Below are 55879 nucleotides of genomic sequence, written 5' to 3' on the forward strand. Positions count from 1 at the left end.
GGGGGGCGGGGGGTCCCCCTGGGGGGTTTGGGGTGGGTTTTTTTGGGGCTGGTTTTGGGGGGCATCGGCGGGCGCCCCCCCCCCCCCGCCTCCTGGGGGGGCCCCCCCCCGCGATGGGGTCGAACTCAGAACTGCCGCTCGCGATAGTCGATCAGGCTCGAGAACAGGGCAATCAGCAGCGCCGCGACGACAAAGAAGATCAAGGCGAAGAAATACTCGCCGGTGAACTGCACGATCAGGCCGATGACGATCGGCACCAGCACGCCTGCCATATTGCCGCAGAAGTTCATGGTCCCGCCCAGCACCCCGGTGCGCGAAGGGCCGCCGATGATCGCCGGCAGGCACCAGTACATGCCGCACCAGCGGATGAAGAACATCGCCACGCACAGCAGGGTGATCACCGGGCCCGTGCGGCTGACGAAGGCGGCGGCCAGGATGCACGCGGCGGCGACCAGCGCCGAGCCACTGAACATCGCGCGCATCACAAGGTTTGGCGAGGCGCCACTGGCGCGCCATTTGTCACCGATCCAGCCACCGATCAGCTCGCCGATGAAGCCGCACATGAAGATCAGGAAGGTCGCCCCGCCCATGGCCTTGATATCCAGGCCGTGGGCCTTGTGCAGGTAGCTGGGCATCCAGGTCAGCAAGCCGTAGAACACCGCGAGGATGCAGCTGTAGCCGGCGAACATGGCGAAGATCGAGCGGTCCTTGAGCAGCACGCGCAAAGGGATGCTGGCCCTGGCGGCAGCGGCGTGGGCGCTGGCGTTGCCGTCGGTGATGTGGCGCAGCTCGGCCTCGTTGACGCCCGGGTGTTCGCCAGGGTGGTTGCGGATGTACTTCCAGGCCAGGATGCCGGCCAGGATGGTGCCGACCCCGGCCACCACGAAGGCCAGGCGCCAGGAGCCGAGCCAGGCGATCAGCCCGGAGATCAGGATCGCCCCCAGGGCGCTGCCCAGGGGCGCGCCGCCATCCACCAGCACGGCGCCGCGACCACGTTCGTTGGGGGTGAGCCAGGCGCCGTTGAGCTTGGCGCCGGCGGGCATGATCGGCGACTCGGCCACGCCCAGGCCGATGCGTGTGAGCAGCAACACCAGCCAGTTGTGCGAGGCCGCGCCGAGGGCCTGGAAGGCGCCCCAGGCGATGGTCGCGGCACCGATGATGCCGCGGGTGTGGAAGCGGTCCAGCAACAGGCCGCCGGGAATCTGCATCAGCGCATACGACCAGAAGAACGCGCTGAGCATCAGCCCCTCCATGGCCGGCGTGAGGTTGAATTCCGGTGCGATCAGCGGCAGGGCCACCGACAGCGAGGCGCGGTCGATGTAGTTGATCGCGGTGAGCAGCAACAGGATCAGGAAGATGCGCCAGCGCACCGTGGTCATGGGGGCATCGGTATCCAGCGCCAGGGCAGCCGGGGAGGAGGTGGTCTTCATCGCAGTGCTCGTTGTTGTGGTTATGGGAGGCACATCGGGGCCGTGTGCGCTGCGATTGTTCGAGCCCCCGGCAGGCTGCGGGTAATGAAAAGAGCTGATCCGCAGATAGCGCCAGCTTATCGATAAGCCTGGGTTATCCCCGGATCAGCTCTTTTCATTATCCGGCGCCCGCCCACCACCCTAGATTGCCCAGGCACGGCCCGCCGCGACGCATGGCGGGTTGAACAAGAACAACACGGCTCCACGTGCCCGAGGATCTTCCATGAGCAACTTCCGGTTTCATTTCCCCACCCTCGTCCAGTGCGGTGAAGGCCTGGCCAACCAGGCCGGCGCGCTGCTCAAGCCCCATGTGCAGGGCGCGCTGCTGGTGGTCACCGACCAGGGCCTGATCGACGCCGGTATCCTGGGCGGCTTCTTTGCCTCCCTGGAGCAGGCCGGTATCGACTACCACCTGTTCTCGGCGGTAGAGGCCAACCCCGGCACTGACGTCCTCGACGCTGCCGTGAGGCTGTTGCGCGAGCATGATTGCCAGGCGGTGATCGGCGTAGGCGGCGGCAGCAGCATCGACACCGCCAAGGGCGTGGCCGCGATGGCCACCAACCCGGGCAACATTCTCGACTACGAGGGCTACGACCGGCTGGTCAACCCGCCACTGCCGATCTTCGCCATCCCGACCACCGCTGGCACCGGCAGTGAGTGCACCGCTTCCACGGTGTTCACCAACCAGCAGACCCTGTTCAAGACGGTGATCATCAGCCCGCAGCTGTTCCCGCGCCTGGCGATCCTCGACCCGGCGCTGACCCTCAAGCTGCCGCCCTCGATTACCGCCGCTACCGGCATGGACGCGCTGACCCACGCGATCGAGTCCTATGTCTCGCGCCAGGCCAACCCGATCAGCCAGGCCATGGCCCTGCAGGCGATCCGGCTGATCGCCGGCAACCTCGAAACGTGCTATTTCGTCGGCGAAGACATGGCCGCCCGCGAGCAGATGCTGCTGGGTTCGTTCCTGGCCGGGGTGGCCTTTTCCCAGTCCAAGCTGGGCAACGTCCACGCGATCTCCCACACCTTCGGTGGCGTGTTCAACATCCCCCACGGCATCGCCAACGCCGCGCTGCTGCCTTATGTGATCCAGTTCAACCTGCCGGCCTGCCCGGAGCGTTTTCGCGACATCGCCATCGCCCTGGGCGCTGATGTCACCGGCATGAGTGTGGAGCAGGCCGCAGCCTGCACCGTGGCGCGGGTGGTGGCGCTGAACCGCGCCATGGGCATTCCCGGCACCATTCGCGAACTGGGTGTGGACCTTGAGTACCTGGCGCAAATGGTCAGCGACTCCATGCGCAGCGGCAACATCCGGGTCAACCCGCGCCTGACCACGGCCCGCGATGTCGAGCGGCTGATCACCGATGCCTACCACGGCAACCTCTGACCCCCTAAACCCCTGCGTGCCCGACGACGGGCACGCCTGTCCAGGAAGTGCTGTCCATGTTCTATGAAATGCGTACCTACACCCTGCACATCGGCAAGATGAAGGAGTACCTCGAACACTTCGAAAAAGAAGGCCTGCCGGTGATCTCGCGCTACACCACCCTGGTGGGCTGGTGGTACACCGAGATTGGCGAACTCAACCAGGTGGTGCACATCTGGGCCTATGAGAGCCTGGACGAGCGCATCCAGCGCCGCGCCGCGCTGTACGACGACCGCGACTGGCTTGAGCGCTTCATTCCCAAGGCCTTCCCCATGCTGGTGCGCATGGAGTCCAAGCTGCTGATGCCGGCGGCATTCTCGCCGATCAAATGATCGGCGATTTCCTTGTCACAGGAGCGCTACACGCGAGTACCCTGATGACTCACTCAACATGGAGCCGATCATGGATCTAGGTATCAACGGCCGCTGGGCCATTGTCTGCGCCGCCAGCCAGGGGCTGGGCAAGGGCTGCGCCGAAGCCCTGGCGGGCGCGGGCGTCAACCTGGTGATCAATGCGCGTACCGCTGCCACCCTGGAGCAGACGGCGGCCGAGCTGCGTGGTCGCTTCCCGGCCATCGAGGTGCGCACGGTGGTGGGCGATGTGGCCGAACCTGGGGTGCGCCAGGCCCTGCTGGGCGCCTGCCCGCAGGTCGACATCCTGGTCAACAATGCCGGCGGCCCGCCACCCGGGGACTTTCGTGACTGGGAGCGGGAGGACTGGCTCAAGGCGCTGGACGCCAACATGCTCACACCTATCGAGCTGATCAAGGCGGTGGTGGACGGCATGGCCGAGCGCGGTTTTGGCCGGGTGGTAAACATCACCTCCGGTGCAGTGAAGGCGCCGATCGACATCCTCGGGTTGTCCAATGGCGCCCGTAGCGGTCTGACCGGTTTCATCGCAGGTCTTGCTCGCCAGCAACGCCTGGCCGGACGCAACGTGACGCTGAACAACCTGCTGCCAGGTGCGTTCGACACCGCACGGCTGCAGAAGACCCTGCAGGCCGCCAGCCAGGCCGGCGGTGACCTGCAGGCGACCACCCAGGCACGCCGCCAGGCGATTCCGGCGGCGCGGTTCGGCAAGGCCGAGGAGTTCGGGGCGTATTGCGCGTTCCTGTGCAGCGCCCATGGCGGGTACATCACCGGGCAGAACCTGCTGATCGATGGCGGGGCTTATCCGGGGACATTCTGAGAAAGCTATCGCGGGGCAAGCCCGCTCCTACAGGGGACGTAGGAGCGGGCTTGCCCCGCGATGAGGTCAGATCGCCAGACTGTCGACCACCCCACCATCGACCCGCAACGCCGCGCCGGTGGTAGCGGAGGAGAAAGGCGAGGCGAGGTACACCACCAGGTGGGCGACTTCGTCGACCTCGGCCGCACGCTGGATGATCGAGCTCGGACGGGCGGTGCGCACGAAGTGGTCGGCCTCTTCGCGGATGCTGCGCCCGGAGGCCTTGGCGGCGTCGGCCACCATGGCGGCGACACCATCGGTCAGGGTCGGTCCGGGCAGTACCGCGTTGACGGTGACGCCAGTGCCCGCCAAACGCTTGGCCAGACCGTGGGAGACAGCGAGGTTGGCGCTCTTGGTCACGCCGTAGTTGATCATGTCGGCAGGGATGGCCACGCCTGATTCGGAGGAAATGAACAGGATCCGTCCCCAGCCTTTCTCGACCATTCCCGGGGCGTAATGGCGCGCCAGGCGCACACCGGACAGTACGTTGGTTTCGTAGAAGCGGGCCCACTCGCTGTCGGCTGCCTCGAAGAAGTCGACGTTGTCGTAGATGCCCAGGTTGTTGACCAGGATGTCGGCCGCGGGGTGGGCGGCGAACAGGGTTTGGGCACCGGCGGCGGTACCCAGGTCGGCGATCAAACCATGCACCTGGCCACGTCCGCCCTGGGCGCTCAGTTCGGCCAGGGCGGCGTCCACCGATTTCTGGCTGCGGCCGGCGATGACCACGTCGGCATGGGCGCGGGCCAGGCCGCGGGCGATGGCCAGGCCGATACCGCCGGTCGAGCCGCTGATGATGGCGGTGCGTCCGCCGAGGTCGATGTTCATGGAAAGGCTCCTGTGGTTGAGTTGCATCGATGGGAGCCATGCTAGTGAGGCGGTCTAAGACTGTAAAAGACGGAATTAGACTGAGTTCAGACCTCTGGGGTCTTTTCGGCCAGCGCCAGCACCCGCTCGCGAAATACGCCCACGATCGGCCGCAGGTCTACCCGATGCCAGGCCGCCCACAGCCGCACGCAAGGCCTGAACCAGTCTAGCTGGCGCAGCACCACCGTGGGGCCGGCACTGGCCGACAGGCTGCTTTGCACCATGGCCAGGCCCAGCCCGGCCGACACCAGCCCGAGCACGCTCAACGGGTCGGTCGCCTCCAGCGACAGGCGCGGGGTGAAGCCGGCATCGGCGCAGCGGGCGATGAAGTCATCGCGCTTGTTGATCTGGTCGGGCTGGCCGCCGGTGATGATCCACTCCTGTTCATGCAGGTCGGCGGGGGTCAGCTCGGCGCGGCTCGCCAGCGGGTGCTCGGCGGGGATGGCCAGCAGCATGGGATCTTCAAGCACTGGCTGGGCCAGCAGGTCGGGGTCGTTGGCAGGCGGTGGCTCACAGACCAGGGCGATGTCCAGGCTGCGCTGGCGCAGGCCTTCGAACTGCTCGCCCGGGGTCATGTTGTAGAGGGCGATATGGATCTGCGGACGTTCGCCGCGGATCGCCCGCACCGCGCCGGGCAGCACGCCGGCATGGATGGCGTGGTTGACGTAGCCGATGCACAGGCCGCCTTCCTCGCCACGGCCCAGGCGCTTGCCCAGCGACTCCAGGCGCTCGGCGTGCTTGAGCAGGCCGCGCGCCTCGGACAGGAAGGTGCGCCCGTCGGCGGTCAGGAACAGGCGCTGGTTGCGCCGTTCGAACAGGGCAAGGCCCAGGTTGTCCTCGAGCTGGGCGATCTGCCGGCTCAGGGGCGATTGGGAGATATGCAGCTGCTCCGCCGCGCGGCCGACGTTCTCACATTCGGCGACGGCGACGAAGTAGCGCAACTGACGTAGATCTTGCATGGAACCTCCAGGGGACTGCTCCACGTTTTACCCGGGCAGTCCCCACTTGGCTAGCCTGTTCAGGCGGTTTCGCCCAGTGCCTTGGCCGCGGCCTTGTCGCGCCCGCCCAGCCACACCAGCAACAAGCCGCCCGCGGCCAGCAGGCCGCCGGCGACCGGAATGGCCGCATAGCCCAGGTCCAGGCTGATGACCGCGCCACCCAGCGCCGCGCCTACCGCGTTGCCGAGGTTGAACGCACCGACGTTGATCGAGGAGGCCAGGCCCGGGGCCTCGGCGGCGGCGATCATCACGCGCATCTGTAGCGGTGGTACCACGGCGAAGGTAAACACGCCCCACACCAGCAAGGCCAGGGCGGCGCCCAGGTGACTGCCCAGCACCAGCGGCATCAGCACCATGATCAAGGCCAGCACGCCGAGGAAGATCCGCGCCGAGCCGTCCAGCGACCAGTCGGCCAGGCGACCGCCGAGGCTGTTGCCGATGGTGAAGCCTACGCCGATCAGCACCAGGCCCAGGGTGACGAAACTGTCCGAGGCGCCGGTCAGTTCGGCCAGCACCGGGGCTACGTAGGTGTACAGGGTGAACATGGCGCCGGCGCCGAGCACGGTGGTGGCTAAGGCCTGCAGCACGTTCGGCCGGGCGATCACCGCCAGTTCGCGGCGTACATCGGGCACGCTGCCGCGCTCACCCTTGGGCAGGGCGTACCACAGCGCGGCCATGGCCAGGATGCCGAGCAGCGCAGTGCCGGCAAAGGCCAGGCGCCAGCCGACCTGCTGGCCGATCCAGGTGGCGGCCGGCACACCGCCGATGTTGGCGATGGTCAGGCCCATGAACATGGTGGCGATGGCGCTCGCCTGTTTCTCACGGGGCACCACGCTGGCCGCCACCACCGCACCCAGGCCGAAGAAGGCGCCGTGGTTGAGGCTGGTGACCAGGCGCGAGGCGAGCAGGGTGGCATAGCCTGGCGACAGGGCCGAGAGCAGGTTGCCGAGGGTGAAGATGGCCATCAGCGCGATCAGCGCACCGCGCTTGCCGAAGCGGCTGAACAGCAAGGTCATGATCGGTGCGCCGAGCATCACGCCGACGGCATAGGCCGTCACCAGCATGCCGGCGCTGGGGATGCTGACGCCGACGCCATCGGCGATCACCGGCAGCAGGCCCATGGGGGCGAATTCGGTGGTACCGATGCCGAAGGCACCGATGGCCAGGGCGAACAGGACGTGTCCGGGTTTCATCAAGGGGCTCCAGGGGGGCGGATTCGGTCAGAGGGCCTTCCATTTGCGGGAAGGCCATTTCGGATGCGTGCAGTATCGCCACCTTGCGGGGGTGGATTAAGTCACGGCCGCGCCAATGACCTTTGCCTGCACGTCACGAATCGCTGAAATCAGTGGATCGCCACCGGGTTGATATTGACCTGGGTCGAGCCCTTGTACAGCGGCTGGCCCAGCACGAACAGGAACTCGAAGGCCTTGTCGCGCACCAGCGCACGGGTGTCGATCAGCTCCAGGTTGTAGATGCCGCGCTTGGCCAGCATGAACTGGTTGACCGGAAACTCTTCGCCCGTGGGGTTCGGGTACACCTCCGAGGCCCAGGTATCACCGCCGAAGGCGACGATGCCCTGGTCCGCCAGCCATTGCGCGGCCCCCAGGTCGATGCCAGGCTCGGTGGCGAGGAACTGCTGGTTGTCCTTGCCGATCAGCTCCAGCCAGCCGGTGTTGAACAGCACCACGTCGCCCTTGCGCAGGGTGATGCCTTGCTTCTTCAGCACGGCCTTGACGTCGTCCACGGTGAACGCCGTGCCGCCGGGGACGATGGCCTTGCCGTAGTAGGCGGTCATGTCCAGCACCACGCCGCGGGTCACCATCGGCGGCACCTTCTCCACACCCAGCTTGCTTACACCTTCGACGGTGACGAAGTCGGCCGCCTTGTTGCCGTTGTAGTAGACGTTGTCGATACCGATGTGGCCGATACCGTTGAGCTGGGTGCCGACGCCGGTCCAGCCGTTGACCAGCTCATCGTTGAAGCTGAACTTGTTCTTGCCCAGGGTCTGGCCGGCCTGTTCTCCAGGCTGGATGTTGTACAGGTGGAAGCTGCGGTGGCGGAAGGCGGGCAGGTCCTTGCTCACGGGCACGGCGAGGGGGTAGGTCTTGCCGGTCTTGACCAGGCCGACGGCCTGCTTGACCACCTCGGGGGTGAGCAGGTTGGCGGCGCCGATCTCGTCGTGCTGGCCGTAGGGTGAGGTTTGCCAGTCGGTGGCCAGGGCGGCCTGGGTGGTGGTGGCCAGGGCAGCGGCGAGGAGCAGGGGCTTGAAGAAGGTCATCCGGGTTCTCCTGAACGGGAAATTTGGTCAGGCGCGGATTCTGGGTGCAGGCGAGGGGCGGAAAAAGCGCTGCGGGGGACAATGACTTTTGCCTGTGGAGCACGAGCAGGTAAATCGTTCCTCACTGTCCGGCGGTAGGCAAATGGTCTGGCCTCGGCGCATAAACTGGATGGGTCGACCATGCCAGTTGCGCGCTATAAATCAACGGCCAAGCGGGCTGATACCACTTGGCGTCGGTCCGCACCGGATAGGCACGAGGCTGGTATCGACACCTTTCAATCAGCGTTTCTACAGTCATTAAGGATTGAACATGACCGCCGTAAAACAGGGTTTATCGGTTCGCCCGGTAGCGCAAAAGGACTTCGAACAGTGGTGCGAGTATTGGGCTCAGTACCAGGCGTTCTACAAGGTGGATGTGGGCATGGAGACGACCAGGCTGACCTGGGCGCGGTTCTTCGACCCAAGCGAACCGGTGCATTGTGCGGTCGCCTCGGACGGCGAGCGGATCTACGGTTTCGTCAACTTCGTGTTCCATCGCTCGACCTGGGGCCGCAATGACTTCTGCTACCTGGAAGATCTCTACGTAGACCCAGGCGCACGGGGCCGGATGATCGGCAAGCAGCTGATCGAGCATGTGCAAGGACAGGCGCAGGAAAGGCATTGCGACCGGCTGTACTGGCACACCCAGGAGAGCAACCAGACCGCCCAGCGGCTGTACGACTGGATTGCCGAAAAGCCGGGCGTCATCGAATACCGAATGGCGCTGGATGCCACTGCGTAAACGGCGCAGGGTGGATCGCCCCCGGCTCCAAAGGCTGCCGGACCGGGGGCGACGAGGTTTCCGCCGACGGGCAGGGCGGCGCTCAGCTCAATTGCGCAATCAGCACCGCATTGGAATAGATCAGGCTGCCGTCACTGGCGCGATGCCCGACCAGATGGAACTGGCCGCGCTCTTCATCGCTCAGGTAGACGCGTAGACGGCAGTCGGACAATGGCCCGTATCCCTCCGGCATGACCAGGTTCATCGCCTCCATATCGACATCTACCATGGTTTCAGGCTCGTGGCTCTGCTGCAGGCGCTCTTCGGCCTGTTCCAGTGCCCTGTGGACAGGGCCTGCGATGTCGAAGTGTATGTCGCCCACCGGGGTGGATCGTTGCTCGCCGCTGCCTTTGCACCAGCCTTCGATCGTCAGGGTACTCATGGCGAATCCTCATGATGTAGACCGTTTTTGATCACTGCTGAAGGTGTTGACCGCGAGGGATGTCGAATCGTTCCTGATATTCCGGGGGCATCGGTCTGGCCTGTGTCAATCGACTACCTGTGGGATAGCAAGGCGCTGAGGCGGCACCTCGCGTTTGATCGCATCCCCCCTGGGGGGATATGATCGGCACTATTTCCGAAGTGGATTGACTGTCTCGGCGTTAGGGCGGAAGCGGCCATGGCCTGGATTATCACGAAGTACCTGTTAACCGCTGGGATCGTAGTCGTGGTGTCCGAGCTGGCCAAGCGCAGCGACAAGCTGGGCGGCTTGGTGGCGGCGCTTCCGTTGGTGACAGTTTTGACGCTGATCTGGCTGTACGTCGAACACCAGAGCCAGGAAAAGATCGCCAATCACGCTTGGTACACCTTCTGGTACGTAGTGCCGACACTTCCCATGTTCCTGGCCTTTCCACTGCTGCTCCCGCGCCTGGGATTCTGGCCGACGCTGGTCGGTTGCATCCTCATCACCATGGCCTGTTTTGGGCTGTTCGCCTTGTTCGTGCGGCGCTTCGGCATCGAACTGCTCTGAGGCGCTCGGCTTGCATGAGGCATCCCCTCCTGGGGGATACTCGCCCATTGCCACACACATAGGACCTGAACATGGGCAGAACCGAAGCCCCGCATGAGCACACTCACCAATCGCACGTTGCCATCGTCAAACGGCTGAAGCGCGCGCAAGGACATTTGCGTAGCATCATCACCATGATCGAGAGCGAGCGCGCCTGCGTGGACATCGCACAGCAGTTGCACGCAGTGGAAAAAGCCATCTGCCAGGCCAAGCGCACACTGATCCAGGACCACATCGACCATTGCCTCGAAGACACCGTAGGTGCCGTCGTCAGTAGAGCAAGAGGGTCTCTGGAAGAGTTCAAGCAGATCACCAAATATCTCTAAGGCTGGCTCGGCCCGCTTTCCTCGGCCTTTGCCGCCGCCGCTTCGTTTTACTGGCGGTGCTTTCAAGCTACGTATGGCCAAGCAGGAGTTGGACTACTCTTTGCAGGTGGCAGTCGCTGGACAGTATCTTGCCTAAACTGGAAATCGGTCAGCCATTTCTAGGATCACTTCGTATGAACATACTACTTGACGCCGTTGTGCTAGGAATACTGGCACTACTACCGCTGATCAATCCCCCTACTACAGTCGCCCTTTTTTTAGCGCTTTCCAAAGGGCTCAGCCGAGAAGAAAAGTACAAACAGGCATTTTTGACTTCGCTATACGTGTTTACCATCATGCTGCTCACCTACTATGTAGGTGAATTTATTATGGGGGCTTTTAAAATATCTATACCGGGCTTGCGCATTGCAGGTGGCGGAATTCTCGTCATCATAGGCTCGAAAATGCTATTCCCGCAGCCGCGCCAGCCATCCTCCTCTAATTTCAGCGATGAAGAACGAACCAGCTTTGCCTTCATTCCTTTAGCAATGCCAAGCACCGCTGGCCCAGGTACAATCGCTATGATTATCAGTGCATCTGCCACTATTAAACACAGCGTGTCGTTTCCTTATTGGGTCGTGCTGATAGCGCCTCCGTTGATTTTTCTTTCAGTCTCTTTGATTCTCTGGGGCTGTCTTCGCGCTTCTGATTTGATTATGAAATTCACCGGGCAGTCAGGTATTGATGCTACGTCACGTATAATGGGTTTTTTGCTCGTGTGCATGGGTGTGCAGTTTGCTATTAACGGAATGATCGAGATCGTACAAACGGTCATCGACACGAACGCAGAATTACTTCGCTCTCCGTAAAGCAGGCTGGTCGAGTCTGGTCGTACATCAACGGGATTCAAAGAAGTCCGGGGGCGATTTACGCGTCGTTTATTGGGGAAATGCACAAAGTGACTTGACGCCAGACGCCAAGGTTGCACTATGTCCCGCGCGCTATCTTCGTCTCCCCAGCGCGGCGGGGTGCGCAGGATACTGGCTGACTTCTGCTTGGCGGCTGCGCCCGAGTGAAGTTCACATTCAAGGAGTAACGTGTGCTGCACGCTATAACGCACAACAAATCCCGTGTATATCAGCGTTACCTGGGGCATCGAGAACCTGGCGAAAAGAGAGTCTCGGAGGAAGATGAGATCACCGCCTTAGTCATGGGGCCGTTGGCCTTCCTGCCTGTCAGCGCGATTGGCGCATTCTGGATGGCGCTCGCGAAAAAGGGAAAACCAGAAGCGTTCCCTGAGGGGCCGGTGGCACATGCAGAAATGAGATTCTGGCCCAGAAACAATCGAATCGAACCGGATATGTTGGTCGAGCTGTGGTGGGGGGCGGAGAAGTGGTCGCTACTGATCGAATTCAAGTGGAGGGCTCCCTTGAGTGGTGACGACCAACTCCATAAGCAATGGAACAACTTTCTGTCGGAGGATGAGCAGAAACGAGCCTTGCACATCTTCATTGCCCCTGAGACCAGCGCAGGTATCGAAGCAAAAGGCCGAGACGACATATGGAAAGGCCGCCTTCTACTTCGATCTTGGTACGAAGTATTGAATACTTTGCATGAGTTGAAGAGTTCAGAGTTACTCTTGTATCGTTGGTCCGAAGAGGTGATTTGTTTCCTCGAAAAGCTAGGGATTCGCCCTTTTTGTGGTTTCAAGGAACTTGGCGCGCTGGAATTGGCGCCGCAGAGAACTGAAATTTTCTGGAGGGGCTTCGATGGTTTTGCTGATCTGCAAACGCCTGAAGCGCCCTCAGTGAACGTCTCGCAACAAATATTTTTTTCTGCAGCAGGAGGCCGTCATGGCTGATATCGGCAAGTCTATTTCCGAGTGTATCTCCTTCATTTCCAAAGTCGGCGCAGAGTGTGAGGTCCTCGCTTTGTTGTTGAAGCAGGAACTCAATAGCCTGCTGAGCAACGGGTCGGTCAGAAAGCACGTTGTAGCAGGACCATGGGAAGAGTCGTCTTTGACGGACAGCAATCAATGGGTATACACCGACATTGCATACTCTCTGCCCGTAATCATAAAGCCCAAACGCACGATTGGCGCGTACCTGAGTTTCCAGATCAGTTTCGTGGGGACTGGCATTGCGGCAATAGATAACAATCAACCGCTCCTGCACGTAGGCTTCTGGTCCAAGGCCGTAGATTTTGACGAGTGTTGGATGGGGTTCCCCCTGGATGATTCACCGCGAACCCTCGAACACGGTCAGTTGTTCAGATGGACAACGACCGGTGAAAACGTGAGCGAGTGGGTCTATAGCCTCCGTCTTGCAGAGATGAATACGATGCAAGATATCCAAGAGAAGATCGTGGCCCCGGTAACGGCGCTTCTATTGGGTGAAAGCGCCGTGGATGCCTTCGCTGGCACAGCCAAAAGTATTGTCCGCTACTGCGAAGTCGAAGGCTCACCAGGACAGTATCGTGTGGTCCAGTGAGTAGTTTTCTTTGGGGAAAACTACGAGTTGCTTGACGTGTGCTAAATCACCAAAAGCCGAGGTTCGTGGTCAGTCCCTGATGAATCAAAAGGTATGACTGCTTGTGGCCGCAAGCAGTCGTTCGTGATTGACTGCTTTGCGACACTAGACACTGTCTGCCATCCGAAAGCACAAGTTGACGGTTGTCCCTTTGTTCTTGCTACTGGTCAGGCTGGCGTGGCCGCCAAAACGCTGCATTATCAATTTCACCAGCATCAAGCCGATTCCAAATCCTCCCTGTTTGATCGCGCAACGAGGCCGAAACAACGCTTTCTGCTGGGCGGCGGTCAATCCCTTGCCGGTGTCATGAAGTACTATGCTCAAGCGCTTGAACGAGCGCTGATTGATATCTATGTACAACGTCCCCCCGTCTGGCATCGCATCGATCGCATTGGACACCAGGCTGTCCAGTATCTGAACGAGCAACTGGTGATGACCTGTGACCGGCAGCGTGCTGCTTGCTGAAAATTCCACATGCACGTTGGCGCTGCTCAATGGCAGTTCAAAGTTGCGCAGGGTCTCAAGCACGGCCTCTACCGGATCGACCTTGCCGATTTCACCCTTCAGCGAGGTGGACGCAACATGCAGTTCCCTGATCCATTCCGATATGCGATCGACTTGATTGATGATGTCCCCGATGTTTTTGCCGGCGGCCTGGCTCCCGACTTCCAGGGCCAGCTCGGCACTGGAGCGGACCGCGGCGAGGGGGTTGCGCAGGTTGTGAGCCACTGCGCTGGTCACTTCGTTGAGCAAGGTGGCCATTTCGTTGTCGATGTTTTGTTGGGTCCTCGCCGGAAATACGTTGCCAAGCTTACCCATAAAGGAGAGCAGGCCCAGATAGATCAAGGCGGTACCAATGGAACAGGCGAGCCACACCAGCAGGTAACCCGATCGGGTACTGGTCAGCCATCCGGGGGGCTCTGTATAGAATTCAACGACCGAGGGTACTTCCCCCGCGGTATTGACCAGCGGGATGTAATTCTCGATGAACATGCTGCTTGGCTGTCGAGTGAACTGCTGCTCGTTACGACTTTCCTTTACCTGGTGGTAGCTGGCAACGACGCTATCCTTGCTGGACTCAGTGCTCTCGAGTTCCTCGTTGCCGGGAAATTGCTGGCCGATCAGTTTTGGATTGCTGGACCAGATAATGACTTTGTCGGGCGCATAAACGTTGATTAACAGCGTTTCCGACTGACTGGCAATATTGCTCAGGCTCTGAAAAAACAGATGGCGTGACTTCTGGCGATTGGCCTGGGCTTCTTGCGGCAAGCCGCTGTCGGCACGCGAGTCAAGTATGTCGCTGGTCTGGTACCCCGCCAGCCCCATGCTACTGGTATCCACGGCGCCCAAGGCCTGGATGAACTTGGCAGTGAGGGCAGTGTTTTGCTGGGTGCTTGTGCTGATGATCAAGCTGGTAGCAATAAGTCCGAATAGAGTGGCGACTAAAAATATACGGGGGGCGATGGGCAGTGAGAGTCGTTCGCTCACTTTGAGTTTCGCCCAAAGCGAGGCAATGCCTTTGCCAGGTAGCAAGGCAAGATTCCATGGCATTCGGCGCATAAGGGAATCTTTTGCAACCGGCGTCTCGCTGATTGTCGACGGGTTTCTCTCGTGAGTTTGCTGCATGTGCTTCACACCTTGTGGTCTTGAGAGAACAATTGGCAATTTCGCTCAGGGAATAAGCACGCGGCATGCCAGGCTCGATAGCCCATGGCGGCCGGGCTCAGGCTCAGGCGCACCCAAGGCGTTACCCATAAAATCCCCTCATTTGGGGGTTTTTGGGTTTTACACCACCCGATTGGGGGCTCAGGCGGGGAATTGGGCTATCCAGTGCCTGGCAATCTCTTCGCGCCGGCAGATCCACACCGCGTCGTGGCCTTGTACGTAATCGAGAAAGCGCGCCAGCGCCATCGCACGACCAGGATGGCCACTGATGCGCCCATGCAGGCCGACGCTCATCATCTTCGGGTGTTGCGCGCCCTCCAGCCACAGCAGGTCGAAAGCATCCTTGAGCAGCCGGAAGAAGTCATCACCGCAGGCGAAACCGTTCGACAGCAGGTAGCGGGCGTCGTTGTTGACCAGTGTGTACGGGATCACCAGGTGGGCGGGCGCCCCAGGGAGCCAATAGGGCAGATCGTCGTTGTAGGCGTCCGAGCTATAGAGAAACCCACCTTCCTCGCGCAACAGGCGGCGGGTGTTCTGGCTGACCCTTCCGGTGTACCAGCCTACAGGGCGTTTACCGCAGATCTGTTCGATCACGTCGCGGGTGAGCGCGATATGGCGCCGCTCCTGGTCTTCAGGCATATCGCGATAGTCCAGCCAGCGGTAGCCATGCCCGGCAATCTCATGCCCGGCAGCGCAGAGCGCCTGGCCAATCGCCGGGGTAAGTTCCAGTGCCCGGCCCACGGCGAAGGCGGTCAGCGCCAGGCCTCGGACCCTGAACAACTCCAGGATGCGCCACACCCCCGCACGCGATCCGTATTCGTACATGCCCTCGACGCTCAAGTCCGCTTCCCCCACACGCGGCGGGCGGCCCGGTAGCTCGTGAAGCCAGGCCTCCGACTGTGCATCGCCATTGAGGATGCACGACTCCGCGCCTTCTTCGATGTTGAGTACGAACTGGATCGCGACGCGCGCCTCACCGGGCCATCGTGGATGGGGTGGGCGGCCGCCGTAACCGATGAGATCGCGAGCGGCCATCAGCCCAGCTCGAACGTGGTGACGCCGAACACCCGTTCGTGCGCGATCGGCGGAGGAGGGCCGAGGTACATGCGTGCGCAGCCGAACACCTCGCTCATGCCCTGTTGCTGCACCAGCGCCATGGCGGCGGGATTATTTTCCGGGGCATCGAGAAACAGCGGGCCACCCTGGGCAAATTGCGCCAGGCGTGCGTAGAGGGCATTGGCGGCCAAGGCGTCATCGGCGAACAACGGGCCGATCTTGCAGCCTTCCCGGCAGCGCCTTGCTACGCCATAGCCGCTTAGCCTGCCGTCGCGCCGGCAACCCACGGCGAGTGCATCGGCCTGGGCTATCCACCCGTTCAGGAAGGTTGCGCGCGGGGCGGGGAAGCAGGTGCGGTCGTAATCGACCAGCTGATCGAAAGGGACGCTGGTCAACGGCACAATGTCCTGGTCGTCTACCGGCGAGATCGTTGGGCGTTCGCTGCTGTTGGTACGAAAACGCAGGTTGCGATGGGAGAAGACGAAGCCACCCTTGGCGTAGTAGTCCTGCATGGCGAAGACGCCATCCATGCCGATGCTCGCGCCTGGGCGCAAGCGGGCGAGGAGTCGCTCGCGGCGTGCGTGCCAGAGGGTATTGCCCAGGCCTTGACCGCGATATTCAGGGCGGACGATAAAAAAGCCCATGAAACCGAATTCGCCGTTGTAGGAGGTGATGGCACCGCCCCCGATCAATTCGCCGCCCAGGGACGCGGCGATGAAGGCTTCAGGGTCGGTAGCCCAGAACAGCCCGGCATCGTGAAGGCCGGGATTCCAACCCTCACGGGCAGCCCAATCGACGAGCTGGTCCAGCTCGGGACGGGTCATGTTGCGTATGACCAGCTGATTCGACACCGCGAAGTTCTCCTCGGTCGTTAATCGAGCGTGTGGTCCATCCTCCACTCTGAACCCTTTGGGTATAGCTTCAACCCGGGTATTGAGCCAGGCCGTCCCGTCACCTGCAGGGGCCGAGACGGCCCGCGAATCAGTAAACAGGCCACCTTCGGGTGGCCTTTTGGCACTTGCGGGCAATACTTCTCTGTACAGGCGGCATGTCGCGGGTGGCGCGAGCCGCAGGGAGGTGAGAGGTGAACAAGCTATCAATCGTGGGTGCCGGCATGGTGGGCGAGGCGGCGGCGCAGATCATCGCCCGGGAAGAGTTTTGTCGTGAGTTGATGTTGATCGATGTGCAGGGTGAGTTGGCACAGGGCAAGGCGCTGGACGTCTGGCAGGCGGCGGTCGAGTCGGGTTCCGATACCCGGGTTCGCGGCGGGTCCGATGCGCAATTGCTGCAGGATTCCGAGCTGGTGGTGATTACGGCGGGTGTGCCGCGCAAGCCGGGTCAGTCGCGCCAGGATGTATTGAGCATCAACCTGCCGATTCTCGATGGCGTCATGCGGGATATCAATCGCTATGCGCCGGCGGCGACGGTGTTGGTGGTGTCGAACCCGGTCGACGTGCTGACCTATCGGGCCTGGTCGCTCAGTAAGCTGGGACGCAAAAGGGTGTTCGGCCAGGCGGGGGTGCTGGATACCGCGCGCATGAAGTGTTTCATCGCCGAGGAGACCGGGTTTTCTGCCCGGGATATCTCGGCGCTGGTGCTGGGCGGGCATGGCGATAGCATGGTGCCGCTGATGCGCTACTGTACGGTCGGTTCGGTGCCGCTGTCGCACTTCCTGTCCAATGAGCAGATAGAGCGGATTGTGCAGCGCACACGCCAGGGTGGCGGCGAGATCCTGGGTTTGAAGAAGGTGGGCAGTGCCTGCGATGCGCCGGGCGTGGCCATTGCACAGATGGTGGATGCCATCGCCAATGGACGAAACCGCATTTTGCCGACGGTCGCGATTCTCGAGGGCGAGTACGGGCGAACGGATATCGCCATGGGTGTGCCCTGTGTGCTGGCGGAGGAGGGGATTGCGCGGGTGATCGAGCTGCCTCTGGATGCACAGGAGCAGGCGATGTTCGACCACTCTGCCGATCAGGTGGTGCGTGATATCGCTGAAATGAAAGCTTTGTAGGCAGGGCTGTATGAGGGGGCGCAACAGGGCGTGGCACGCCCCTGAGTAACTGGACGGTAGCTGCCTGTGGTGGAGGGCGGTTACCGGCCAGAAGCGGGCGCTCACGCCAGTCGTCCTGCGAACCGAAGTGGCAATCGAGAGCACTACCGAGCACTCCACTTACAATCTCTAATATTCAACCGACGCCGGAGTCACGAGCCCTGCCGGCGCCTTTTACCCCTCAGAACTTCTTACTGGCCCCTACGACCAATGTTGCCGAACAGAGGTCATCGAATCCCGAGTAATCAAGGCACTCGGCCTTCGACAGGTCCGTATCGACATAGCTCGCTGTCCACTCCAGCCCCAGCATCGTACGTGTCAGCCTGACCTCCCATTCGCGGTACGAATCACGCCCGCTGCCACTGTTATCGACCCACACCGAGTCCTTGTAGTCGTTGACCCCATACCTCACCTCCAGCCCTGTCTCGTAAGGCAACTGGGCCGCATAACCCACATAACTGTAAAGCGTCGACTGCTCCTCGCGGCCGCCGATGGCGGCATCGCTGGAGTAGTACAGCGCAGCCTTGAAACCATAAACCGTCAGCATCGAGTACCACTCACTCATGTTGAGCCGGCTTTCCTTGGGGTAGGTGTATTTCACGTAGCCCGTATCGAGACTGACATTGTCATTGATCGGGTAAAACCAGCCGGCGTAGTAGTCCAGTTCCTGGCGCGTCTTGAGGTCGTAACCGAAGTCCACGTTCGACGTCCAGGCGCCGGCATAGAGGCCCGTGTCGTTGTGCAGCAAGGTCGCGGTGGCCTGCGCCGCCGGGTCTCCCAGTGTCTGGGACAGACCTCGTGAACGATACTCGCTGTAGACGCCGAGGCTTCCTGACAACGAATAATCATCGCCCAGCGGTGTTGAATGACCGGTTAGCGGGAAAAACGACGCGCAAGCGAGTACGGAGCAGATGAGTTTGTTCACAACTCACACCCTTGAAAGAAATTGATTGAATCGACGTGTCACGAAAGCCTGCGCGCCCGCGCAGGCATCATTGTCCGGTCAGCCGTTGGCAACCTGCTCCAGCAGCCCGCCTGCCCTATACAGTTCGGGGCGACGATCCTGATGCAAGTGGTTGTGCCGGCTGATGTATTTGTTGCGCGCTTCGCCCAGCCTCAGGGTCGCGACCAGGATCTGCTCGCCTGCGGCCTCGGCCGGCCCTGCCACGGGATAGCCGTCCGCATCGACAATCACCGAGCCTTGCACCCAGTTCATACCGCGCTCCTGGCCATGCCGGTCGCAGGCAGCGATGAAGACGCGGTTCACTGACGCATTGGCCTGCACCCGAACCACTTCGTTTGGCCGCTCGATCGCCGGACGCGGTCCATCCGGCCAGTTCACCGGGACGCAGATCAGCTCGGCCCCGGCCAGTGCCGGCAGACGTACCCACTCCGGGAATTCAATGTCGTAGCAGATCATCACGCCGATACGTCCGACGGCGGTTTCCACCACGGGCGGCGCCTCGCTGCCGGGGGTGAAGATGGCGTGTTCGCCATCCCACAGGTGGGCCTTGCGGTACACCACGCGCAGGCCGCTGGAATCCACCAGCGCGGCGCTGTTGGCGACCCGCTGCTGATCCAGTTGCTCACAGAAACCACCGACGATGACGATATCCAGCTCGAGGGCCAGCGCCTGCCACAGCTGCAAAGTCGGCCCGTCCAGCGCTTCGGCGTGTGCCAGCGCCTCGGCCAGGTCATGGAACAGGTAGCCACTTTGCACCAGCTCCGGCAGCACCACCACCCGCGCCCCCTGCTGCGCGGCGTGGCGGATGGCGCGCTCGCAGATCCGGCGGTTGTGCGCAAGGTCGCCGATTTTCGGCGCCAACTGGCAGCAGGCCACCTTGACGTTATTCGATACGCTCACTGGGAGGTACTCCTTGTTCTGCTCTTCACTGTTTCGGGTCCGCGCCACCGCGCGGCATGGAGGGGAGGTTACAGTCGCCGAGGGCGTCGATGACGCGCCACTCGCTGTCCAGATCGAGGGACCGAGCGAGGCTGAAGTAGGTCAGGCCCGACACCAGCAGCCCCACCAGCCAGGCGATATCCACCCCACCCAGCAGGCGCGCCATCGGCCCGACGTATACTTCCTTGCCGGCCGCGACATCGCTGATAAAGAAGAACGGGATCATGCACACGAAGCCCACGGCATAGGCGGCGATGCCGCGCAGTTGCCACGCCCCGTAGATACCTTTTGGGGTGAAGAAATGAGCAATGGCGTAGCGGCCCTTGCGCACGAAGAAATAGTCCACCAGGTTCACGGCGGTCCAGGGCACCAGGAAATACAGGATCAGCACCAGGAAGGTATTGAGGATGGAAATGCCGTTGCCGCGAATGGCCACGACGCCGGCCATCAGCACCAGGGAAATGGCCAGAATGGACAGCACCCGTGCGCGCGGCGTGGGGGTGATGCGGCGAACGGAGTCGATCCCGGTGAGCAACGTCAGCATGGCACTGTAGGTGTTGAGCGCGATCACCGGCAGGACGCCTACCACCGAGACCAGCACCAGCACATGGCCCAGCCCCGGCACCAGGGCGCTACCGACCCGGTCCAGCGCCGCGAAGACATCGGCGGCCTGCAGCTGCTGCGCCAGCCAGGCACCGAGGCCGATCATCCACACACCGGACAGCGAGGCACCAAGGAAAATCGCCATGATCAGCCTGGTCCGGCTGGTGTCTTTGGGCAGGTAGCGCGAGTAATCGGACACATAGGGCGCGTAGGAAATGTTGTAGCTGGCGGCGATGGCGAACTGGGTGACGAAGGCGACCCAGTTGAACCCCAGGCCGGCCGGCGTGGCGGCCTCGTCCTGCCCCGCATCGAACAGCAGGGCAACGGACACCAGGGCATAGAGCGGAAGGGTCAGCATCAGCGCCCATTTGAACGCCTTGTGCATCATGTCGTGGCCAAAGATCGACAACAGCGCGCTGACCGCGAAGAGCACACCGGCCACCGGAATCGGCGGCAGTCCGAAGACACTGTTCAGGCCATCCATGATCAGCGTGACGTTCACCACGTTGAACCCGACGAACACGAACAAGGTCGCCAGCAACGCGATCACCACCCCGCGATAGCCGAACTGCGCACGCGACTGGATCATCTGCGGCAGGCCCATCTCCGGGCCTTGCGAGCCATGGAAGGCCATGAAAATCGTGCCGAACATGATACCCAGCGCGCCGGCCAGCAGCGTCCACAGAGCCGACAGCCCAAGGCTGGGGCCAACGAAACCGATGGAAATGGTGAAGAAATGAAAGTTGCCGAGAAACCAGAACGGCCCCTGGCTGCTGAGTCGGGCATGGCGCTCGGACTCGGGGATGTAGTCGATCGAGTGGCTCTCGATCGCCAGGCTGGTATCAGCCTCGACCGCCTGGGCGGGATGGGTGGACCCTGACATGGGATACTCCTGCGCTCTGTTACGAGCGAGATATTGTTCTTGTAGTGACGCTGTCGGCAGGTTCCCTGATAACCCAGGCAAACATCGCTGCCACCTATGTAAAACAAGGCTGGCGTCGAACGCTTGTGGTTGACACTGCGCAGGCGGCCTATTATTAGGTGCCCGTCATTGTTGCCTTCCTTGATCAAACCACGCCGTCGCCGATGCAATTTAGGGTGATGACCGGAAGCGTAAAATAGCGCCCATCAACTGTTTACATAGACCGCCGTCTATATAAGACGACCTCAAGGGAGCCCTATGCTGGGGAACGTATCCGAGCTGGATATCCGCTTAATTCGCGTCTTCCTCGCGGTGGTGGAGTCCGGCGGAATTTCGGCCGCGCAGATCGCGCTCAACACCACTCAACCGACCATCAGCGCGCAGCTGGCTTCGCTGGAGACCCGAGTGGGTTTTCGCCTGTGCGAGCGTGGCCGGGCCGGTTTCTCCCTGACGCCCAAGGGCAGCCAGTTCCTCGACGCCGCACGCCGCCTGCTGGCGGCCGCAGAAGGCTTTCGCCTGGAAGTCCAGCAGATCAACCGCACCCATTCAGGTACGCTCAACGTCGGCCTGCTCGGCCAGATCGACCCCTTGGCCAACAAGAAGATCGCCCTGGCCATCTCGCGCATGAGAGGCCGCCAAGAAGGGCTGTACTTCCAGTTCGCCGAACTGTCATCCGCCCTGCTCGAAGAAAAACTCGTCAACGGCCACCTGGACCTGGCCATCGGTTACTTCTGGCGGCGCCTCGACAACCTCGACTATTTTCCACTGTTTCGTGAAACCCAGCTTGCCTATTGCGGCTCCTCTCACCCGCTGTATCGGGAGGCTGGTGCGCTCGACAAAGAGGTGGTGGCCGAACACGACTGGGTCTGGTCCAGCCATCCGCTGCCGGAATTGCCGGCGCCCACCTCAATCGACCGTCTCACCGCCCTCACCGACAGCATGGACGGCAACGCGCTGCTAATCCTGTCCGGCCAGCACTTGGGCTTCCTGCCGGAACATTATGCGGCGCGGCATGTCGAGCTGGGCCAACTGCGCGCTCTGAATCCGGAGCAGTTACGTTTCGAGGTGCGTTTTCACGCAGCGATTCGGCGCTCAGCCCGGCAGAGCGATCTGATGAATGCGTTTCTGACGGAATTGATGGCCGTATTCAAAGAGGGTTGAACGACCCGTGTGTTGCATCGATCGGTTGAATCCACAGTCGGTTGCTGCCCTTCGCGACAGCCAGAAGCTGCTAGTTGGAGGCTACCTGTAGAAGCGTGGTCGATTCACCTGGCCTGTAGGCCACCCGTTCAGCTCGTCGGCTGACGAATCCCCCTTGTCATGAAATGAGAATTTGCTGTCGTGCGATGAAATGTGGCCGCACGCGCTGCGCGCTAGAGTCGGTGAAAAAACAACACAACCGGGCACAGCACCCGGCAGCACGAGAACCGACATGAGCCGATCCACCCGAACGAGCGAGACTGCAACCCCCACCCAGCGCCCCTCGGCCACCGCCCGCAAGCGTCGCGCTCGCAAGGAGGGTGATCTCCCAGGCAACACCGAGCAACAAGAGCTGATCGTCACGGCCAGCAACCAGACGATTGCGGGCAATCCGCTGGTCAGCGTGCGCGTGGCGGACCTGGCAAGTTCCGCCGGTTACCTGCTCAAGGCCGTGGGCAAGTCGCCGCTCAAGGCTGGCGCTCATCTGAGCGGCTATCTCAAAGAGTTGCGCGGTATCGTCGGTGGCAATTCCAGCATCGCCCCGGACCCGAAGGACAAGCGCTTCGCCGATCCGGCCTGGCAATCCAACGCCTTCCTGCGCGCGCTGCTGCAGAGCTACCTGGCGGGCCAGAGTGAACTGACCCGCTTTATCGAATCCACCGACCTTGCCCCGCTGGAAAAGAGCCGCGCGCGGTTCGTCGCAGCGCTCTTGGCCGACGCCATGGCACCGAGCAACTCGCCGCTGGCCAATCCGGCGGCGCTGCGCAAGCTGGTCGACACCGGTGGCATGAGCCTGGCCAGGGGCATGCGCCAGTTCGGCGAGGATATGCTGACCAACCGTGGGCTGCCGAAACAGGTCGACAGCACGCCGTTCAAGGTCGGGGAAAACATCGCCACGGCCAAGGGCCACGTAGTGTTTCGCAACGAGATGTTCGAGCTGCTGCAATTCGCGCCCACCACCGCAAATGTCTATACCCGGCCCCTGGTGATGTCGCCGCCGCAGATCAACAAGTACTACGCCATCGACCTGTCGCCGGAAAAAAGCCTGATCAAGTGGATTCAGGACAGCGGCGTGAACCTCTTCATCATCAGTTGGCGCAACCCCACCCGCGAGCACCGCGACTGGGGCTTGTCCGAATACGCGCTGTGCCTCGACCAGGCGGTGGACGTGGCACGCAAAATCACCGGCAGCCCCGATGTGAACATGTGGGGCTCCTGCTCGGGCGGCATCACCCTGGCGGCCTACCTGGGCTGGCTGGCGGCCCGTGGCGAAGGCCACAAGGTGGCCAACACCAGTTGGGCGGTGTGCGTGCTCGACATGCCTTCGGCGCTGGACGACACCACCCTGGGGCTGTTTACCACGCCGTCCGCCCTGCGCGCGGCCAAGGCCAGCTCCCGGCGCAAGGGCGTGCTGAGCGGGCAGGGCATGGCCCGCATGTTCGCCTGGATGCGGCCCAACGACCTGATCTGGAACTACTGGGTCAACAACTACCTGCTGGGCAACAAGCCGCCGGCCTTCGATATCCTGGCCTGGAACAACGACACCACGCGACTGCCCGCCCAGCTGCACGCGGACTACCTCGACCTGATCCAGCAGAACCCCTACAGCAACCCGGGCGCCCTGGAGATTGCCGGCGAGTCGATTGATATGACCCAGGTACAGGTGGGTGCCTATGTGATTGGCGGCACCACCGACCACATCACCCCCTGGCAGGGCTGCTACGGTACTGCCCGGCTGTTTGGCGAGGACACCACCTACGTGCTGTCCAACGCCGGCCACCTGCAAAGCCTGGTCAACCCGCCGGGCAATCCCAAGTCGTTCTACTACGCGGCGCCTGCCGCCGCCGAAACCCCGCAAGACTGGCTGCAGAACGCCGGGGAGCGCCAGCAGGGCAGTTGGTGGCCGCATTGGCGTGAATGGATCGGGCAGCGCTCGGGCGACAGCCTGCCGGCGCCGAAGAAGTGCGGCTCGCGCAAGTACCCACCGCTGTGCCCCGCACCTGGTACCTATGTCATGGAACGTTGAGGCGCGCCTTTGTGCCTTGCGCTGAGCCCACGCCACCCGTGGGTTTCAGCGCTTTTTTGGTTTTTCACGGAATCCTGGGGTATGGTCCTTGGGTTGGGTTGGGTCGCTGGGGCTGTGAGCTTATCTATTTCATGCAGCGACGCTGCCGGCCCCTTCCGCCTTTACGGCGGCCTACTTTTTTCTTGGAAAAAGTAGGCAAAACCGCTTGCTCCTGCATCCGGCCCTACGCTGCGCTCCGGGTCCCCTCGCTACACCCTTGCTCCCGCGGGGGCGCGCCGAAGGGCCGTCCCTGGCCCTACGGCGCTCGCCGGCCATCCATGGCCGTCGCCCCACTACGCAAGGGTTCCACTCGGCCTCCTGAAGTCGCGATCTGCGGCGCCTGAAATGACGCACATGAAGCGCAAAAGTAGGAGCGGGCTTGCCCCGCGATGGCATAAGCCAGGCTGCGCCAACTTCTGATTTCGAAGATGCGCCCGCGCAGGCGCCACCCGTAACGAAATGAGAAGTGAAACGCAGATTCTGGATCCAAGAAGTTGCATACCCAAGGTTCACTACTAGTCTCCTTCTAGCTAATGCCAGCGGCCACTTCATCCAGCAACGGCCGGACTGGACAACGTCTCCCACGTCATTACTGTCACCTGCAGGCAGACCAGCCATGCCTGCAACTGGGATGGAAAACACGTCAGAACACATTACGCTGGCAGTTGCCTCGAAGGGTACGGCGCATCACGCAAGAAGGAGCTTTACATGAAGTCCATCGCTCGAACGTCGTCCCTCAAGGCAGAAAATGCATCAACTGGAATCTGGAAGCTCAGCACCTCGGTCCTGCTTGCAGCGGCAATCGCCATGACCACCCACGCCTGGGCCGCCGAATCGCCCAAGCCCGCAACCGAAGCCACCAAGGCTGCCAACGACGCACTGCTCAAGGAACTGCCGTTCAACGACAAGACCTCGTTCGAACTGGCGCACAAAGGCTTCATCGCGCCGCTGCCCTCCGAGCCGATCAAGGGCCCGAACGGCAACATGATCTGGGACCCGAACAAGTACGGGTTCATCAAGGAAGGCGAGACGGCACCGGCCAGCACCAACCCCAGCCTGTGGCGGCAATCGCAGCTGATCAATATTTCCGGGCTGTTCGAAGTCACCGACGGCATTTACCAGGTGCGTAACTACGACCTGTCGAACATGACCATCGTCGAAGGCAAGGAAGGCATCACCATCTTCGACCCGCTGATCTCCAGTGAAACCGCCAAGGCGGCGCTGGACCTCTACTTCAAGCACCGCCCGAAAAAACCGGTGGTGGCGGTGATCTACACCCACAGCCACGTCGACCACTACGGCGGTGTGCGCGGCGTGGTGGACGAGAAGGACGTCAAGGCCGGCAAGGTCAAGATCTACGCACCCAAGGGCTTCCTCGAGCATGCAGTGGCCGAAAACGTGATGGCCGGTACCGCGATGAGCCGGCGCGCCAGCTACATGTACGGCAACCTGCTGCCGCCGAACGAGACCGGCCAGCTGGGTGCAGGCCTGGGTACCACCACTTCCGCCGGTACCGTGACCCTGATCCCGCCGACCGACATCATCGAGAAGACCGGCGAGAAGCATGTGATCGACGGCCTTACCTACGAGTTCCTCTATGCGCCGGGCAGCGAGGCGCCGGCCGAGATGCTCTATTACATCAAGGAGAAAAAGGCCCTGAACACGGCCGAAGACTCCACCCACACCCTGCACAACACCTACTCGCTGCGGGGCGCGAAAATCCGCGAGCCGCTGCCGTGGTCCAAGTACCTCAACGAAGCGCTGAAGATGTGGGGCGACGACGTACAGGTGATGTACGCCATGCACCACTGGCCGGTCTGGGGTAACAAGGAGGTCAAGGATCAGCTGTCGTCGCAGCGCGACATGTACCGCTACATCAACGACGAAACCCTGCGCCTGGCCAACAAGGGCTACACCATGACCGAGATCGCCGAGCAGGTGAAACTGCCGCCGTCGATCGCCAACCGCTTCTCCAACCGCGGCTACTACGGCTCGTTGAACCACAACGTCAAGGCGACCTACGTGCTGCACCTGGGCTGGTTCATCGGCAACCCCGCGACCTTGTGGGAGCTGCCGCCAGAGGAGGAGGCCAAGCGCTATGTCGACATGATGGGCGGCGCCGACGCCGTGCTGAAAAAGGCCAAGGAGTACTACGACAAGGGCGACTTCCGCTGGGTGGCCGAGGTGGTCAACCATGTGGTCTTCGCCGACCCGAACAACCAGGCGGCGAAGAACATGCAGGCCGACGCCCTGGAGCAATTGGGCTACCAGGCCGAGAGCGGTCCGTGGCGCAACTTCTACCTGACCGGCGCCCAGGAGCTGCGCAACGGCGTTCAGAAACTGCCAACCCCCGATACCGCCAGCCCCGACACCGTCAAGGCGATGGACCTGGACCTGTTCTTCGACTACCTGGCCATGCGCCTGAAAGGGCCTGAGGTGGCTGACAAGCACATCACCCTGAACCTGGACTTCACCGACCTCAAGCAGAAGTACACGCTGGAAATGGTCAACGGTGTACTCAACCACACCGAAGGCGTGCAAGCGAAGGACGCAGACGCGACCATCACCTTGACCCGCGACACCCTGAACAACCTGATGCTCAAGCAGACCACGCTCAAGGATGCGACCGGCAAGGGCGATCTGAAGGTAGAGGGCAACGAGGGCAAACTTGAGGAGTTGATGAGCTACATGGACAACTTCGACTTCTGGTTCAACATCGTCACCCCTTGATGCATCAAGGCAAGCCACGGGTGAATGCCGGTGGCTTGCCTCGTGTCGTTCCTCTGCGTAAAGCTATGGATAGGGCGCTTCGGACGCTCCGAGCACAGCCTTGCGATGGCGTTTCTTCAGAAGCTTACGGGCTGTTTCGATAAAGGGCGTGACGATCAAGCTATAGACCGTCAGGTAACGCTGGTGGTCTTGTTCTCCGGTGCCGAAGCGGATGTTCTCAGGCTTTGAAGTGGTGACATAGAGCGTGCCGAACATCCAGTCCCAGAGGGACAGGTTGGTGCCGAAGTTGCGGTTGAAATGGCGCGGCGCGTCACTGTGATGGATCTGGTGCTGGGCCGGACTGTTCACTATATGTTCGAGCTGTGGGCCGAACGACAGCCAGACATGGCTATGGCGCAGGTTGGCCGCCAGGCTGTTGAAGATGAACACCAGGTAAGTCACGCCGAACAGGGTATAGCGGCTGATCTCGCCGCCGCAGGCGTACCAGAAGCAACCGGCATAGAGGCCGATGCACATGCTGGTGCTCAGTTTCTCGACGATCTTCTCCACGAAATGCACCCGGCTCGCCGTCAGCGGGACCAGCACCGGCGCCGAATGATGGACCTTGTGAAAGGCCCAGAGCCAGCGGCAGTGAAAGGCCCGGTGCGCCCAGTAATGGATGAAGTCCTTGAGCAGGAACACCCCCAGCCCGTAGAGCAGGGACAGCGCGAGGTTCTCGCCCAGGCGCGGGCGCGCGCCCCAGAGGTTGCTGAAAAAGGCCAGGTAATCGCCGGAGCTCAGGATGTAGGGGTCGACCAGATGAACGATGGGCAGCACCAGCGCGACCTTGAGGATGGCGCGCACGAAGTAGTAGCGGTAATCCAGCAGCGCCGAGGGATGCAGATGTACCCGGCTGCCGCCAACGAATTGCCAGAACGAATGGGCGTCGCTGAGGCCGCGCTGCTTTCTGAAGCGGAACAGGCCATAGGCGACGCCATAGGAGATGCAAAGGAACAAGACCCCGAAACGGCCGTTCACATTGAAAATACCGAGAAACTGCTCGGTGACGGGGGTGATCACCCACTCGGTCAGGTATTGATGGACAAGCGACAGGGCATCCACGAAATGACAGCCACGGCCAAAGGGATGGCATTGTAAATCAGTTAGATTTACTCAAGGGGTTTTATACGTGGCATCGACCATCAAGAACACTGCGAAGCGTGCGATCAATTGCAGAGCGGTCGCAATCCAGACAACACACGCCATACCGGTGCCTGTGGGAGGATATGATTTTCGACGTCTTCGAAGTAAATAACCGCCTCAACTTTCGATCGGGAGGTGATATGGCCTGGATCATCACCAAGTACTTCCTCACCGCTGGAATCGTGGTTCTGGTGTCCGAGCTGGCTAAACGCAGCGACAAGTTGGGCGGTCTGGTGGCGGCGCTTCCGCTGGTCACTGTACTGACTCTGATCTGGCTCTACGCCGAACATCAGAGCCAGGAAAAGATTGCGAACCATGCGTGGTACACATTCTGGTACGTAGTGCCGACACTTCCCATGTTCCTGGCGTTTCCGCTGCTGCTTCCCCGGCTAGGGTTCTGGCCGACTTTGATCGGCTGCATCCTCATTACGATGGTGAGTTTCGGGCTGTTCGCCCTGTTCGTGCGGCGATTCGGTATTGAGTTGCTTTGAGTAAACGCGATCGCATGAGGGGTACCCCTGCGAGGGGATTGTTGCCCCTTGTAGCGGGCGATCAGCCTGTTTCATTGCACACCTCCTGCACGAAGCGATAGATCATGGCTGAGCCGACCAGTCGGACTGGCCGGCAGCGGCTGTCAACCGCGCAGCAAATGTACCGCCAGGCCCGCCAGGGCGCAGGTCAGCAGCACCTGGATGACGCCGCGCTTGAAGCGGAACAGGGCCACCGCCGCCGTGATGGCGATCAGCGCCGACGGCCAATCGAAGGCACCACTGAAGCCGTTCGGCCAGAGCACGTGATAGCCGAAGAACAGCGCCAGGTTGAGGATCACACCCACGACGGCAGCGGTGATACCGGTCAGTGGCGCGGTGAATTTCAGTTCGTTGTGCGTCGACTCCACCAGCGGGCCGCCGGCGAGGATGAACAGGAAGGACGGCAGGAAGGTGAACCAGGTGACCAGGGTCGCGGCCATCGCCCCGGCGAGGAAGGGGTGCTCGGCGCCAACTATCGGCTGGACGTAGCCACCGACGAAACCCACGAACGCCACCACCATGATCAACGGCCCCGGCGTGGTTTCGCCCAAGGCCAGGCCATCAATCATCTGAGAGGGGGACAGCCAGCCATAGTGGCCGACCGCCCCTTGATAGACATAGGGCAGCACCGCATAGGCGCCGCCGAAGGTAAGCAAGGCTGCCTTGGTGAAGAACCAGCCCATCTGCGTCAGTGTTCCGTGCCAACCGAACGAGGCGGTCAGCAGCCCCATAGGCAGCATCCAGAGGGCGGCCCCGATCACGACCAGGCGCAGCAAATGCCGCCAACGAAAGCGCGCATGTTCGGGAGTCGGGGTGTCGTCGTCGATCAGCGCCGGGCCGTAGCTGGCCTTCGCTGCCCCATGTCCACCGCCGATGACAAACGTGTTCGGCAGTAGCCGTCCGCCGATATAGCCCACGATGGCGGCCACCAGCACGATGATCGGGAACGGCACGTTGAGCGCGAAGATGGCAACGAAGGAGGCCGCGGCCATGGCCCATAGCCAGGCATTCTTCAGGGCCCGTGAGCCGATCCGGTGGGCCGCATGAATGACGATGGCGGTCACGGCAGGCTTGATGCCGTAGAAAATGCCAGCCACTACCGGCACTTCGCCAAAGGCGACGTAGATCCATGACAGGCCGATCAGGATGAAGAGTGACGGCAGTACGAACAGGGCGCCGGCGATCACGCCGCCCCAGGTGCGATGCATCAGCCAGCCGATGTAGGTGGCGAGCTGCTGAGCTTCCGGCCCCGGTAGCAACATGCAGTAGTTCAGGGCATGGAGGAACCGCCGTTCGCTGATCCAGCGCCGGCGCTCGACCAACTCCTGATGCATGATCGAAATCTGTCCCGCCGGGCCACCGAAACTGATGAATCCCAGCTTCAGCCAGAACAGGAACGCCTCGAACAGGCCGATGGGCGCTCTAGCGCAGGCAACCTTCTCGGTGGCATGTACAGTGGATTCAGTCATTGTTTTGCTCGTCGTTTGCGAAGGCGATCAGCAGGCCATTGAAGATGCTGCTGGCGGCCTGAAGAAGCTGGTCGTCATCCGGCATGCTTTCCCGCAGCCCGGCCAGGACGCGTTCGATACCCGATGCCTCGGTAGGCTGGCTGCCACCGACGTCCAGGTAGTGCACGACGGCGGCGATGCGATTCAGGGCAGGGCTTTGGAGCTGGAAACTGGCCAGCAGGGTCTCGAAGGTGACGCGCTGTCCGACATGGCTGAAGGTGGCGCCGTCGAAGTCGAAGCCCAGTGCATCGGGTGGACAGTCGTGCGGGGAGTCCAGCCAGAGGAAGTGCGCCGTCGGGTCGATGAAGCGACGGATCAGCCAGGCACTGGCAAGGCGGTCGATCCACGGCCGTTTACGCGTCGCCCAGCGCCGCCCCTGGAAATCCCCCTGGACAAGTGCTGCGATGGGCTCCCCATGGCTGGCGGGTTCGTCCGAGGAGAGCGCACGGCTGATGGCCGTTTCCAGCACCTGGAGTGCCGAGTCGGTCTGCTGTTTCTGTGCGTTGGGGAAAAAGTCGATGGCGGTAATCTGGGCGAACGCCTTGCGCAACTTGCGGACTTGCCGTGCAGTTTGCAGGGCGTTCCCGCCAGTCAGCTGACCGAGGCAAACGGCGATATCGTCCCGTAGCTTGGCGTACTCCCCGCTACGGTCGAACAGCGCAATGAACCGCTCGCCGGGCTCGTTGATCGAGAACAGGTAGGCCGTGCCATTGATGGCAAGCACCTCTCGCTCGATCTCTTCGAGGGCTTCCAGACCAGCGACATGCTCGGGCAGCAGATAGACACCGTCGCGCAGAACCGCTGCCCCACAGGCTTTGAGTGCCCGCCAGGCGCGCATGCGCTCGGTCGAGTTTGCCGTGGGAAGGCCAAGCACCAGTAGATGCCATATAAACATGTAGAGTACTCAACGTATTATGTTTCTACATCTACTATAGTGTTTATCTGGGCAGGCTGTAACCCGCATTCAAATCACGAGTGCACATGGGAGGTTTCGCAATGACTCCACGCTTCACTCGCCTCTTGACTCTCGCGCCAGCGGGCGTCGAGGCTGGCGTATGGCGGCTGCTTGCGGCCAGGAGCCTGCGTGGCTTTTGTGATGGTTACATTGCGGTGCTGCTTCCGGCCTACCTTCTGGCGCTTGGCATGTCGACTTTATCGGTCGGACTGATCAGCACATCAACGCTGCTCGGTTCCGCTATCGCCACCATGGTGGTCGGAATGCTGGGCAATCGATTTTCGCGCAGGTCGTTGCTGTTGATCGCGGCCTTGGTGATGACCGCAACGGGTATCGGCTTTTCCACCTTCTCGACGCTTTGGCCCCTGCTGGTGGTGGCATTCCTCGGTACGATGAATCCAAGTGCGGGCGATGTCAGCATGTTCCTTCCTATCGAGCACGCGTGCCTGGCCGAAGCGTCCGAGGCACAAGCACGCACGTCACTTTTTGCACGCTACAACCTCGTCGGCGCATGCTCAGGTGCTCTGGGTGCCCTGCTGGCGGGAGCACCCGACTGGATCGCGGCTCATTTCGGCGTCGCCGCGCTTTCGGCCATGCGTGGCATGTTCGTCCTCTATGCGCTGTCGGGGCTGGCGATCCTGGCGCTGTACCGACACGTGCCCACGCACCCGGCGGCGACCACCGCTCGAACATCGCTTGGGCCATCGAAGTGGATTGTCGTGCGCCTCGCGCTACTCTTCAGCGTCGATGCATTCGCCGGTGGACTGGTCGTCAACGCGCTACTGACACTTTGGCTCATGGCGCGGTTCGACCTTTCGATCGGCGCTGCCGGGCAGTTCTTTTTCTGCACCGGATTGCTGAGTGCCGGGTCTCAATTGGCAGCAGCACCACTGGCGCGCAGGATCGGCCTGCTGAACACGATGGTCTTCACACACATCCCATCGAGCCTGTGCCTGATCGCGGCAGCCTTCATGCCATCATTGCCGCTCGCATTGCTCATGCTGTTACTGCGTAGCGCGCTGTCGCAACTCGACGTACCCACGCGCAGTGCTTTTGTCATGGCCGTTGTCACGCCTGCCGAGCGGGCAGCTGCCGCGAGTTTTACGGCGGTGCCGCGCAGTCTCGCCGCAGCCATTGCCCCGACCATCGCCAGTGGGTTGATTGGGCTGGGTTGGCTCACGGCGCCGCTGCTCGCCTGCGGTGTGCTCAAGATCATCTACGATCTGGCGCTGTTCACGGCGTGCCGACATGTTCAGCTTGAGGGGGACGCCTCATGAACTCACAATGGGTTTCTTCGCAAGTGATGGTGGGGAAACGCTGCATCAGACCGGTCGAAATTCGACCGTCAGATGGCGGATTTCGTGAACCGGCGTGAGACGTTCACGAATGCTGTTGGTGTTCGCAGGTGCCTCACCAAGAACGCTGACAATGGCCGCATGGGCCTGTGGTCCAACCCGCCAGACGTGCAAGTCGGTGATGGTGACATCTCCCGGCTTCTCAACCAACTCGCGGATTTCCTCGGCAACGTGGGCATCTGTCTGATCCAGTAGCACACCTGCGGTAGCCCCCATCAAGCTCCAGGCCCAACGCGCGATAACGATGGCGCCGACGATGCCCATGAGCGGGTCCAGCCATAGCCAACCGAGATACTGGCCGGCGAGCAGGGCAACGATGGCCAGGACCGACGTCAGCGCATCGGCGATGACGTGGACGTAGGCGGATTTCAGGTTGTTGTCGTTGCCGTGATGGGCATGGTCATGATCATCATGGTCGTGCCCATGACTATGTCCGTGGCCCAGCAGCAGGGCACTGACAATGTTGACGATCAAGCCGGCAATCGCGATGAGCGTGGCGGTGCCGAACTGGACGTCCGTTGGCTGCAACAGGCGCATGACAGACTCAATGCCAATTCCCAGGGCAACCATACCGAGAATCAGCGCTGAAGCGAATCCGCCCAGGTCTCCGACCTTCCCGGTCCCGAAACTGTATCGCTGGCTGGAAGCGTGGCGCTTTGCGTATGCGTAAGCGGCCGCCGCGATACTCAATGCGCCAGCATGCGTTGCCATGTGAAAGCCATCGGCCAGCAACGCCATCGAACCTGTGATATAGCCGGCGGTGATCTCACCAACCATCATCAAAACGGTCAGTGCCACAACCCAAAGCGTGCGCTTGGCATTTTCATCGTGCGCTGAGCCGAGGAACACATGGTCGTGTGCATGTTTGAGGGTAGGGCTGCTCATGGGGGTATGCCTGGATACGTTCACTTGGAGTAACGGCGAATGGCTTCAAGGAGTTCTTCGACGCCCTTGTTACGCTCTTCTTCGCTGAGCGCAGGGTTGGCGACATGTTCCCGCGCGTGGTCCTCGATGATTTCCTCCATCAAGCCATTGATGGCTCCGCGAGTGGCCGCAACAAGGTGCAATGTCCTGGCGCAATCGAGATCCGATTCCAATGCCCGTTCAACGGCCTGGATTTGTCCGGCGATACGTTTAACTCGTTTGAGAAGATCGTCTTTGCTTGCTGCGATATGGCCCATGGAGCACCCCCTGCCTATAGGGTGCGCATGATAGGCATACCCCCTATACCTATGCAAGGTCGACGGACGGAGAAATCAACGACAGCCTCTGGCAGGAGAGAGGTCTCAAATGCGAAGGGAGGGAGAAAACCAGGGAATGTCCGCTTCTGGCCGTCAGCTGCCTTCGGCCGAGGACAGCTATGGGGCCTGAGCCGACAACTTCTACCCGCCAGACCCACTTCAGCATGGACAACCCCGACCCCCGGTCCTTATGCTCCCCGGCATCACATGAAGAACAACTACAACGTCCATGGATACCGAACTCCCCGCGAGCGCGTTCTGGCGACGCCTGGCCCGGCCTCGTCGCAGCCTGGTGGCGCGCTACACGCTGCTTTCCATCCTGGTCATGAGCGTGGCGCTGATTGCGCTGGCGGTGCTCTATGAGCAACTGGCCAAGGACCTGCTCAATCGCCTGACCGGCGAACGCCTCGATGCCCAGGCGCTGTCCACGGCGAACCGCTTGTCGTCGTTTCTCGACGACCGCTTCTACCAGCTCTCGGCCCTGTCCAATCACCCCAGCATGCCCGACTTCGTTGCCGACCAGGCGCAGCCAGTGGGTGATGTCGAGGCGTTGCTCAAGCTCGAAGGTGAATTGCCGTTTCTCTACGGCGTGCTGTTTTTCGACCCGAACGAGCGCCTGCTCAAGGTGATGCCGGGGCAGGCGGCCTCGGGGGCGCCGTACTGGGGACGCGAGGCGTGGTCGCTCGACGGCCTGGCGCGGCAGACTGTCGGCGATATCGAGGTGATCGGCCCGGCGCTGCCCCAGGCCGGGCGCTCGGGCTGGCTGTTGATCCGCAAGACCATCCGCAACGGCCGCCTCGATCACCGCGTGCGGATCGGCCTGCACCTGCGCCTGGCCTCGCTCACCGAGTTGCTGGTCAGCTCGGGCCTCGGCGGGGTGGTCACGCCGCTGCTGCGGGTGCCGGGCGGGGCCTTTCTCGATGCCACCGGGCGCCAGGTCGAGGCACCGGGCGACTGGCGCGAAGGCCCGGTGATCCTGCCCGGCTGGCAAGTGGTCTTCAGTGTGCAGCCAGGGGCGGTGCTCAAACCGCTGGACGACGCCCGCTGGTGGCTGTACCTGGCGGCGGTCGGTTTTATCGGCTTCATCCTGGTGGTGTTCTTCACCTTGTCGCGCCAGTTGCGCGCGCGGGTCGGCACCCTGGTGGAAGGGGCGCACCAGCTGTCGTCGGGGGACCTCGGCTACCGCCTGCCGGAGCAGGCCCATAACGACGAAATCGGCCGGGTCACCCGGGCCTTCAATGTCATGGCCGGGCGTCTGGCCGATGTGATGGAGCGCACCGTGCGCTCGGAAAACCTCGCGGTGCTCGGCACCTTCGCCACCGGCGTCGCCCATGAAGTGCGCAACCCGCTGGCAACCATGAAGACTACGGTGCAGGCCTTGCTGCGGCGTGAACAGGAAGCGGAAAGGCGCCTGCTGCTGACCGACCTGTGCCAGGAGATCGATCGCCTGTCCCATGTCACCAGCGACCTGCTCGAATACGGCCGGCCACGTCCGGCCGTGCCGCAGGGGGTGGACCTGGCCGGGCTGTTCGCGCGCACCGCGCGGCTGGTCGCGCCGGAAGCCGAGGCCAAGGGCATCAGCTTCTCCAGCCACTGCAAAGCGGGTTTGCAGCTCTGGGTCGACCCGGACCAGGCCCAGCAGATTCTCCTCAACCTCTGCCTCAACGCCGTGGAAGCCAGCGCGCCGGGGCAGGGCGTGGCCCTCGAAGGCCAGCCCTGCGGCGAGCGGGTCGCCGTGACCGTGGTCGATCAGGGCTGCGGCATTCCCGAGGCCGCCCTTCAGCAGGTGCGCCAGCCGTTCTTCACCCTCAAGGCCCGCGGTACCGGGCTGGGCCTGAGCATCTGCCAACAATTGCTGGAAGCCAATGCCTCGCGCATGGAACTGGCGAGTACCCCGGGCGAAGGCACGGTGGTGACCCTGGATTTTCCCGTGCCCGCAGCGACTTATCCGAAGTGAGCGACCGATGTCCGAAATACATGTACTGATCGTCGATGACGAAGAGGCGCTGGTGCGCTCGCTGAGCTACGCCCTGCGTGGCGAAGGCATGCAGCCGCGCGCGGTCCACAGTGGCGAGGCGGCGCTGGCGTTGCTGGCCGACAGCCGGGTGGTGGTCGATATCGTCCTGCTCGACCTGGGGTTGCCGGGAATGGATGGCATCGCCACCCTCGAAGGCCTGCGCAAGTGCCGGCCGGAGCTGCCGGTGATCATGATTTCCGCCCACGGCGACACCCGCGCCGCGGTGCAGGCGGTCAAGGGCGGGGCCACCGACTACCTGACCAAACCCTTCGAGCTGGACGATCTGCTGGCGACCATCCAGGGCACTCTTGCAGTGCCCGATGCCGTGGTTGCCGTTGAAGAGCAGGGCGCCTTGCTCGGTCAGAGCCAGGCCATGGGCAACCTCAAGGCCGCGCTGCAACGGATCGCCCAGAGTTCCGCCACGCGCATCCTGCTGCTGGGCGAGTCCGGCACCGGCAAGACCCTGGTGGCCCAGGCGCTGCATGCCAACAGTACGCGCGCCGCGCACCCGTTCATCGAGGTCAACTGCGCGGCCCTGCCGGAGCAACTGATCGAAGCCGAGCTGTTCGGCTCGGAAAAAGGTTCCTACACCGGCGCCCACCAGAAACGTATCGGCCTGGTGACCCAGGCCAACAACGGCACGCTGTTCCTCGACGAGATCGGCGAGTTGCCCTTGGCCCTGCAGGCCAAACTGCTGCACTTCCTGGAGAACGGCAGCTACCGCGCCGTGGGCGCGAGCCAGGCCAGCAGCGCCGATGTGCGCGTGGTGGCGGCGACCAATCGGGATCTTGCCGACGATGTGCGCCAGGGCCGTTTTCGCGAAGACCTGTTCTATCGACTCAACGTCATCACCCTCGATATTCCGGCCCTGCGCGAGCGCGGCGACGACATCCTGTTGCTGGCCCGCCACTTTGCCGCGCGTCAGGCGCGGGAGGAAAAGGTCGCGCCCATCGTGTTCGAGCCAGACAGCGCCGCCGCCCTGGTGCGCCATCGCTGGCCGGGCAATGTGCGTGAACTGAAGAACCTGGTCGAGCGCCTGACCATCCTGCTGCCAGGGCAAACCATCGGCAGCGCCCAGCTGCCTGCCCACCTGCAGGCCGCCGAGCCTGTGCCCAGCTCGCTGTCGGCGCTGGACGATCAGCTCGAACGGGCCGAGCGTGAACTGGTCAACGATGCCCTCAGCCGCAGCGCCGGGCACAAGGGCCTGGCCGCCGACCTGCTGGGGATTTCCCGGCATGCACTCAAGCGCCGTCTGCAGCGCCTGGGGATTGAGCGCGGCGATGAGCGCTAACCGCTCAAGCGCTCGCGCGCGCTGAGCGCAAGCCGCTCAACATTTCTTGCAGATCGCCGCGCCGGTGCCTGGCGCGGCGTCCTCCACGCGCCGACATTCATCACGCAAAGCCTTGTTGCAGAGCGCTTTCGTGTTATCTCATGCAGCATCCGGCAAAGGCTGGCACAGCCTTTGCGATAACCCATTTCGCTAACCGACAAGAGGCGTCCCCGAACGCCCCAAGGGATCTTATGCATCTGCCGTTTTCTCACCTGCTCGCTGTCGTCGCCCTGAACGGCCTGCTGCTGGCTCACGCCGGCAGCGCGCACGCCGGGCGCGTCGAACTGGGCGCTGCGGCCGCGCAAGCCGACCTGACCCTGGGTTGCCTGTACCCGATGACCGAGCGGGCGGCGATCTATGGCCAGGACAGCATCGCCGGCATCCGGGTGGCCTTGAGCGAGCTGCAGGCCGAGCGTGAGGCCGGGCAACAGGTGCCACGCATGCGGGTGATCATCGACGACGACCAGTCCAAGGCCTCCTACGGTGCCAGCCTGGCCCGGGCCTTTATCCGCAAGGACGGCGTACAGGTGCTGTGCGGCATGGTGTCCTCGGGTGTGGCGCTGGCGGTGAGCCAGCTGGCGCGGGAAGAGAAGGTGCTGATGATCGGCACCGACCATGCCTCGTCGCGCATGACCCTGGAAAACGGTCATCGCTACTACTTTCGGGTGACCAACGATACCTGGACCTCCATGGCCGCCGGGGCCCACTACCTCAAGGCCCTGCAAGCCAAGACCGGCTGGCGGCGCCTGGCCTTCATCGGCCCCGACTACGAGTACGGCCACGTGTCGCGGGATGACCTGCACGAAGCCTTGCGCCAACTGGGCGTGCAGTTCGACGACGTCACCGAGCTGTGGCCGCGCCTGTACGAGCCGGATTACTCGGCCTATATCGCCGCACTGGAGCAGGCCAAGCCCGACATCATCGTCTCGGCCCTGTGGGGCGGCGATTTCCACGCCTTCGTCAAGCAGGCCGCCGGCACCCGGTTGTTCGAGCGTTCGCGGCTGGCCAACTTCGATACCGGGGGCAACTATGACTTCCTCGTCGCCCTCGGCGACAAGGCGCCGCCAGGTTTGATCCTGTCGGCCCGGCATCACAACAACTGGCCGCAGACCGCGCGCAACAGCGCCTTCGTCGAGCGTTTCCACACCCTGACCGGGCGCTACCCGACCTACGCCGCCGAAGGTGCCTACACCGGCGTGATGGCCCTGGCCAGGGCCAGCCAGAAAGCCGGGGGCGCCACTGACACTGAAGCGCTAGTCACCGCCCTGGAAGGGCTGGAGATCGCCTTGCCGGAAGATCCACCGGGTTTCGTCTCGCGAATCGACCCGGTCACCCACCAGATTCTGCAAGCCCAGGCCGTCGGCACGCCGGTACCCAGCAGCGACTACCCGCCTGCGCAACTGATGCTCGGGCACTGGTCTGTGTACTCCGCCCAGGACCTGTCGCCCGACCCGGCGGCGCGCGCACGCCGGTACGCCAATTCTGTCCGTAACCCCGAGGGGCACGCCCCTTAGCATCGATAACCCGCAATGGAAATGACCATGAACAACTATAAGAAAAGCGTCCAGCACTCCCTAAAAGCACTGCCCCTGGCCCTGGCGATCGCCACGGCGGGGATTGCCAGCAGCTTCAGCGGCGCAGCACTGGCCGCCGAGAACGGCAAGTTCCGCATCGGCGTGGTGACCTTCCTCTCAGGCCCGGCAGCCGGTCCGTTCGGCGAGCCTTCGGCCAACGCCGCCAAGATCCTGGTGGAGGGCCTCAACCAGGGCAAGCTGCCGGCGCCCTACGACAAGCTGGGCATCAACGGCGCCGAGATCGAGATGGTGATCATCGATGAGGCCGGCGGGGCTGCCAAGCAGGTGGAGGAGTTCCGCAACCTGGTGCAGCGCCAGAAGGTCGATGCCGTGGTCGGCTACATCTCGTCCGGCGACTGCCTGGCGATCGCGCCGGTGGCCGAAGAACTGGGGGCGATGACCGTGTTCTACGATTGCGGCACCTCGCAGCTGTTCAGCGAAGACAAGACCCCGCAGTTCGTCTTCCGCACCAGCCTCGACGCGGCCGTGGACAACATCGGCGCCGCCCGTTACCTGGCCAGGACCCGTCCGGACGCCGTGCGCGTCGGCGGTATCCAGCAGAACTATGCCTGGGGCCAGGACAGCTGGAACGACTTCACCCTGTCCATGGCGCAGATCATGCCCAAGAGCCAGGTGGTCGAGTCGCAGATGCCCAAGGTCTTCCAGGGCCAGTACGGGGCGGAGATCTCGGCGCTGTCGGTTAAGCGCCCGGACATCATTCATTCCAGCTTCTGGGGCGGCGACATGGAGGCCCTGGTGCTCCAGGCCAACTCCCGCGGCCTGCTCGAAGACGCCACCGCGGTGCTGACCTGCGGCGAGTCGGCCCTGGCGCGCTACAAGGACCAGGCGCCCAACGGCATGATCATCGGCGGTCGTGGCCCGTTCGGTGCCTTCGCCCCCGAGAACGCCCTGAACAGCTGGTTCACCCAGGCTTACCAGGCCGCCTACAAGGCTGCGCCGACTTACCCAGCGAGCAAGATGGCCCAGGCCATCCTCGGCCTGAAATTCGCCGCGGAAAACGCCAAGGCCGAGCCCGGCAAGATCCCGGCCGCGCTGGAAATGGCCAAGGCCTTCAAGGGCGCCACCTTCGAATCGGTCTCCGGCACCGTGCAGATGGCCCGCGCCGGTGGCCACCAGGCCATGCAGGGCATCGCCTACGGTGAGTACCACTACGACGCAGCCAGCCAGAAAGGCAGCGTGCAGAACGTCATCGCCTTCTCCGGCGAGTGCGTGACCCCGCCTGACGGCATCAGCGCCCATGACTGGATCAAGGCCGGTTTCCCTGGCGCGCAGTGCAACTGATCGCGTTGCACACCTGACTGATCGTGGCGGCCGCTGCCGGCCGCCACTCTTGCCAAGGTAGAACCTTATGCTGAGTCTTTACGCGGTGCTGATCGACGGCGCCATCTATGCCTCATGGCTGTTCCTGGTCGCAGCGGGGCTCACCGTCATCTACGGTGTCATGCGCATCCTGAACATGGCCCATGGCAGCTTCTACGCCATCGGTGCCTATGCCGCCGCCTCGCTGGTGGGCTGGTATTTCAACAACGGGGTAGGGCCGGTGTGGGTCGGCTACCTGATGATGCTCGGCTGCGCCCTGGCCGCCGGGTTGGTGGTCGGTCTGCTGATCGAGCGCGGCCTGCTGCGCTTCATGTACGGCCGCGATGAAGTGCTGATGGTGATCATCACCTACGCCTTGCTGCTGATCCTCGAAGACGCCATGAAGATGATCTGGGGCGTCAACCCGTACTTCGCCTACCAGCCTTACGCCGAAATGGGCCGCAGCGTGCTGGCCGGGCTAAAGGTCTCCAACTACGACCTGATGCTGGTGGGCGTCTCGCTGGTGCTGGGCCTTGGCCTGTGGCTGTGGCTGGAGCGCACTCACCAGGGCAAGGTGCTGCGCGCGGTGATCCATGACCGCGAAGTGGCCCAGGCCATGGGCGTCAACGTGCGCCGGGTGTTCACCCTGGTGTTCATCCTCGGCACCGTGCTCGGCACCCTGGCCGGGGCCCTGACGGCGCCGGCGATCTCGGTGGCGCCGGGTATCGGCGTGGAGATCATCGTGCTGGCCTTCGCCGTGGTGGTGATCGGCGGCATGGGCAGCATCGAAGGGGCCGCCCTCGGCGCCTTGCTGGTGGGCTTGAGCCGTGCGGCGGCGGTGCACTACGCGCCGCAATTCGAACTCTTTGTGATCTACGGCGTGATGGCGCTGGTCCTGGCGGTACGTCCGCAGGGGCTGTTCGGCCGCGTGCTTGCGAGGAAAATCTGATGCGCCTGGATAAAACCGAACTGATTCTGCTCGGCGTCGCCGCCGTGCTCGCCCTCGGCGGCCTGATCGCGCCGCAATGGCTGGTGTTCCTGCTGACCATGGCGCTGGCCAAGTCCATGGTCGTCCAGGGCGTGGTGATGCAGATGCGCGCGGGCCTGGTGACCTTCGGTCAGGGCCTGTACTTCTGCATGGGCGGCTACGCCGTAGGCATGAGCGGGCACTTCCTGAACATCACTGATCTGCCGACCCTGTTGCTGATCGGCGTTGCCGCCGCCGTGGCGCTGGCGATGCTGCTGGGCCTGCTGATGACCCGCTACCGCGAGATCTTCTTCGCCATGCTGTCGCTGGCGTTCTCGATGATCCTCTACGGCATGCTGGTGAAAAGCCCGGCCCTGGGCAGCACCGACGGCTTCAACGTCAAGGCCTGGACCCTGTTCGGCTGGAGCCCGGCGGCGGGCCAGGCACCGCTGGCGCTGTTCGTCATCATCGTCGCCGCGACCGCGGTGCTGGCGGTGTTGCTGCACCGCTACGGGCGCAGCAGCGCCGGGGCGATGTGCGAGGCGATCCGCGAGAACGAGGTGCGGGTCGAGTACCTCGGCCAGTCGCCGCGCTGGGTGCTGTACATGAACTACGTCGCCGCCGCCGGGGTCTCGGCGCTGGGCGGCGGCTTCATGGCCCTGGCCGCCGGGCATATCGACCCGGAAATGGCCTACTGGATCACCTCCGGCGAGTTCGTCTTCATCGCCTTGCTCGGCGGCACGGCCCACGTGGCGGCTCCGATCATCGCCGCGATCCTGTTCGCCGTGGTGCGCACCTACGCCATCGAGCTGGTGCCTCATAGCTGGCAGATGATCCTGGGCGTGACCTTGCTGGCAATCATCGTCTTTCTACCCAAGGGCTTGTGGAGCCTGTTCAGCGGCCGGGGCCGCGCGGCCAAGGCAGTGGAGGCCAAGGTATGAGCTGCATTCTCGAAACCCGTGGACTGTACAAGGAGTTCGGCGCAGTCACTGCGGCCAAGAACGTCAACGTCGGCATCAGCAAGGGCGAAGTGGTGGGGGTGATCGGCTCCAATGGCGCCGGCAAGACCACCTTCATCAATATGGTCACCGGCTACCTCAAGCCCAGCCGTGGCGAAATCCTCTTCAACGGCCAGTCGATCATCGGCAGAACGCCGCGGGCGATCACCCGTGCCGGCATGGCGCGCTCGTTCCAGGTTGCCCAGCTGTTCCCGGAACTGACCGTGCTGGACAACCTGCTGATCGCCCTGGCCGCCGCCGAATCGCCGTTCCCGTCGCTGCTGCGACCGCTGCGCAATGACACGCGGATCGCCCGCGCCGAGGCGATTCTCGGCGAGTTCAGCATCCTTTCCTGGCGCGACAGCAAGGTCACCGCAGTGCCGCAAGGCGTGCGCAAGCTGATCGATATTGCCATGGCGCTGATCGGCGACCCGCAGATGCTGCTGCTCGACGAGCCCACCAGCGGCGTCAGCGCCGAGGAGAAGACCCAACTGATGGACACGGTGATGCAGGTGGTGTCGCGCCATCAGGTGACGGTGCTGTTCGTCGAGCACGACATGGATGTGGTGCGCCGCTACGTGTCGCGGATCCTCGCCTTCTACAGCGGTGAAGTGCTGGCCGACGGCCCGCCGCAATCGGTACTGGCCAACGCCCGGGTCCAGGAACTGGTCACCGGGGGGCAGCGGGCACACAAGGGAGCCACCGCATGAGCCTGGAAATTCGCAACCTCAACGTCGCCATCGAATCGGTGCCGATCCTGCACAACGTCTCGCTGGATGTCGGTGCCGGGCAGATGGTCGGCCTGATCGGCCATAACGGCGCCGGCAAGACCACCCTGATCCGCACCCTGATGGGGCTGCTCGACGCCACCTCCGGGTCGATACGTTTCGCCGGCAACGACCTGCGTGCGCAGCCGGGCCACCAGCGTGCGGCGGCGGGCATCAGCTACCTGCCCGAAGACCGCCGGCTGATCCCGGCGCTGACGGTGGAGGAGAACATCCTGCTGCCGGTGTGGGCCAACAAGCTGGCGGGCAGTGCCGAGCGCCTGGAATGGGTCTACAGCCTGATCCCGGAAATCGCCCAGTACCGCGACCGCCGCGCCATGCAGCTGTCCGGCGGCCAGCAGAAGCTGGTGGCCCTGGCCCGGGCGCTGATGCCGGGCAACCGCCTGCTGATCCTCGACGAGCCGTTCGAGGGCGTGGCGCCGGTACTGTCGCGCCGCCTCAGCGAAGTGATCGCCCAGCTCGGACAGCAAGGCCTGTGCGTGCTGATCTCCGAATCCGATGACACCCATTCCGCTGACCTGGTCGATGCGCTGTACCGCATCGAGCGCGGCAGCGTACGAGCAGGATGACCCGCCATGTCGAACTTTACTTTTGAAACCACACCCCGGGTGATTTGCGAAGTCGATGGCGCCTTGCGCCTCGGCGCCCTGTGCCGCGAGCTCGGTGCCGAGCGGGTGCTGCTGGTCAGCGATCCGGGCCTGCAACGGGCCGGTTTGCTTGAGGCGCCGATGCAGGCGCTGCGCGAGGCCGGTGTCGAGGTGACCCTGTACAGCGACGTGCAGGCCGATCCGCCCGAGGCGTCGGTGCTGGAGGCGGTGGCGGCAGGGCGCGACTGCCGGGCCCAGGCGGTCATCGGCCTGGGTGGCGGCAGCTCGCTGGACACCGCCAAGCTGGTGGCGCTGCTCTGTGGCCATGAACAGGCGCTGACGGACATCTACGGCATCAACCTGGCCAAGGGCCCGCGCTTGCCGTTGATCCAGGTACCGACCACCGCCGGCACCGGCTCGGAAGTCACCGCCGTGGCCATCGTCACCACCCCCAGCCACGAGAAGAAGGGCGTGGTCAGCGCCTTGCTCTACCCGGACATCGCCTTGCTCGACGCACGCCTGACCGTAGGCCTGCCGCCGGCGGTGAGCGCCATGACCGGCGTCGATGCCATGGTCCATGCCATCGAGGCCTACACCAGCAAGCACAAGAAGAACCTGCTCTCCGACGGCCTGGCCGTGCAGGCCCTGCGCCTGCTCGCCGGCAACCTGGATCGGGTGCTGGCCGAGCCTGGCGATCTGCAGGCACGTTCGGACATGCTGCTCGGCTCGATGCTGGCCGGCATGGCCTTTGCCAACGCCCCGGTGGCGGCGGTGCATGCGCTGGCCTATCCGCTGGGTGGGCATTTCCATGTGCCCCATGGCCTGAGCAATGCGCTGGTGCTGGTGCCGGTGCTGAACTTCAACCGTAGCGCGGCGCAGCCGCTGTACGCGGAACTGGCGGCCAGTGTGTTGCCCGGCCAGCGTTTCGACACCCAGGCATCGGCCTGCGATGCCTTTATCGGTTTCATGACCGCGCTGGTAGAACGCATGCCGTTCGCCCAGCGCCTGGCGCAGGTGGGCGTGAGCGAGGCCGACCTCGATCGGCTGAGCGATGACGCCATGAAAGTCGAGCGCCTGCTGATCAACAACCCGCGCCCGGTCAGCCGTGAAGACGCCCGGGCCATCTACGCCTCGGTGCTGTAAGGAGACCACCATGAATCATGAATTCAGAAGTGTTCCCCGTATCGTTTGTGAGGCGGGTGCCTTGCAGGGGATTGGCCAGGTCTTCACCACACTGGCGGCCCGCCGGGTGCTGCTGGTGTGCGACCCTGGCATCGTCAAACTGGGCTTTGCCACCAAGGCCTGCGCGGCACTGGAAGCGGCAGGCTGCACCGTCGCCGTGTTCGACCAGGTGGTGGCGGACCCGCCCGCTGCGGTGGTCGAGCAGGCGGTCAGCCAGGGACGTGCCTTCGAAGCCGATGGCGTGCTTGGCCTGGGCGGCGGCAGCTCGCTGGATGCGGCCAAGCTGGTGGCCTTGCTGATCAACAGCGAGCAGCGCCTGGAGGACCTCTACGGCAGCGACAAGGCCCGCGGCCAACGCCTGCCGCTGGTGCTGATGCCGACCACGGCAGGGACGGGGTCGGAAGTGACCTGGGTCTCGGTGATCACCGATGCCCAGCAGCGCAAACAGGCCGTGTATTCGGCGCAACTGATGCCGGACGTGGCCGTGCTCGACCCGGAGCTGACCCTGGGCCTGCCAGCTGTGGTGACTGCGGCGACCGGCCTGGATGCCATGGTCCACGCCATCGAGGCCTACACCAGCCGCACGCGCAAGAACCCCATTTCCGATGGCCTGGCCACTACTGCGCTGCGCCTGTTGGGCGGTAATCTGCGCAAGGTGCTGGCCGACGGCAACGATGTTGCCGCCCGTTCGGCGATGCTGCAGGGCTCGCTGATGGCCGGCATGGCGTTCGTCAACGCGTCGGTGGCGGCGATCCATGGCCTGGCTTACCCGTTGGGGGCGCGGTTTCACATCCCCCACGGTCACGCCAATGCCCTGGTGATGGCGCCGATGATCCGCTTCAACCTGCCGGCGGCCCGACAGCAGTACGCCGAACTGGCGGCGCATCTGTTGCCGCAGGCGGTGTTCGAGGACCAGGACTGCGCCGCGCAGGCATTCGTTGAAGCGATCGAGGCGCTGGTTGGCGACAGCGGTCTGGAAACGCGCCTGGGCAGGCTGGGTATCGATGAGGACTCGATTCCGGCGATGGCGGCGGACGTGGTGAATGGGTTGAAGCGCTTGATCGACAGCAATCCCAGGGACATGACCGAAGCCGACGTTGAGGGCATCTATCGAAGTATCTACTGAGGCATGCCTTAAAGCGCTTGCCGCGAGCCCAGTGCGAACTCGATGCCCGCTTCCACATGGATGGCGGTCGAGTCGAAACCTGGAAGCGCAAGCGCGTCGGTCTCCAGTATCAGGCAGATCTCTGTACAGCCGAAGATGATCGAGTCGGCACCTTCGGCCTTCGCCTGCTCGATCAGCGAGACGAGTACCGCTCGCGATTCCTCACGGACGACCCCGAGGCTCAGTTCGTTGAAAATGATGTCGTGGATCTGCCCTCGGCCTTCGGCGTCGGGGACCATGACTTCGATGCCGTGCTTCTCCATGCGCGCAGGATAGAAGCCGTTCTCCATGGTATAGCGTGTCGCGATCAGCAACGGCTTGCGATGACCCGCTGCCTTGAGGCGCTCGGCCACCACATCGACGATATGGATAAAGGGCAGGGGTGTCGCGGCGATAACCGCGTCCGCTACCAGGTGCATGGTCACCGCGCAGATCATCACACAATCAGCGCCAGCCTTTTCAAGGCTACGCGCCACATCGGCCAGTTGCCGCCCGGCTTCATCCCACTGTCCGGCCTTCTGCTTGTCGACGATGGTCTGGAAGTCCACCGAGTGCAGCAGCACCTGGGCGCTGTGCAAGCCACCAAGACGGTTGTTGATGCCTTTGTTCAGCGCCCTGTAGTAAACCGCTGAGCCTTCATAGCTCATGCCACCAATCAGACCAATTTTACGCATGCGACTCTCTCCAGCCTTGACCCGGCTTGCCGACGTGTGGGCAGCATTTGCTGCAACCCTCCTGTTGCGTCGAAGTGTATGCTGACGAATGATTCTCTAGTAATGAATAATCGGTATACAGGATTCTCGAAATGAGAAACTTAGACCTGGACTCCCTGCAGATCTTCAAGGCAGTGGTCGACTATGGCGGCATCACCAACGCGGCAGCCCAGCTCAATCGCGTGCAATCCAACATCACCACCCGGGTGAAGAACCTGGAAGAGCGTCTGGGTGTGGCGCTGTTTCATCGCCAGGGGGGAAAGCTCATTCCATCCGACGAAGGCAAGCTGCTGCATCAGTATGCCGAGAAGCTGCTGCGCCTCTCCACCGAGGCCGAGACCGCACTCAAGCGTGGTCGACTGCAGGGCACGCTGCGAATCGGCACGCTGGAAAGCACGGCTGCCGCCAGGCTACCGCCGTTGTTGTCGAGTTTCCATGAGCGCTTTCCCGACGTGCAGATCGAGTTGGTGTCCGGCTCCTCCGACGCGCTGATTGCCCAGGTGCACCGAGGTGACATCGAGGCCGCGTTCGTCTCGGATCCGTTCACAACGGCTGGCCTGGATAGCCAGGAAGCCTTCGTTGAAGAACTTGCCCTGATCGTTGCGAAAAACAGCACGGTGCCCAATGCCCGGGAACTCCAGGGCTCCACCATCATCGCCTTCGCCAGGGGTTGTTCGTACCGGCGCATCTTTGAAGACTGGCTGAAAACCTGCGAAATCGTCCCGGCCAGGTTCCTGGAGCTGGCTTCGTATCATGCGATAGCGGCTTGCGTAGCCGCGGGAACAGGTGTGGCGATTATGCCGCAGTCGGTGCTCAAGGCTGTTCAGGTGCAGAACCTGGTAAGGGCGTTGCCGCTGCCGCCCAAGGTGGCCCGCGCTCGAACCCGCCTCATCTGGCGCGCGGGTCACGAATCGAGCGTGTTGCAGTCTTTTCTTGATGAGATCGCTAGGCACCGTGGATCGTTATCGTCATAGCGAGCATGCTGCCTTGTCCGCGTATGATGTCTACAGCATGCTCAAACCTACGCACCGAGTGAAACGATGAACCGTCGCAAGAAGATCAAACAGTTACTGCAGGCTCACGCGAAAAAGGCCAGCGCCAAACTGGCACCGAAGAGTAAGCCCAAGTACATCAGCAAAGCCGACCGGTTGAAGCTGGAGACTGAGGCCGGCGTGGACGAAAGCACCGACCCGCAGCGCTGATCTCGCCGGCCATTCGGTTGCATCCGCAGGATCCATCGCCGGTGCTGCCGGCTCCCACAAGGGTCCGGCACACACCGGCCCCTTGTGGGAGCGGGCTTGCCCCGCGATCCAGGCGCCACGGACCGAGTTCAGCAATCGCAGCGCGGTTATCGCGGGGCAAGCCCGCGCCTACACGATATGGCCAATTGCTACACGCCGGCGCCCGGCATGATCTAAGCTCCACAAAAGAGGGCTTTGGGCGGCGCCTCTACTGGCGGGAAGTGACTGTTCTGGCGTCAAAAAAGTGAAATGCCTTGAGCGGTGAGCGCTGACGGCGGTTGTCCTCCAGCGCCTTTTCTGCAGGTGCACGCGCGCGCGTTTTTCTCCACTCTCCAGGCATCCAGACTATGCGAAGCGCACCTGAATACAGCCTGCACGATGCCCTGAACGCTTGTCGAAGCAGCTTCATTGCCGTCGGCTTTTTCAGCTTGTTCGTCAATGCGCTGATGCTCGTCCCGACCTTTTATATGCTGCAGGTGTACGGACGGGTGCTGACCAGCGCAAGCCTGTCGACCTTGGTGATGCTGACGCTGATCATGACCGTACTGATCGTCACGCTCGGCGCACTGGAGTGGGTGCGTTCGCGCATCATGGTGCGCGTCAGTACCCGGCTGGATGTACTGCTCGGTCGCCAGGTCTACAAGGCCAGCTTCAAACGCGCGCTGGAGAGCGGTGGAACGGACGCCTCGGCCCAGTCGCTCAACGACTTGACGGGCCTGCGGCAGTTTCTCACCGGTAATGGCGTGTTCGCTTTCTTCGATGCACCCTGGCTGCCCCTCTATATTGCGGTGATGTTCCTGTTTCATCCCTGGTATGGCTGGGTAGCGGTGGGCAGTGCGCTGGTATTGCTGATACTGGCACTCATTAATGAAAATCTCACCGCTGCTGCGCTCGCCCAGGCCAACAAGGAGCACATTGCGGCAACGCTGCACACCACGAAAAACCTGCGCAACGCCGAAGTCATCGCCTCCATGGGGATGCTTGAAACGCTCATGGCGCGGTGGGCGCGCCGGCAAAGCAGCGTGTTGCTGCTGCAGTCCCGGGCGAGCGATGCCGGGGCGACGATCAGTACCCTGTCCAGGTCGTTGCGGATTCTGGTGCAGTCACTGATCCTCGGCCTTGGGGCATACCTGACCATCGACCATCAGGTGGGCCCGGGCATGGTGTTCGCCGGCTCCGTGCTGCTGGGGCGTGCGTTGGCGCCCCTCGACCTGATCATCGGCAGCTGGAAGGGGTTCATAGCCGCCCGCGCCCAGTACAGCCGTCTCAACGACAGGCTCAACCGGCAACAGGCCCAGCCCGAGTCCATGTCGTTGCCCGCGCCCCAGGGCCATGTGCAGGTGGAGAACCTGGTCGTCGCCGCGCCCGGGTCGACGACACCGATTATCAAGAACATCAGCTTCAGCGTACCTGCCGGATGCGCGGTGGGCGTCATCGGTGCCAGTGCGGCGGGCAAGTCCACGCTGGCCAGGGCATTGCTGGGGGTATGGGCGCCGCAGCATGGCGTGGTGCGGCTGGATGGCGCCGACATCAATGCCTGGAACAAAAACGAGCTTGGGCCGCACGTTGGTTATCTACCGCAGGACATCGAACTGTTCGAAGGCAGCATTGGCGAAAACATTGCCCGCTTCGGTGAGGTCGATGCCGAGAAAGTCATCCAGGCGGCGCGGATGGCGGGCGTCCACGAGATGATCCTGCTGTTGCCCGATGGCTACGACACCGTCATTGGCGGCGATGGCGTGATGCTCTCGGGCGGGCAGCGCCAGCGCATCGGGCTGGCCCGTGCCCTGTATGGCAGCCCGCGGCTGGTCGTGCTCGACGAGCCCAACTCCAATCTCGACGACGTCGGTGACCGCGCACTGGCGGCCGCCATTGCCCAGCTCAAGCAGGAAGGCGCGACGCTTTTTGTGATTACCCACCGCACCAACATCGTCTCCCGGCTTGACCGGCTGATTGTGATGAGCGCTGGCGCTATCAGTCTTCATGGCCCACGTGAGCAGGTACTGGCCGAACTCCACGCGCAACAGCAGGCGGCGCAGAAACAAGCCGCTGCCGTGGTTTCGGTCGATACCGGCAAGGACGATGTCGATGAGCCGTACGATTCCCAGTCATCAAACGGATAGCTTCGCCGAGCTGCCGACCTCCGACCACAGGCTGCGTCGACTGGGCGTTGGCATCGTCCTGGTGACCTTCGGCCTGTTCGGTACCTGGGCCGCTGTCGCACCGCTCGATGGCGCCGCCTTCGCGCCCGGCGTGGTCACGGTGCAGGCCTACCGAAAAACCGTGCAGCACCTGGAAGGCGGCATCGTCAAAGCGGTATTGGCCCATGACGGTGACATCGTCGGGCGTGATGACCCGCTGATCGTTCTCGATGATGCGCAGCTGCGCTTCGAATACGGGATGACCCGCAGCCAGCTGGTGGCCGCCAGGGCCATGGAGGCAAGACTCAGGGCCGAGCGCGACAATCAATCGACGATCAGCTTTGGCAGCGCGGCCGATCACGACCCGTTGCGCGGTGCAGAGGCGCATCAGGGCGAGACCCAGGTGTTCAACGCCCGACGCGGGTCACGGCTGGGCCAGATCGCGGTGCTGCAAGAGCGCATCGGCCAGTTGAATCAGCAGGTCAAAGGCATCGAGGCCATGATCGCTGCCAAAAGCCACCTGGAGAAATCCTACAGCGGCGAAATCGTCGAGTTGAGCGATCTGTTGAAGCAAGGCTTCGTCGACAAGCAACGTTTGCTCGAGCAGCAACGCAAGCTTGAACTGCTCAGGTCGGAAATGGCCGACCACCGTTCCACCCTGGTCAAGACGCGCCTGCAGATCAACGAGACCCAGCTGCAGATCCTGCAGATCGACAAAGACTTCAATGCCGATGTGGTCAAGCAACTGGCCGATGTCCAGACCAGGATCTACGACCTGCAAGAGAAGGCGTCAGCCCTGGAGGACCGGCTCAGCCATATCGTCATCCGCGCCCCCGAGGCGGGCATGGTGATCGGCATGACGGTGCATACCATCGGTGGTGTGGTACGCCCGGCAACCCCGTTGCTGGATATTGTGCCGTCAGTGTCCGAGCTGGTCATCGAGGCCCAGGTGGCGCCCGTCGATATCGATCGCGTCGCCATTGGCAAGCGCGCCGATATCCGTTTCGGTGCGTTCGACAGTTCGACCACGCCGGTGATCGAAGGGGAGGTCAGCAGTGTCTCGGCAGACCGTCTGACCAACGAAAAGACCGGGACGGCCTATTACCTGGCTCGGGTCCGGGTCAGCGAGGCCGGTGTGCGCGCCCTGGGCGAGCGCAAGCTGTTGCCGGGGATGCCCGCGGACGTGCTGATCATCACGGGGCAGCGCACGCTGCTGCAATACCTGATGCAGCCGGCCCGCGATGCCCTCGCGCAATCGATGATCGAGGAATGACCGTGCGCGTGCCTGCTGCGCTACCGGGCGGTGTGTTCATGCTTGCACTGTGCGTCAGTGTTGCCTGGGCGCAAGCCACTGCGCCTGAACCCGCCGGGGTCAGTGCCTCGGCGTTTTCCACCGACCTGATGCAGCTGTATCGCGAGGCCCGCCTGGAAGATCCGCGCATACTGGCCTCTTATGCACGCGAGCAGGCGGGCCGGGAGCATCAGCGCGAAGCCATGGGGGCGCTGTTGCCCCAGGCCTCGATCAACGCCGGGACCAATCGTATTCACCAGGAAAACGATCTGCTGCAGCAGAGTTTCGACAGCGAAAGCTACAGCCTGGTGCTGCGCCAGTACCTCTATAACAAGGCGGCGTGGGAGAACTACCAGAAGTTCAAGAGCCTGGCCAGGCAGTCCGAGTCCGAAGCCCTGGACGCCCAGGCCGAAGCCACGGTGGATCTGGCCCTGCGTTATTTCACCGTGTTGGCAGCCGAGGATGAACTGGAGCTGATCCAGGCCGAGCGTCGGACCACGCAAAAGAGCCTGGACCGGGTCAATGCGTTGTACGAAAAGCAACTGGCGTTGATTACCGATCAGCTCGACCTCAAGGCGCGGGTCGACGGCCTGGCGGCGCAGGAACTGGGGGCCCGCAACCAGGTCAGCGTCAGTCGCGAGGCGCTGGCGGAGGTCGTCGGCCGGCCGGTCAAGGAGCGGCTCAGTCGGGTTCGCGATGATATCCAATTGAATGTGTCGGCACACAGCCTTGAAACCTGGGTGCGCGAGGGTGTTGCGCACAACCCGGCGCTCAAGGCCAATGAAAGCGGCGTCGAAGCGGCGGGCGCGGCGTTGCGCAGCGGCCAGGGCGGGCACTATCCCACCCTGAGCCTGACCCTGAGCGCGCAGCAGACCAACGAAGGCTACAACAATGCCCTGGTGCCGCGCACCGACAGTTATGTGGCTGGTGTCGGCGTGCAAGTACCGCTGTACAGCGGCGGCGCGACCTCGGCGCGCGTGCGCGGGCTGTACCAGGACCAGGTCGTGGCCGAGCAGCAACTGGAAGCGGTCCAGCGCCGGGTGGTCAAGGAGATTACGAGCGCTTACCTGACGGCGAGCGCCAGTGCGGAAAAGGTCCAGGCCAGCCGGTATGCCCTGGCCTCGGCACAGCTGTCCAGGGTGGCGGCAGAGAAAGCCTTCAGCTATGGAATGGTCAATGCCGTGGATGTGCTGGCCAGTGTCCGCAATGAATTTCGCGCCCGGCGTGAACTGCTCAAGGCGCAATACGACTTCCTCACCAATGTCTTCACCCTCAATCGCTGGGCGGGAAAACCGTCGGCCGACAGCGTCGAAAGCGTCAATGCCTGGCTGAGCGGCAGCGCCGGCCAGACGCGCGCAACCCCTTGATCCTGGCGGGCATCGGGTCCGGATATTAGACGAAAGGTGTGCCGGCTCATTCAAACGGATGATGGCCAGCCAAAGGCTGCCGACTACAGTCCTAGAGTCGAGAATCCTACGTGCGCTGAGGGCTCAGGTCATGGCTACCATCAACGGTAACGACAACGCCAATACACTGACAGGCGGCACCGCAGCCGACACCCTCAACGGCCTGGGCGGTGACGACATCCTCATCGGCAATGCCGGTGACGATACGCTGAACGGTGGCACCGGCAATGACCGGCTGCTGGGTGGGCGCGGCAGCGATACCTACCTGTTCGGCCAGGGCTTTGGCAACGATGTAATCGACAATTCCGGCGGTGCCAGCAGCGACGTCGACGTGTTGCGCCTGACCAACCTCAACGCCAACCAGATCCGCCTGACCCGCATCGGCAACGACCTGGTGCTCACCGTGCTGGCCACCGGCGAAACCCTCACCGTGAGCCAGTGCTTTCTCGATGCCGACCACGCGATCGACCGGATTCAGTTCGCCGACGGCAGCCGCTGGGGCGTCACCGAGGCCCTGGCCAACCTCTATTACCCGCCCGTCACGCCCACCTCTGGCGCCGACGTGATCAACGGCAACCCTACCGATGACACGCTCCAGGGCCTGGGTGGCAACGATACGCTGTTTGGCAATGGTGGTAACGACACGCTCGACGGCGGCAGCGGCAACGACCGCATGGAAGGCGGCGTCGGCAATGACACCTATGTGGTCGATGCCGCCGGTGATGTGGTGGTCGAGGCCAGCAACGCCGGTGACGATCAGGTACTGGCCAGCATCAGTTACACCCTGGGCAACAACGTCGAGCGCCTGACCCTGACCGGCAGTGCCAACCTCAACGGCACCGGCAACGCACTGGCCAACACCCTGGTCGGCAACGCCGGCAACAACCTGCTCGACGGTGGTGCCGGCAACGACCTGATCCAGGGCGGCGATGGCAATGACACGCTGCAAGGCGGCGCCGGCAATGACAACCTCAATGGTGATGCCGGTAACGACCTGCTCGACGGTGGGGCGGGCAACGACAGCATGGTCGGCGGCAGCGGCGACGATACCTACGTGGTCGACCAGAGTGGCGACAGTGTGTCCGAAGCGCTCGACGGTGGCAGCGATACCGTCCGCACCTCGCTGAGCTACAGCCTGGGTGCCAACGTCGAAAATCTCGAACTTACCGGCAGCAGCAATCTCAATGGCACCGGCAATGCCCTGGCCAACCGGCTGACCGGCAACACCGCCAACAACGTCCTCGATGGCGGCGCCGGTGATGACCTGCTGGCGGGCCGTCGCGGCAGCGATACCTATCGCTACGGCGTCAACTATGGCAACGACGTGATCGACAACAGTGGCGGCGCCAGCACCGATGTCGATACCGTGCAACTGGTCGGGCTCAACAGTAACAACGTGCGCTTCGTGCACCTGGGCGACGACCTGCAGATGGTGGTGCTGGCGACCTCGCAGACCCTGACCATCAAGAACTTCTACCTGGGCGTCGATTACGAGATCGACCGACTTCGCTTCGATAACAACGTGGTGTGGAACACGGCCACCCTCAAGGCTGCGGCAACCCTGCCGGCCAACGGCGCGCCGAGCTCCACCAATGACAGCCAGACCACCCTGGAAGACACCTCGGTCATCCTCGGTAGCGCCGACTTCGGCACCTACAGCGACCCGGAAAATACCCCCCTGGCCGCAGTGCAGATCACTGGCCTGCCAGCACTCGGCAGCCTGCAGTACCACAACGGCAGCGCCTGGGTCGCGGTGGTGCAGAACCAAGTTATCAGCAAGTCCGACCTCGATGCCGGCAAACTGCAATTCGTGCCGGCCCTCAATGGCAATGGCAGCGGTTACGCCAGCATCGGCTTCAAGGTTGGCGACGGCACGGCCTTCGCCGTCAACGCCAATACCCTGAGCATCAATGTGACGCCGGTCAACGATGCGCCCACCGTCAGCGGCCCGGTCAGCCTGCCCAACGGAACGGAAGATACCGCCTATACCCTTACGGCTGCGCAACTGCTGGCCAATGCCAGCGACGTGGATGCCGGCACCACGCTGAGTGTGCAGAGCGTCAGCGTCGACTCAAGTCTTGGCGCCTTGACCAACAATAACAACGGCACCTGGACCTTTGTTCCGGCGAATAATCTCAATGGCCCGGTGACTTTCGCCGTGGTCGTGACTGACGGCAGCCTCCAGGTCGCCACCTCGGCGCAGTTGAACCTGGCGCCGGTCAATGATGCCCCCGTGGTGACCTCGGAGCTGTGGACCGACGCCCCCGAGAACAGCTTCATCTCGACCAATGTCAGTACCGCCGTCCGGGACCCGGACGGTGATGCGCTGACCTATACCTTTGCGCCGCAAAGCAGTATGGGCGGCAGCGTTTCGATGTTTGCCGGCAACCCGGGGGCCTTTTTCTACAGTGGCAACTCCCCGGCCATCGATAGCCTCGCTGCGGGCGTGCAGGCCGTCGATGTGATTGCCTTTACCGTGGACGACGGCCACGGCGGCTCGACCAACGGCACCTTCGAGGTGCGCCTGACGGGCACCAACGATGCGCCGACCGTGGCCAGCGCACTGCTCGCGCAGAACGCCAGCGAAGACTCGCCGTTCAGCTACACCGTACCGCTCGCTACCTTTGCCGATGTGGATGCCGGCGACAGCCTCGGCTACAGCGCCAGCCTGGCCAATGGCGATCCGCTGCCGGGGTGGTTGAGCTTCGATGCGGCCAACCGCACCTTCAGCGGTACGCCGGGCAATGCGGATGTCGGTAGCCTGAGCCTGAAAGTGACGGCCACCGATGGCAGCGGGGCCAAGGTGAGCAGCAGCTTTACCTTGACCATTGGCAACACCAACGATGCGCCGACACTGCAGGTGCCGTTGTTCGACCAGCTCAGCGGGTTGGGGCAGGCGGTGGCCTATACCGTGCCGGCCAATACCTTTGCCGATGTCGATGTTGGCGACAGTCTGGCGCTGAGTGCGAATCTGGTGAACGGCGACCCTTTGCCAGCGTGGCTGGTTTTCGATGCGCCGAGCCGCACCTTCAGCGGCACGCCGCCGACAGGGACACAGCCAGGGGGGATTGCCATCACCGTTACGGCGACCGACTCGGGCGGCCTTTCGGTGAGTGATGATTTCGTGCTGAACCTGCTCAGCGCCACGGTCGGCACGCCGAACGATGATGTGCTCAATGGCAGCGTGATCGACGATGCGATCTATGGCCTGGCGGGCAACGATACGTTGAACGGTTTTGGTGGTAATGACCTGCTCGATGGTGGCAGTGG

49 protein-coding genes are annotated in these 55879 nt (G+C 62.9%); 31 read left to right on the forward strand and 18 right to left on the reverse strand.

The genetic code is table 11. The features are described 5' to 3' along the window. Positions 1-125 precede the first annotated feature (125 nt). The gene (locus M2D63_RS21300; protein WP_285864998.1) at positions 126-1430 is read right to left on the reverse strand and encodes an MFS transporter; all 1305 of its coding nucleotides are present in this window, start codon (positions 1428-1430) and stop codon (positions 126-128) included. 262 nt (positions 1431-1692) lie between these two features. Here M2D63_RS21300 and M2D63_RS21305 point away from each other — a divergent pair, with 262 nt between their 5' ends. The 3 genes from M2D63_RS21305 (at position 1693) to M2D63_RS21315 (ending at position 4083) form a co-directional block, all read left to right on the forward strand. After that, entirely contained in the window at positions 1693-2856 is a 1164-nt protein-coding gene (locus M2D63_RS21305) for an iron-containing alcohol dehydrogenase (protein WP_285864999.1), read from the forward strand. Positions 2857-2912: 56 nt separating this feature from the next. Further along, positions 2913-3227, forward strand: coding sequence for an NIPSNAP family protein (locus M2D63_RS21310; protein ID WP_285865001.1), 315 nt, complete (start codon positions 2913-2915; stop codon positions 3225-3227). Positions 3228-3297: 70 nt separating this feature from the next. Then, positions 3298-4083, forward strand: coding sequence for an SDR family oxidoreductase (locus M2D63_RS21315; protein WP_285865003.1), 786 nt, complete (start codon positions 3298-3300; stop codon positions 4081-4083). 66 nt (positions 4084-4149) lie between these two features. Here M2D63_RS21315 and M2D63_RS21320 read toward each other — a convergent pair whose 3' ends face one another. The 4 genes from M2D63_RS21320 to M2D63_RS21335 all read right to left on the reverse strand — a co-directional run bounded on the left by M2D63_RS21320 (position 4150) and on the right by M2D63_RS21335 (position 8262). Further along, the gene (locus M2D63_RS21320; RefSeq protein ID WP_285865004.1) at positions 4150-4947 is read right to left on the reverse strand and encodes an SDR family NAD(P)-dependent oxidoreductase; all 798 of its coding nucleotides are present in this window, start codon (positions 4945-4947) and stop codon (positions 4150-4152) included. Positions 4948-5033: 86 nt separating this feature from the next. Continuing rightward, positions 5034-5945 (reverse strand): LysR family transcriptional regulator, encoded by a 912-nt coding sequence (locus tag M2D63_RS21325; RefSeq protein ID WP_285865005.1) that lies wholly within the window; start codon positions 5943-5945, stop codon positions 5034-5036. A 59-nt stretch (positions 5946-6004) separates the two neighbouring features. Further along, on the reverse strand, positions 6005-7177 hold the full coding sequence (locus M2D63_RS21330; RefSeq protein WP_285865006.1) for an MFS transporter: 1173 nt from the start codon (positions 7175-7177) through the stop codon (positions 6005-6007). A 149-nt stretch (positions 7178-7326) separates the two neighbouring features. Beyond that, positions 7327-8262, reverse strand: a complete 936-nt coding sequence (locus M2D63_RS21335; RefSeq protein ID WP_285865008.1) for a cyclase family protein — start codon at positions 8260-8262, stop codon at positions 7327-7329. Positions 8263-8572: 310 nt separating this feature from the next. On the opposite strand from M2D63_RS21335, the gene M2D63_RS21340 reads away from it, so the two are divergent. Further along, complete coding sequence (locus tag M2D63_RS21340) at positions 8573-9043, forward strand: GNAT family N-acetyltransferase (protein WP_285865009.1); 471 nt, start codon at positions 8573-8575, stop codon at positions 9041-9043. An 82-nt stretch (positions 9044-9125) separates the two neighbouring features. On the opposite strand, the gene M2D63_RS21345 is transcribed toward M2D63_RS21340, so the two are convergent. Further along, positions 9126-9464: a hypothetical protein gene (locus tag M2D63_RS21345; protein WP_285865010.1), complete on the reverse strand. Its 339-nt coding sequence runs from the start codon at positions 9462-9464 to the stop codon at positions 9126-9128. A 237-nt stretch (positions 9465-9701) separates the two neighbouring features. On the opposite strand from M2D63_RS21345, the gene M2D63_RS21350 reads away from it, so the two are divergent. The 5 genes from M2D63_RS21350 to M2D63_RS21370 all read left to right on the forward strand — a co-directional run bounded on the left by M2D63_RS21350 (position 9702) and on the right by M2D63_RS21370 (position 12885). Then, positions 9702-10052 carry a DUF3147 family protein gene (locus M2D63_RS21350; RefSeq protein WP_285865011.1) on the forward strand — a complete coding sequence of 117 codons (351 nt, stop codon included), beginning with the start codon at positions 9702-9704 and terminating at the stop codon, positions 10050-10052. Between the two features lie 71 nt (positions 10053-10123). Next, positions 10124-10417 carry a metal-sensing transcriptional repressor gene (locus tag M2D63_RS21355; protein ID WP_285865012.1) on the forward strand — a complete coding sequence of 98 codons (294 nt, stop codon included), beginning with the start codon at positions 10124-10126 and terminating at the stop codon, positions 10415-10417. Positions 10418-10590: 173 nt separating this feature from the next. Then, on the forward strand, positions 10591-11265 hold the full coding sequence (locus M2D63_RS21360) for a MarC family NAAT transporter (protein WP_285865014.1): 675 nt from the start codon (positions 10591-10593) through the stop codon (positions 11263-11265). A gap of 230 nt (positions 11266-11495) precedes the next feature. After that, positions 11496-12257, forward strand: coding sequence for a hypothetical protein (locus M2D63_RS21365; protein ID WP_285865016.1), 762 nt, complete (start codon positions 11496-11498; stop codon positions 12255-12257). Further along, positions 12250-12885 (forward strand): hypothetical protein, encoded by a 636-nt coding sequence (locus M2D63_RS21370; RefSeq protein WP_285865018.1) that lies wholly within the window; start codon positions 12250-12252, stop codon positions 12883-12885. Before M2D63_RS21365 ends, M2D63_RS21370 begins: the two co-directional genes overlap by 8 nt. 144 nt (positions 12886-13029) lie before the next feature. On the opposite strand, the gene M2D63_RS21375 is transcribed toward M2D63_RS21370, so the two are convergent. From M2D63_RS21375 to M2D63_RS21385, 3 genes are all read right to left on the reverse strand, one after another. Continuing rightward, the gene (locus tag M2D63_RS21375) at positions 13030-14550 is read right to left on the reverse strand and encodes a HAMP domain-containing sensor histidine kinase (RefSeq protein ID WP_285865019.1); all 1521 of its coding nucleotides are present in this window, start codon (positions 14548-14550) and stop codon (positions 13030-13032) included. 180 nt (positions 14551-14730) lie between these two features. Continuing rightward, complete coding sequence (locus M2D63_RS21380; RefSeq protein ID WP_285865020.1) at positions 14731-15624, reverse strand: polysaccharide deacetylase family protein; 894 nt, start codon at positions 15622-15624, stop codon at positions 14731-14733. After that, positions 15624-16496 (reverse strand): GNAT family N-acetyltransferase, encoded by an 873-nt coding sequence (locus tag M2D63_RS21385; RefSeq protein WP_285865021.1) that lies wholly within the window; start codon positions 16494-16496, stop codon positions 15624-15626. Before M2D63_RS21385 ends, M2D63_RS21380 begins: the two co-directional genes overlap by 1 nt. A 233-nt stretch (positions 16497-16729) precedes the next feature. On the opposite strand from M2D63_RS21385, the gene M2D63_RS21390 reads away from it, so the two are divergent. Then, positions 16730-17659, forward strand: a complete 930-nt coding sequence (locus tag M2D63_RS21390; protein WP_285865022.1) for a malate dehydrogenase — start codon at positions 16730-16732, stop codon at positions 17657-17659. 220 nt (positions 17660-17879) lie between these two features. Here M2D63_RS21390 and M2D63_RS21395 read toward each other — a convergent pair whose 3' ends face one another. The 3 genes from M2D63_RS21395 to M2D63_RS21405 form a co-directional block, all read right to left on the reverse strand. Beyond that, positions 17880-18623, reverse strand: a complete 744-nt coding sequence (locus M2D63_RS21395) for a TorF family putative porin (RefSeq protein ID WP_285865023.1) — start codon at positions 18621-18623, stop codon at positions 17880-17882. Between the two features lie 78 nt (positions 18624-18701). Then, on the reverse strand, positions 18702-19562 hold the full coding sequence (locus M2D63_RS21400; RefSeq protein WP_285865024.1) for a nitrilase-related carbon-nitrogen hydrolase: 861 nt from the start codon (positions 19560-19562) through the stop codon (positions 18702-18704). Positions 19563-19587: 25 nt separating this feature from the next. Next, a complete protein-coding gene (locus tag M2D63_RS21405) occupies positions 19588-21087 on the reverse strand; it encodes a cytosine permease (RefSeq protein ID WP_285865025.1) in 1500 nt (499 codons plus the stop codon). Positions 21088-21384: 297 nt separating this feature from the next. Here M2D63_RS21405 and M2D63_RS21410 point away from each other — a divergent pair, with 297 nt between their 5' ends. From M2D63_RS21410 to M2D63_RS21420, 3 genes are all read left to right on the forward strand, one after another. Further along, a complete protein-coding gene (locus tag M2D63_RS21410) occupies positions 21385-22287 on the forward strand; it encodes a LysR family transcriptional regulator (RefSeq protein WP_285865026.1) in 903 nt (300 codons plus the stop codon). Positions 22288-22558: 271 nt separating this feature from the next. Continuing rightward, positions 22559-24352, forward strand: coding sequence for an alpha/beta fold hydrolase (locus tag M2D63_RS21415; protein WP_285865027.1), 1794 nt, complete (start codon positions 22559-22561; stop codon positions 24350-24352). Between the two features lie 747 nt (positions 24353-25099). Beyond that, complete coding sequence (locus M2D63_RS21420; RefSeq protein ID WP_285865028.1) at positions 25100-27121, forward strand: alkyl/aryl-sulfatase; 2022 nt, start codon at positions 25100-25102, stop codon at positions 27119-27121. A gap of 63 nt (positions 27122-27184) precedes the next feature. Here the strand turns inward: M2D63_RS21420 and M2D63_RS21425 are convergent, their stop codons facing one another. Further along, the gene (locus tag M2D63_RS21425; RefSeq protein WP_285865029.1) at positions 27185-28222 is read right to left on the reverse strand and encodes a sterol desaturase family protein; all 1038 of its coding nucleotides are present in this window, start codon (positions 28220-28222) and stop codon (positions 27185-27187) included. Between the two features lie 221 nt (positions 28223-28443). Here M2D63_RS21425 and M2D63_RS21430 point away from each other — a divergent pair, with 221 nt between their 5' ends. Then, a complete protein-coding gene (locus M2D63_RS21430) occupies positions 28444-28794 on the forward strand; it encodes a DUF3147 family protein (protein ID WP_285865030.1) in 351 nt (116 codons plus the stop codon). A gap of 143 nt (positions 28795-28937) precedes the next feature. On the opposite strand, the gene chrA is transcribed toward M2D63_RS21430, so the two are convergent. Together chrA and M2D63_RS21440 are read right to left on the reverse strand one after the other, a co-directional pair. After that, the gene (gene chrA / locus M2D63_RS21435; RefSeq protein WP_285865031.1) at positions 28938-30302 is read right to left on the reverse strand and encodes a chromate efflux transporter; all 1365 of its coding nucleotides are present in this window, start codon (positions 30300-30302) and stop codon (positions 28938-28940) included. Further along, entirely contained in the window at positions 30295-31236 is a 942-nt protein-coding gene (locus tag M2D63_RS21440; protein WP_285865032.1) for a chromate resistance protein ChrB domain-containing protein, read from the reverse strand. The genes chrA and M2D63_RS21440 overlap by 8 nt, the downstream gene beginning before the upstream one ends. 101 nt (positions 31237-31337) lie before the next feature. On the opposite strand from M2D63_RS21440, the gene M2D63_RS21445 reads away from it, so the two are divergent. Beyond that, entirely contained in the window at positions 31338-32573 is a 1236-nt protein-coding gene (locus M2D63_RS21445) for an MFS transporter (RefSeq protein ID WP_285865033.1), read from the forward strand. A gap of 45 nt (positions 32574-32618) precedes the next feature. Here the strand turns inward: M2D63_RS21445 and dmeF are convergent, their stop codons facing one another. Continuing rightward, on the reverse strand, positions 32619-33536 hold the full coding sequence (dmeF, locus tag M2D63_RS21450) for a CDF family Co(II)/Ni(II) efflux transporter DmeF (RefSeq protein WP_285865034.1): 918 nt from the start codon (positions 33534-33536) through the stop codon (positions 32619-32621). A 20-nt stretch (positions 33537-33556) separates the two neighbouring features. After that, positions 33557-33832, reverse strand: coding sequence for a metal/formaldehyde-sensitive transcriptional repressor (locus M2D63_RS21455; RefSeq protein ID WP_285865035.1), 276 nt, complete (start codon positions 33830-33832; stop codon positions 33557-33559). A gap of 289 nt (positions 33833-34121) precedes the next feature. On the opposite strand from M2D63_RS21455, the gene M2D63_RS21460 reads away from it, so the two are divergent. The 10 genes from M2D63_RS21460 (at position 34122) to M2D63_RS21505 (ending at position 45778) form a co-directional block, all read left to right on the forward strand. Beyond that, positions 34122-35849, forward strand: coding sequence for an ATP-binding protein (locus M2D63_RS21460; RefSeq protein ID WP_285865036.1), 1728 nt, complete (start codon positions 34122-34124; stop codon positions 35847-35849). A gap of 7 nt (positions 35850-35856) precedes the next feature. Next, entirely contained in the window at positions 35857-37200 is a 1344-nt protein-coding gene (locus M2D63_RS21465) for a sigma-54 dependent transcriptional regulator (protein ID WP_285865037.1), read from the forward strand. A 230-nt stretch (positions 37201-37430) separates the two neighbouring features. After that, complete coding sequence (locus M2D63_RS21470) at positions 37431-38753, forward strand: ABC transporter substrate-binding protein (RefSeq protein WP_285865038.1); 1323 nt, start codon at positions 37431-37433, stop codon at positions 38751-38753. 27 nt (positions 38754-38780) lie between these two features. Continuing rightward, positions 38781-40115: an ABC transporter substrate-binding protein gene (locus M2D63_RS21475; RefSeq protein WP_285865039.1), complete on the forward strand. Its 1335-nt coding sequence runs from the start codon at positions 38781-38783 to the stop codon at positions 40113-40115. A gap of 67 nt (positions 40116-40182) precedes the next feature. After that, entirely contained in the window at positions 40183-41082 is a 900-nt protein-coding gene (locus tag M2D63_RS21480) for a branched-chain amino acid ABC transporter permease (protein WP_285865040.1), read from the forward strand. Beyond that, positions 41082-42041, forward strand: coding sequence for a branched-chain amino acid ABC transporter permease (locus M2D63_RS21485; protein WP_285865041.1), 960 nt, complete (start codon positions 41082-41084; stop codon positions 42039-42041). The genes M2D63_RS21480 and M2D63_RS21485 overlap by 1 nt, the downstream gene beginning before the upstream one ends. Further along, positions 42038-42808, forward strand: coding sequence for an ABC transporter ATP-binding protein (locus M2D63_RS21490; protein WP_285865042.1), 771 nt, complete (start codon positions 42038-42040; stop codon positions 42806-42808). Before M2D63_RS21485 ends, M2D63_RS21490 begins: the two co-directional genes overlap by 4 nt. Then, the gene (locus tag M2D63_RS21495) at positions 42805-43452 is read left to right on the forward strand and encodes an ATP-binding cassette domain-containing protein (RefSeq protein ID WP_285865043.1); all 648 of its coding nucleotides are present in this window, start codon (positions 42805-42807) and stop codon (positions 43450-43452) included. Before M2D63_RS21490 ends, M2D63_RS21495 begins: the two co-directional genes overlap by 4 nt. A 6-nt stretch (positions 43453-43458) precedes the next feature. Next, positions 43459-44613 carry an iron-containing alcohol dehydrogenase gene (locus M2D63_RS21500; protein WP_285865044.1) on the forward strand — a complete coding sequence of 385 codons (1155 nt, stop codon included), beginning with the start codon at positions 43459-43461 and terminating at the stop codon, positions 44611-44613. Between the two features lie 10 nt (positions 44614-44623). Then, the gene (locus M2D63_RS21505; protein ID WP_285865045.1) at positions 44624-45778 is read left to right on the forward strand and encodes an iron-containing alcohol dehydrogenase; all 1155 of its coding nucleotides are present in this window, start codon (positions 44624-44626) and stop codon (positions 45776-45778) included. Between the two features lie 8 nt (positions 45779-45786). Here the strand turns inward: M2D63_RS21505 and M2D63_RS21510 are convergent, their stop codons facing one another. Further along, positions 45787-46491 carry an aspartate/glutamate racemase family protein gene (locus tag M2D63_RS21510; RefSeq protein WP_285865046.1) on the reverse strand — a complete coding sequence of 235 codons (705 nt, stop codon included), beginning with the start codon at positions 46489-46491 and terminating at the stop codon, positions 45787-45789. A 131-nt stretch (positions 46492-46622) separates the two neighbouring features. Here M2D63_RS21510 and M2D63_RS21515 point away from each other — a divergent pair, with 131 nt between their 5' ends. The 6 genes from M2D63_RS21515 to M2D63_RS21540 all read left to right on the forward strand — a co-directional run. After that, positions 46623-47504, forward strand: a complete 882-nt coding sequence (locus tag M2D63_RS21515; RefSeq protein ID WP_285865047.1) for a LysR family transcriptional regulator — start codon at positions 46623-46625, stop codon at positions 47502-47504. Between the two features lie 66 nt (positions 47505-47570). Next, entirely contained in the window at positions 47571-47732 is a 162-nt protein-coding gene (locus M2D63_RS21520) for a DUF2986 domain-containing protein (RefSeq protein ID WP_285865048.1), read from the forward strand. Between the two features lie 386 nt (positions 47733-48118). Beyond that, positions 48119-49894, forward strand: coding sequence for a type I secretion system permease/ATPase (locus tag M2D63_RS21525; RefSeq protein ID WP_285865049.1), 1776 nt, complete (start codon positions 48119-48121; stop codon positions 49892-49894). Then, positions 49860-51185: an HlyD family type I secretion periplasmic adaptor subunit gene (locus tag M2D63_RS21530; protein WP_285865050.1), complete on the forward strand. Its 1326-nt coding sequence runs from the start codon at positions 49860-49862 to the stop codon at positions 51183-51185. The genes M2D63_RS21525 and M2D63_RS21530 overlap by 35 nt, the downstream gene beginning before the upstream one ends. Continuing rightward, positions 51182-52570: a TolC family outer membrane protein gene (locus M2D63_RS21535; RefSeq protein ID WP_405310735.1), complete on the forward strand. Its 1389-nt coding sequence runs from the start codon at positions 51182-51184 to the stop codon at positions 52568-52570. Before M2D63_RS21530 ends, M2D63_RS21535 begins: the two co-directional genes overlap by 4 nt. 130 nt (positions 52571-52700) lie before the next feature. Next, a partial coding sequence (locus M2D63_RS21540) for a cadherin-like domain-containing protein (protein WP_285865051.1) occupies positions 52701-55879 on the forward strand: 3179 nt, incomplete at its 3' end.

It is taken from the genome of Pseudomonas sp. BJa5 (assembly GCF_030272875.2).
In the GTDB taxonomy this organism is placed as follows: Bacteria; Pseudomonadota; Gammaproteobacteria; order Pseudomonadales; family Pseudomonadaceae; genus Aquipseudomonas.

What these genes read in the sequence shown, in the direction of transcription:
- M2D63_RS21300 (WP_285864998.1), bottom strand. Translation starts at nt 1,430, where the DNA reads ATGAAGACCACCTCCTCCCCGGCTGCCCTGGCGCTGGATACCGATGCC.
- M2D63_RS21305 (WP_285864999.1), top strand. Translation starts at nt 1,693, where the DNA reads ATGAGCAACTTCCGGTTTCATTTCCCCACCCTCGTCCAGTGCGGTGAA.
- M2D63_RS21310 (WP_285865001.1), top strand. Translation starts at nt 2,913, where the DNA reads ATGTTCTATGAAATGCGTACCTACACCCTGCACATCGGCAAGATGAAG.
- M2D63_RS21315 (WP_285865003.1), top strand. Translation starts at nt 3,298, where the DNA reads ATGGATCTAGGTATCAACGGCCGCTGGGCCATTGTCTGCGCCGCCAGC.
- M2D63_RS21320 (WP_285865004.1), bottom strand. Translation starts at nt 4,947, where the DNA reads ATGAACATCGACCTCGGCGGACGCACCGCCATCATCAGCGGCTCGACC.
- M2D63_RS21325 (WP_285865005.1), bottom strand. Translation starts at nt 5,945, where the DNA reads ATGCAAGATCTACGTCAGTTGCGCTACTTCGTCGCCGTCGCCGAATGT.
- M2D63_RS21330 (WP_285865006.1), bottom strand. Translation starts at nt 7,177, where the DNA reads ATGAAACCCGGACACGTCCTGTTCGCCCTGGCCATCGGTGCCTTCGGC.
- M2D63_RS21335 (WP_285865008.1), bottom strand. Translation starts at nt 8,262, where the DNA reads ATGACCTTCTTCAAGCCCCTGCTCCTCGCCGCTGCCCTGGCCACCACC.
- M2D63_RS21340 (WP_285865009.1), top strand. Translation starts at nt 8,573, where the DNA reads ATGACCGCCGTAAAACAGGGTTTATCGGTTCGCCCGGTAGCGCAAAAG.
- M2D63_RS21345 (WP_285865010.1), bottom strand. Translation starts at nt 9,464, where the DNA reads ATGAGTACCCTGACGATCGAAGGCTGGTGCAAAGGCAGCGGCGAGCAA.
- M2D63_RS21350 (WP_285865011.1), top strand. Translation starts at nt 9,702, where the DNA reads ATGGCCTGGATTATCACGAAGTACCTGTTAACCGCTGGGATCGTAGTC.
- M2D63_RS21355 (WP_285865012.1), top strand. Translation starts at nt 10,124, where the DNA reads ATGGGCAGAACCGAAGCCCCGCATGAGCACACTCACCAATCGCACGTT.
- M2D63_RS21360 (WP_285865014.1), top strand. Translation starts at nt 10,591, where the DNA reads ATGAACATACTACTTGACGCCGTTGTGCTAGGAATACTGGCACTACTA.
- M2D63_RS21370 (WP_285865018.1), top strand. Translation starts at nt 12,250, where the DNA reads ATGGCTGATATCGGCAAGTCTATTTCCGAGTGTATCTCCTTCATTTCC.
- M2D63_RS21375 (WP_285865019.1), bottom strand. Translation starts at nt 14,550, where the DNA reads ATGCAGCAAACTCACGAGAGAAACCCGTCGACAATCAGCGAGACGCCG.
- M2D63_RS21380 (WP_285865020.1), bottom strand. Translation starts at nt 15,624, where the DNA reads ATGGCCGCTCGCGATCTCATCGGTTACGGCGGCCGCCCACCCCATCCA.
- M2D63_RS21405 (WP_285865025.1), bottom strand. Translation starts at nt 21,087, where the DNA reads ATGTCAGGGTCCACCCATCCCGCCCAGGCGGTCGAGGCTGATACCAGC.
- M2D63_RS21410 (WP_285865026.1), top strand. Translation starts at nt 21,385, where the DNA reads ATGCTGGGGAACGTATCCGAGCTGGATATCCGCTTAATTCGCGTCTTC.
- M2D63_RS21415 (WP_285865027.1), top strand. Translation starts at nt 22,559, where the DNA reads ATGAGCCGATCCACCCGAACGAGCGAGACTGCAACCCCCACCCAGCGC.
- M2D63_RS21420 (WP_285865028.1), top strand. Translation starts at nt 25,100, where the DNA reads ATGAAGTCCATCGCTCGAACGTCGTCCCTCAAGGCAGAAAATGCATCA.
- M2D63_RS21430 (WP_285865030.1), top strand. Translation starts at nt 28,444, where the DNA reads ATGGCCTGGATCATCACCAAGTACTTCCTCACCGCTGGAATCGTGGTT.
- chrA (WP_285865031.1), bottom strand. Translation starts at nt 30,302, where the DNA reads ATGACTGAATCCACTGTACATGCCACCGAGAAGGTTGCCTGCGCTAGA.
- M2D63_RS21440 (WP_285865032.1), bottom strand. Translation starts at nt 31,236, where the DNA reads ATGTTTATATGGCATCTACTGGTGCTTGGCCTTCCCACGGCAAACTCG.
- M2D63_RS21445 (WP_285865033.1), top strand. Translation starts at nt 31,338, where the DNA reads ATGACTCCACGCTTCACTCGCCTCTTGACTCTCGCGCCAGCGGGCGTC.
- dmeF (WP_285865034.1), bottom strand. Translation starts at nt 33,536, where the DNA reads ATGAGCAGCCCTACCCTCAAACATGCACACGACCATGTGTTCCTCGGC.
- M2D63_RS21455 (WP_285865035.1), bottom strand. Translation starts at nt 33,832, where the DNA reads ATGGGCCATATCGCAGCAAGCAAAGACGATCTTCTCAAACGAGTTAAA.
- M2D63_RS21460 (WP_285865036.1), top strand. Translation starts at nt 34,122, where the DNA reads ATGGATACCGAACTCCCCGCGAGCGCGTTCTGGCGACGCCTGGCCCGG.
- M2D63_RS21465 (WP_285865037.1), top strand. Translation starts at nt 35,857, where the DNA reads ATGTCCGAAATACATGTACTGATCGTCGATGACGAAGAGGCGCTGGTG.
- M2D63_RS21470 (WP_285865038.1), top strand. Translation starts at nt 37,431, where the DNA reads ATGCATCTGCCGTTTTCTCACCTGCTCGCTGTCGTCGCCCTGAACGGC.
- M2D63_RS21475 (WP_285865039.1), top strand. Translation starts at nt 38,781, where the DNA reads ATGAACAACTATAAGAAAAGCGTCCAGCACTCCCTAAAAGCACTGCCC.
- M2D63_RS21480 (WP_285865040.1), top strand. Translation starts at nt 40,183, where the DNA reads ATGCTGAGTCTTTACGCGGTGCTGATCGACGGCGCCATCTATGCCTCA.
- M2D63_RS21485 (WP_285865041.1), top strand. Translation starts at nt 41,082, where the DNA reads ATGCGCCTGGATAAAACCGAACTGATTCTGCTCGGCGTCGCCGCCGTG.
- M2D63_RS21490 (WP_285865042.1), top strand. Translation starts at nt 42,038, where the DNA reads ATGAGCTGCATTCTCGAAACCCGTGGACTGTACAAGGAGTTCGGCGCA.
- M2D63_RS21495 (WP_285865043.1), top strand. Translation starts at nt 42,805, where the DNA reads ATGAGCCTGGAAATTCGCAACCTCAACGTCGCCATCGAATCGGTGCCG.
- M2D63_RS21500 (WP_285865044.1), top strand. Translation starts at nt 43,459, where the DNA reads ATGTCGAACTTTACTTTTGAAACCACACCCCGGGTGATTTGCGAAGTC.
- M2D63_RS21505 (WP_285865045.1), top strand. Translation starts at nt 44,624, where the DNA reads ATGAATCATGAATTCAGAAGTGTTCCCCGTATCGTTTGTGAGGCGGGT.
- M2D63_RS21510 (WP_285865046.1), bottom strand. Translation starts at nt 46,491, where the DNA reads ATGCGTAAAATTGGTCTGATTGGTGGCATGAGCTATGAAGGCTCAGCG.
- M2D63_RS21515 (WP_285865047.1), top strand. Translation starts at nt 46,623, where the DNA reads ATGAGAAACTTAGACCTGGACTCCCTGCAGATCTTCAAGGCAGTGGTC.
- M2D63_RS21520 (WP_285865048.1), top strand. Translation starts at nt 47,571, where the DNA reads ATGAACCGTCGCAAGAAGATCAAACAGTTACTGCAGGCTCACGCGAAA.
- M2D63_RS21525 (WP_285865049.1), top strand. Translation starts at nt 48,119, where the DNA reads ATGCGAAGCGCACCTGAATACAGCCTGCACGATGCCCTGAACGCTTGT.
- M2D63_RS21530 (WP_285865050.1), top strand. Translation starts at nt 49,860, where the DNA reads ATGAGCCGTACGATTCCCAGTCATCAAACGGATAGCTTCGCCGAGCTG.
- M2D63_RS21535 (WP_405310735.1), top strand. Translation starts at nt 51,182, where the DNA reads ATGACCGTGCGCGTGCCTGCTGCGCTACCGGGCGGTGTGTTCATGCTT.